This window comes from Rhizobium sp. NLR10b, assembly GCF_019685435.1.
Lineage (GTDB): Bacteria > Pseudomonadota > Alphaproteobacteria > Rhizobiales > Rhizobiaceae > Rhizobium.
Genome location: NZ_JABDWV010000002.1, coordinates 1 through 55297 on the forward strand (window position 1 = coordinate 1; position 55297 = coordinate 55297).

The 55297-nt window shown below is 61.0% G+C and carries 57 protein-coding genes, 1 tRNA gene and 4 pseudogenes (1 of these 62 cut by a window edge); 33 read left to right on the forward strand and 29 right to left on the reverse strand.

What is annotated here, in order from left to right:
- Positions 1-476: 476 nt before the first annotated feature.
- Together HJB91_RS02450 and HJB91_RS02455 are read right to left on the reverse strand one after the other, a co-directional pair.
- Positions 477-1214: an SIMPL domain-containing protein gene (locus tag HJB91_RS02450; protein ID WP_221145628.1), complete on the reverse strand. Its 738-nt coding sequence runs from the start codon at positions 1212-1214 to the stop codon at positions 477-479.
- Positions 1215-1475: 261 nt separating this feature from the next.
- On the reverse strand, positions 1476-1649 hold the full coding sequence (locus HJB91_RS02455; protein WP_210630546.1) for a hypothetical protein: 174 nt from the start codon (positions 1647-1649) through the stop codon (positions 1476-1478).
- A 3-nt stretch (positions 1650-1652) separates the two neighbouring features.
- Between HJB91_RS02455 and HJB91_RS02460 the strand changes: the two are divergent.
- Positions 1653-1904 (forward strand): annotated as a pseudogene (locus tag HJB91_RS02460) (GNAT family N-acetyltransferase); the annotation flags it as partial.
- A 33-nt stretch (positions 1905-1937) separates the two neighbouring features.
- Here the strand turns inward: HJB91_RS02460 and HJB91_RS02465 are convergent.
- Positions 1938-2081 carry a hypothetical protein gene (locus HJB91_RS02465; protein WP_168296739.1) on the reverse strand — a complete coding sequence of 48 codons (144 nt, stop codon included), beginning with the start codon at positions 2079-2081 and terminating at the stop codon, positions 1938-1940.
- A gap of 249 nt (positions 2082-2330) precedes the next feature.
- Between HJB91_RS02465 and HJB91_RS02470 the strand changes: the two genes are divergently transcribed.
- From HJB91_RS02470 to HJB91_RS02480, 4 genes and pseudogenes are all read left to right on the forward strand, one after another.
- Entirely contained in the window at positions 2331-2525 is a 195-nt protein-coding gene (locus HJB91_RS02470) for a hypothetical protein (protein ID WP_085778846.1), read from the forward strand.
- A 139-nt stretch (positions 2526-2664) separates the two neighbouring features.
- Positions 2665-3291, forward strand: a complete 627-nt coding sequence (locus HJB91_RS02475; RefSeq protein WP_210630547.1) for an outer membrane protein — start codon at positions 2665-2667, stop codon at positions 3289-3291.
- 72 nt (positions 3292-3363) lie between these two features.
- Positions 3364-3570 (forward strand): annotated as a pseudogene (locus HJB91_RS30515) (DUF982 domain-containing protein).
- 362 nt (positions 3571-3932) lie between these two features.
- The gene (locus HJB91_RS02480) at positions 3933-5090 is read left to right on the forward strand and encodes a glycosyltransferase family A protein (RefSeq protein WP_221153406.1); all 1158 of its coding nucleotides are present in this window, start codon (positions 3933-3935) and stop codon (positions 5088-5090) included.
- A gap of 45 nt (positions 5091-5135) precedes the next feature.
- Here the strand turns inward: HJB91_RS02480 and HJB91_RS31095 are convergent.
- Both HJB91_RS31095 and HJB91_RS02485 read right to left on the reverse strand, forming a co-directional pair.
- Positions 5136-5282: pseudogene (locus tag HJB91_RS31095) on the reverse strand (DUF1236 domain-containing protein); the annotation flags it as partial.
- 12 nt (positions 5283-5294) lie between these two features.
- Positions 5295-5370, reverse strand: a tRNA-Ile gene (locus HJB91_RS02485).
- A 201-nt stretch (positions 5371-5571) separates the two neighbouring features.
- Between HJB91_RS02485 and HJB91_RS02490 the strand changes: the two genes are divergently transcribed.
- Complete coding sequence (locus HJB91_RS02490; RefSeq protein ID WP_221145624.1) at positions 5572-5937, forward strand: response regulator; 366 nt, start codon at positions 5572-5574, stop codon at positions 5935-5937.
- 131 nt (positions 5938-6068) lie between these two features.
- On the opposite strand, the gene HJB91_RS02495 is transcribed toward HJB91_RS02490, so the two are convergent.
- The 3 genes from HJB91_RS02495 to HJB91_RS02505 form a co-directional block, all read right to left on the reverse strand.
- The gene (locus HJB91_RS02495) at positions 6069-6260 is read right to left on the reverse strand and encodes a hypothetical protein (RefSeq protein WP_020921840.1); all 192 of its coding nucleotides are present in this window, start codon (positions 6258-6260) and stop codon (positions 6069-6071) included.
- Positions 6257-6922: an acyl-homoserine-lactone synthase gene (locus HJB91_RS02500; protein WP_210630550.1), complete on the reverse strand. Its 666-nt coding sequence runs from the start codon at positions 6920-6922 to the stop codon at positions 6257-6259. Before HJB91_RS02500 ends, HJB91_RS02495 begins: the two co-directional genes overlap by 4 nt.
- A 210-nt stretch (positions 6923-7132) precedes the next feature.
- Complete coding sequence (locus HJB91_RS02505) at positions 7133-7858, reverse strand: LuxR family transcriptional regulator (protein WP_210630551.1); 726 nt, start codon at positions 7856-7858, stop codon at positions 7133-7135.
- Between the two features lie 122 nt (positions 7859-7980).
- Between HJB91_RS02505 and HJB91_RS02510 the strand changes: the two genes are divergently transcribed.
- Entirely contained in the window at positions 7981-8175 is a 195-nt protein-coding gene (locus tag HJB91_RS02510; RefSeq protein ID WP_020921837.1) for a hypothetical protein, read from the forward strand.
- A gap of 442 nt (positions 8176-8617) precedes the next feature.
- Here the strand turns inward: HJB91_RS02510 and HJB91_RS30520 are convergent.
- From HJB91_RS30520 to HJB91_RS02520, 3 genes and pseudogenes are all read right to left on the reverse strand, one after another.
- Positions 8618-8769: pseudogene (locus HJB91_RS30520) on the reverse strand (GIY-YIG nuclease family protein); the annotation flags it as partial.
- 209 nt (positions 8770-8978) lie between these two features.
- Positions 8979-9218, reverse strand: coding sequence for a DUF2934 domain-containing protein (locus HJB91_RS02515; RefSeq protein ID WP_210630552.1), 240 nt, complete (start codon positions 9216-9218; stop codon positions 8979-8981).
- 25 nt (positions 9219-9243) lie between these two features.
- Positions 9244-9450, reverse strand: coding sequence for a hypothetical protein (locus HJB91_RS02520; protein ID WP_210631590.1), 207 nt, complete (start codon positions 9448-9450; stop codon positions 9244-9246).
- Positions 9451-9803: 353 nt separating this feature from the next.
- On the opposite strand from HJB91_RS02520, the gene HJB91_RS02525 reads away from it, so the two are divergent.
- A complete protein-coding gene (locus HJB91_RS02525; RefSeq protein WP_038690240.1) occupies positions 9804-10187 on the forward strand; it encodes a hypothetical protein in 384 nt (127 codons plus the stop codon).
- A 315-nt stretch (positions 10188-10502) separates the two neighbouring features.
- On the forward strand, positions 10503-10913 hold the full coding sequence (locus HJB91_RS02530) for a DUF4174 domain-containing protein (RefSeq protein ID WP_221153407.1): 411 nt from the start codon (positions 10503-10505) through the stop codon (positions 10911-10913).
- A gap of 28 nt (positions 10914-10941) precedes the next feature.
- Here HJB91_RS02530 and HJB91_RS02535 read toward each other — a convergent pair whose 3' ends face one another.
- The gene (locus HJB91_RS02535) at positions 10942-11652 is read right to left on the reverse strand and encodes a GntR family transcriptional regulator (RefSeq protein ID WP_210630554.1); all 711 of its coding nucleotides are present in this window, start codon (positions 11650-11652) and stop codon (positions 10942-10944) included.
- A gap of 269 nt (positions 11653-11921) precedes the next feature.
- Here HJB91_RS02535 and HJB91_RS02540 point away from each other — a divergent pair, with 269 nt between their 5' ends.
- The 8 genes from HJB91_RS02540 (at position 11922) to HJB91_RS02575 (ending at position 18940) form a co-directional block, all read left to right on the forward strand.
- Positions 11922-13010: an ABC transporter ATP-binding protein gene (locus HJB91_RS02540; RefSeq protein WP_210630555.1), complete on the forward strand. Its 1089-nt coding sequence runs from the start codon at positions 11922-11924 to the stop codon at positions 13008-13010.
- Between the two features lie 45 nt (positions 13011-13055).
- Positions 13056-14354, forward strand: coding sequence for a PotD/PotF family extracellular solute-binding protein (locus HJB91_RS02545; protein ID WP_210630556.1), 1299 nt, complete (start codon positions 13056-13058; stop codon positions 14352-14354).
- A gap of 156 nt (positions 14355-14510) precedes the next feature.
- Positions 14511-15425: an ABC transporter permease gene (locus HJB91_RS02550; RefSeq protein ID WP_221122648.1), complete on the forward strand. Its 915-nt coding sequence runs from the start codon at positions 14511-14513 to the stop codon at positions 15423-15425.
- Between the two features lies 1 nt (position 15426).
- A complete protein-coding gene (locus tag HJB91_RS02555; RefSeq protein WP_210630558.1) occupies positions 15427-16248 on the forward strand; it encodes an ABC transporter permease in 822 nt (273 codons plus the stop codon).
- Position 16249: 1 nt separating this feature from the next.
- A complete protein-coding gene (locus tag HJB91_RS02560; protein ID WP_221153408.1) occupies positions 16250-16993 on the forward strand; it encodes an aspartate/glutamate racemase family protein in 744 nt (247 codons plus the stop codon).
- Positions 16994-16996: 3 nt separating this feature from the next.
- Positions 16997-17608 (forward strand): flavin reductase family protein, encoded by a 612-nt coding sequence (locus HJB91_RS02565; RefSeq protein WP_210630560.1) that lies wholly within the window; start codon positions 16997-16999, stop codon positions 17606-17608.
- A gap of 80 nt (positions 17609-17688) precedes the next feature.
- Positions 17689-18183: a heme-degrading domain-containing protein gene (locus HJB91_RS02570; protein WP_064803906.1), complete on the forward strand. Its 495-nt coding sequence runs from the start codon at positions 17689-17691 to the stop codon at positions 18181-18183.
- A 133-nt stretch (positions 18184-18316) separates the two neighbouring features.
- Positions 18317-18940: a DUF2799 domain-containing protein gene (locus tag HJB91_RS02575; RefSeq protein WP_210630561.1), complete on the forward strand. Its 624-nt coding sequence runs from the start codon at positions 18317-18319 to the stop codon at positions 18938-18940.
- A 63-nt stretch (positions 18941-19003) separates the two neighbouring features.
- On the opposite strand, the gene HJB91_RS02580 is transcribed toward HJB91_RS02575, so the two are convergent.
- Positions 19004-20263 carry an AGE family epimerase/isomerase gene (locus HJB91_RS02580; RefSeq protein WP_221153409.1) on the reverse strand — a complete coding sequence of 420 codons (1260 nt, stop codon included), beginning with the start codon at positions 20261-20263 and terminating at the stop codon, positions 19004-19006.
- Positions 20264-20431: 168 nt separating this feature from the next.
- On the opposite strand from HJB91_RS02580, the gene metH reads away from it, so the two are divergent.
- Positions 20432-24205: a methionine synthase gene (gene metH / locus HJB91_RS02585; protein WP_221145603.1), complete on the forward strand. Its 3774-nt coding sequence runs from the start codon at positions 20432-20434 to the stop codon at positions 24203-24205.
- 159 nt (positions 24206-24364) lie between these two features.
- On the opposite strand, the gene HJB91_RS02590 is transcribed toward metH, so the two are convergent.
- From HJB91_RS02590 to HJB91_RS02605, 4 genes are read right to left on the reverse strand one after another with little or no spacing between them, the layout of a single operon-like run.
- Positions 24365-24793, reverse strand: a complete 429-nt coding sequence (locus HJB91_RS02590) for a hypothetical protein (protein WP_210630564.1) — start codon at positions 24791-24793, stop codon at positions 24365-24367.
- A gap of 6 nt (positions 24794-24799) precedes the next feature.
- Positions 24800-25054, reverse strand: coding sequence for a type II toxin-antitoxin system prevent-host-death family antitoxin (locus HJB91_RS02595; protein WP_210630565.1), 255 nt, complete (start codon positions 25052-25054; stop codon positions 24800-24802).
- 59 nt (positions 25055-25113) lie between these two features.
- Positions 25114-25878 (reverse strand): GntR family transcriptional regulator, encoded by a 765-nt coding sequence (locus tag HJB91_RS02600; protein WP_210630566.1) that lies wholly within the window; start codon positions 25876-25878, stop codon positions 25114-25116.
- Entirely contained in the window at positions 25875-26759 is an 885-nt protein-coding gene (locus HJB91_RS02605) for an N-acetylglucosamine kinase (RefSeq protein ID WP_210630567.1), read from the reverse strand. Before HJB91_RS02605 ends, HJB91_RS02600 begins: the two co-directional genes overlap by 4 nt.
- Before the next feature lie 528 nt (positions 26760-27287).
- Between HJB91_RS02605 and HJB91_RS02610 the strand changes: the two genes are divergently transcribed.
- The 5 genes from HJB91_RS02610 (at position 27288) to HJB91_RS02630 (ending at position 32662) form a co-directional block, all read left to right on the forward strand.
- The gene (locus HJB91_RS02610) at positions 27288-28547 is read left to right on the forward strand and encodes an ABC transporter substrate-binding protein (RefSeq protein ID WP_221145601.1); all 1260 of its coding nucleotides are present in this window, start codon (positions 27288-27290) and stop codon (positions 28545-28547) included.
- A gap of 248 nt (positions 28548-28795) precedes the next feature.
- Positions 28796-29743 (forward strand): carbohydrate ABC transporter permease, encoded by a 948-nt coding sequence (locus tag HJB91_RS02615; RefSeq protein WP_210630569.1) that lies wholly within the window; start codon positions 28796-28798, stop codon positions 29741-29743.
- Positions 29744-29752: 9 nt separating this feature from the next.
- Complete coding sequence (locus tag HJB91_RS02620) at positions 29753-30592, forward strand: carbohydrate ABC transporter permease (RefSeq protein WP_221145599.1); 840 nt, start codon at positions 29753-29755, stop codon at positions 30590-30592.
- Positions 30589-31650, forward strand: coding sequence for a Gfo/Idh/MocA family protein (locus HJB91_RS02625; RefSeq protein ID WP_221153410.1), 1062 nt, complete (start codon positions 30589-30591; stop codon positions 31648-31650). Before HJB91_RS02620 ends, HJB91_RS02625 begins: the two co-directional genes overlap by 4 nt.
- Positions 31651-31660: 10 nt before the next feature.
- Positions 31661-32662 (forward strand): ABC transporter ATP-binding protein, encoded by a 1002-nt coding sequence (locus HJB91_RS02630; protein ID WP_221153411.1) that lies wholly within the window; start codon positions 31661-31663, stop codon positions 32660-32662.
- Positions 32663-32729: 67 nt separating this feature from the next.
- Here the strand turns inward: HJB91_RS02630 and HJB91_RS02635 are convergent, their stop codons facing one another.
- From HJB91_RS02635 to HJB91_RS02660, 6 genes are all read right to left on the reverse strand, one after another.
- Positions 32730-33035: an NIPSNAP family protein gene (locus tag HJB91_RS02635; protein ID WP_210630573.1), complete on the reverse strand. Its 306-nt coding sequence runs from the start codon at positions 33033-33035 to the stop codon at positions 32730-32732.
- A 195-nt stretch (positions 33036-33230) separates the two neighbouring features.
- Positions 33231-34292, reverse strand: coding sequence for an ABC transporter ATP-binding protein (locus tag HJB91_RS02640; protein WP_210630574.1), 1062 nt, complete (start codon positions 34290-34292; stop codon positions 33231-33233).
- Between the two features lie 12 nt (positions 34293-34304).
- Positions 34305-35093, reverse strand: coding sequence for an ABC transporter permease (locus HJB91_RS02645; RefSeq protein ID WP_210630575.1), 789 nt, complete (start codon positions 35091-35093; stop codon positions 34305-34307).
- Positions 35090-35983, reverse strand: coding sequence for an ABC transporter permease subunit (locus tag HJB91_RS02650; protein WP_184459279.1), 894 nt, complete (start codon positions 35981-35983; stop codon positions 35090-35092). Before HJB91_RS02650 ends, HJB91_RS02645 begins: the two co-directional genes overlap by 4 nt.
- Positions 35984-36054: 71 nt before the next feature.
- Positions 36055-37158, reverse strand: a complete 1104-nt coding sequence (locus HJB91_RS02655; protein ID WP_210630576.1) for an ABC transporter substrate-binding protein — start codon at positions 37156-37158, stop codon at positions 36055-36057.
- 189 nt (positions 37159-37347) lie between these two features.
- A complete protein-coding gene (locus HJB91_RS02660) occupies positions 37348-38220 on the reverse strand; it encodes a MurR/RpiR family transcriptional regulator (RefSeq protein WP_210630577.1) in 873 nt (290 codons plus the stop codon).
- A gap of 176 nt (positions 38221-38396) precedes the next feature.
- Between HJB91_RS02660 and HJB91_RS02665 the strand changes: the two genes are divergently transcribed.
- The 6 genes from HJB91_RS02665 to HJB91_RS02690 all read left to right on the forward strand — a co-directional run bounded on the left by HJB91_RS02665 (position 38397) and on the right by HJB91_RS02690 (position 46024).
- Positions 38397-39167 (forward strand): N-formylglutamate amidohydrolase, encoded by a 771-nt coding sequence (locus tag HJB91_RS02665; RefSeq protein ID WP_221153412.1) that lies wholly within the window; start codon positions 38397-38399, stop codon positions 39165-39167.
- A gap of 119 nt (positions 39168-39286) precedes the next feature.
- Positions 39287-40849, forward strand: coding sequence for an amino acid permease (locus HJB91_RS02670; protein WP_221153413.1), 1563 nt, complete (start codon positions 39287-39289; stop codon positions 40847-40849).
- Between the two features lie 147 nt (positions 40850-40996).
- The gene (locus HJB91_RS02675) at positions 40997-42364 is read left to right on the forward strand and encodes a glutamine synthetase family protein (RefSeq protein WP_210630580.1); all 1368 of its coding nucleotides are present in this window, start codon (positions 40997-40999) and stop codon (positions 42362-42364) included.
- Positions 42365-42565: 201 nt separating this feature from the next.
- Complete coding sequence (locus HJB91_RS02680; protein ID WP_221153414.1) at positions 42566-43951, forward strand: aldehyde dehydrogenase family protein; 1386 nt, start codon at positions 42566-42568, stop codon at positions 43949-43951.
- On the forward strand, positions 43948-45099 hold the full coding sequence (locus HJB91_RS02685) for an iron-containing alcohol dehydrogenase (protein ID WP_221153415.1): 1152 nt from the start codon (positions 43948-43950) through the stop codon (positions 45097-45099). The genes HJB91_RS02680 and HJB91_RS02685 overlap by 4 nt, the downstream gene beginning before the upstream one ends.
- 226 nt (positions 45100-45325) lie before the next feature.
- Positions 45326-46024: a ParA family protein gene (locus tag HJB91_RS02690; protein WP_221102473.1), complete on the forward strand. Its 699-nt coding sequence runs from the start codon at positions 45326-45328 to the stop codon at positions 46022-46024.
- A 76-nt stretch (positions 46025-46100) separates the two neighbouring features.
- Here HJB91_RS02690 and HJB91_RS02695 read toward each other — a convergent pair whose 3' ends face one another.
- Together HJB91_RS02695 and HJB91_RS31215 are read right to left on the reverse strand one after the other, a co-directional pair.
- A complete protein-coding gene (locus tag HJB91_RS02695) occupies positions 46101-47501 on the reverse strand; it encodes a L,D-transpeptidase (protein WP_221145591.1) in 1401 nt (466 codons plus the stop codon).
- 230 nt (positions 47502-47731) lie between these two features.
- A complete protein-coding gene (locus tag HJB91_RS31215) occupies positions 47732-48019 on the reverse strand; it encodes a hypothetical protein (RefSeq protein ID WP_405047650.1) in 288 nt (95 codons plus the stop codon).
- A gap of 85 nt (positions 48020-48104) precedes the next feature.
- On the opposite strand from HJB91_RS31215, the gene HJB91_RS02700 reads away from it, so the two are divergent.
- The 3 genes from HJB91_RS02700 to HJB91_RS02710 all read left to right on the forward strand — a co-directional run bounded on the left by HJB91_RS02700 (position 48105) and on the right by HJB91_RS02710 (position 49773).
- Positions 48105-48944: a DUF4432 family protein gene (locus HJB91_RS02700; protein ID WP_221122651.1), complete on the forward strand. Its 840-nt coding sequence runs from the start codon at positions 48105-48107 to the stop codon at positions 48942-48944.
- 72 nt (positions 48945-49016) lie between these two features.
- Positions 49017-49355 carry a TIGR01244 family sulfur transferase gene (locus tag HJB91_RS02705; RefSeq protein ID WP_221153416.1) on the forward strand — a complete coding sequence of 113 codons (339 nt, stop codon included), beginning with the start codon at positions 49017-49019 and terminating at the stop codon, positions 49353-49355.
- A gap of 73 nt (positions 49356-49428) precedes the next feature.
- A complete protein-coding gene (locus HJB91_RS02710) occupies positions 49429-49773 on the forward strand; it encodes a RidA family protein (protein ID WP_097593761.1) in 345 nt (114 codons plus the stop codon).
- 40 nt (positions 49774-49813) lie between these two features.
- Here HJB91_RS02710 and HJB91_RS02715 read toward each other — a convergent pair whose 3' ends face one another.
- From HJB91_RS02715 to HJB91_RS02730, 4 genes are read right to left on the reverse strand one after another with little or no spacing between them, the layout of a single operon-like run.
- A complete protein-coding gene (locus HJB91_RS02715) occupies positions 49814-51472 on the reverse strand; it encodes a thiamine pyrophosphate-binding protein (protein WP_221122652.1) in 1659 nt (552 codons plus the stop codon).
- Positions 51473-51485: 13 nt separating this feature from the next.
- Positions 51486-52688: a CaiB/BaiF CoA-transferase family protein gene (locus HJB91_RS02720; RefSeq protein WP_221122653.1), complete on the reverse strand. Its 1203-nt coding sequence runs from the start codon at positions 52686-52688 to the stop codon at positions 51486-51488.
- A 17-nt stretch (positions 52689-52705) separates the two neighbouring features.
- Positions 52706-53662 (reverse strand): DMT family transporter, encoded by a 957-nt coding sequence (locus tag HJB91_RS02725; RefSeq protein WP_210630589.1) that lies wholly within the window; start codon positions 53660-53662, stop codon positions 52706-52708.
- 17 nt (positions 53663-53679) lie between these two features.
- Positions 53680-54609 carry an alpha/beta fold hydrolase gene (locus tag HJB91_RS02730; protein WP_210630590.1) on the reverse strand — a complete coding sequence of 310 codons (930 nt, stop codon included), beginning with the start codon at positions 54607-54609 and terminating at the stop codon, positions 53680-53682.
- Between the two features lie 257 nt (positions 54610-54866).
- Between HJB91_RS02730 and HJB91_RS02735 the strand changes: the two genes are divergently transcribed.
- On the forward strand, positions 54867-55297 hold the 5' portion of the coding sequence (locus tag HJB91_RS02735) for a ribonuclease T2 family protein (protein ID WP_221145584.1). 310 nt of this gene lie beyond the right edge of the window; 431 of the gene's 741 nt are visible here — the first part of the coding sequence; it begins with the start codon at positions 54867-54869; its stop codon lies off the right edge, out of view.

A 55297-nucleotide genomic window follows, 5' to 3' on the forward strand; every position in this document is an offset into this window, starting at 1 on the left:
TGGGGGCGATCAAACTCTAGCTCGGCCCGGCATTCGCAAGAACGTCGACCTGCCATTTCACGATCCGTCCCCCATCGCCGGAGAAGGATGGCCGTCCTCTCCGGCGCTTCTTTATCTCAACAAGAAGCGTGGAAATCATAAGACAAGCTTTTCCGGGTTAGATTGAAGCATTCTGCCGGAGCAGGTTTTCGTCAGGGCAAAGGCGATTGGCGACGGGCATACCCCAAGGTACGTCCGAGCCGATCGCCTTTGATCCTGGCGGAAACATGCCCGGCCCTACGGGTTGGCTGAAACGGGCCGGCTGATCGACCGGCCGGCTTGGCCGTAGAGCTGGGCTACGGCGCGCGCCGGCCGGTCGACCATCCGACTCCGTTTGAGCCAACAGAATGTTTCAATCTAACCCGGAAAAGCTCTAGCAGGCGACGCCAGCAGTCAGCATGCCGCGCGCCTCTAAAAAAGACGCGCGGCGCTTCCGTTTACTGCTCGATGGCGAAGGTCACGGTGACGCTGACAGTGTAATTGTTCTCGCCGCCCTGGACGGGAACGGCAGCGTCGGCTTCCTTCATCATCGTGGCGCGATAAGCGGGCTGCGGCAGCGGACGCGGCTCATTCTCGTTGATTTCGATGATACGGCCGAGCTTGACGCCGGCGGCTTCGCTCAGCGTTTTCGCCTTCTTGACGGCTTCGGCGACGGCGTTCTTGCGCGCCTCTTCGAGCGCCGCCTCCGGCTTGTCGTTGGTGAACTGGATGTCGCCGCCCTGGTTGATGCCGAGGGTAACGGATTGGTCGATCACCTGGCCGAGCTTGGAAAGGTCGCGCAGGCGCACGGTAACCGAGTTGATCGTCTGGTAGCCGATCAGCTGCGGCTGCTGCTGCTGGCCGTCGACCGGCTGCGGATAATTGAACTGCGGCTGGATGGAGAAGCCTGAGGTCTGCAGATCGCGCTCGGCGATTCCGCCGTCCTTCAGCGCCTTCAGCACGTCGTTCATCGCCTTGTTGTTCTCATCGAGCGCTTCACGGGCGGTCTTCGCCTGCTTGACGACGGCGAGGTTGACGACCGCCATGTCCGGCGCCAAGGACGATTCGCCATCGCCAGTCACCGAAATCACCGCCTCACGCGGCTTTGCCTCCTGCGCCAATACAGGCGCGGCGCTGCCGAGCGGCAGAGCAAGAAGGGCAGTCATCACAAGTGTCTTGGAAAAAATCGGCGCCATGTTTCATTCCCTAGTTGTCGTTTCCCGATGAGCTTTCTGTCGGTTGATTGTGAAGCTATTGCGGCGGAAGGGAGGAGCGGTGGCGGAACGGGAGAAAAATGTGAGGGTGCGGGAGGAGAGGGGTGCTGCCCCGGCCCCGCTAGGGTCTCGCCCCGTCATTAGGTTCCTCATGGGGAGGTTGGTTGGGGTGAAGGTCCCCTCCTTCTCATCCCTCATTCCTGACGAGCACAGGAATGAGGGAGGTTGAGGGTGACGCGCTGATCAATCGCCGATGGCTCGGCTTTCCGGCTCCGAAGCAACCTTCGGGCCGATGATTGGCGCAACACCGTTGAAGAACGGCATGACGATCTGCCGACATATGGCGCCCGCCTCCAGGACCGAGACCGGCACGAACTTTGTGGGCCTGGTCGGCAGTTCCACGATTTCTGAGGACAATCGGCGGTTCTCTTCATCGGCAATCTATGGGTCACGCAATCTGAACGGCCCAACGGCATCGGCACGAAGCTGATGGCGGCGGCGGAGGAGGGGCGCCGCCGCGCCGCAGTCGTGGCCTGCGTCGACACGCTCTCGGCCCAGGCGCCGAGCTTCTATCCGAAGCTCGGCTATATCGAATTCGGCAGGATTGGCGGCTACGCCGAAGGCCGGCCGATCGACAGAATCTGGTTCAGGAAGGAGTTATCCGCCGCTTGAAAAGATTGGTCAGCGGCGGCTTTGCGCCGCGCGTCAGGCGCCGAAATCATCCATGAAGGAGGGATGAATCGCGGGCTTGCGCTCTTCGCGCGCTTCGCGAATGCGCTGGGGAACCGCACCGAGACCGGCGACAAAACGGGTCAGGAGGTTGCGGTTGAAAAGTTTCTGTAGGCTCATGGCAGTTCACTCATTGTTTTTTTTGTTAGCTGGCGGCATATATTTTGCGCAGGCTGCCTTAACAACGGGCAATTTTGCATGACAGTTATGTGACAGCGCATAGTCTTGAAAAGATGGGCTGAAAGGCGATCACTTTAGCGTGACAAGAACCTACCGGAGGCAGTCGATTGCCGCAGATCAATGCTCTCTGCACCGCGGCGTGTAAATTGTACGGCTTGGGTTGAAGCCATGCCCGAAGGAGAAGCTCAGATGAACCGATTTTTCGCATTGATCGCGACCGGAACGCTGATCAGCCTTGCCACGCTCATTTCGGCCTGCACATCATCAGGATACATCGACCAGACTTCGTCGATCGACGGCGGTTACTACTACGAGAGTCAGCCGCTCAATCCGGCCTGCGGTGGTGGGTTCAGGCCAAGCGATGGGCGTTCATGCAGTTATTAGAGGGTGCGCTACTTGCCATGACCGCTTCGGCGGATATGTTCTCTACCGTGCAGTTATGCGAGTGTGTCTTTGGCGTTACAGCTATTTGTTGAACTAGGCTGTACCCTCCAGTTGTGTTGCAAGACATGGGGTCACGAACATGAAGCTCACGATCGCCACAACTTTTCTAGCACTTGCCGCAACGACCGCCTTTGCAGCGGATGCCGTGCAGGATGTCCCGACCGCACCTGTTGCGGCTGCGCCAGTTTTCACCTGGTCGGGCCCGTATCTCGGAATCGATGGCGGCGCCAGTTGGCTAAACGGTGACTTCAGCGCCGGCGGCGCCAGCGATTCCCAGGATTTCAACGGTGGCGTCTTCGGTGCATTTGCGGGTTACAATTTCCAGTTCGACAACAACATCGTAGTCGGCATCGAGGGCAACCTCGAATACAACTGGAACGAAGAGGAAGCGCTGGGGGCGGATGTCGGCACCGATTGGGCCGGTGCAGTTCGTGGTCGTGTCGGCTACGCCTTTGACAGAGCGCTGCTTTATGGCGCGGCCGGTTGGACCGCTGCGCGTGGATACGTTGACCTGCCGGGATTCGATAAGGAAACGGAGACCTTCAACGGCTACACTGTCGGCGCTGGCGTCGACTTTGCCATCACCAACAACATCTTCGCCCGTGGCGAGTATCGGTATAATGACTTCGGCGAGAAAGACATTCTCGGCGTTGATGTCGACCTCAACCAGCACGAACTCAAGTTCGGAATCGGTGTAAAATTCTAAGGACTGCCGTTGGATCAGCCGTAGGAGAGTCCCGCCAAGCTTAATCTCGGCCACAGGCTTCCGCGCAGTCCAATTTGCTCAGATATTCACCCGGCGTCACTTGGCGAGGTTGCCGATGCCCTTGTCGCGGCCTGGCCGACAGACGACAGCAAGGAATACATCGCCGCCGCAAAAACATGCCTGTGCCGTTCAGGGCAATATCCCCGCAAAGACAGCGCGTGCCGCCCTCATTCGCGCTGCAGAGGAAGCGGAATTCCTGTGATTGCTATCGTCCACTGACGGGATGCCTGGCGTGACGTGGCGCCATGCCGGCGTCGCGGAGCGCTTCGGTCCAAACTGATCAAACCTCATCGCAACGCAAACGGGAGGGAGGGGTTAGCACTTCCTTTCAGATAATCTTCTTCCGGATGGCTGGCATACCTATCCCTTCTACGAAAGTAGAGGGGGCTACGTCAGACCAAAGTCCGTTGCGCCCGCAGATCAAAGTTGGAGAGTAGGCGTTTAAGGCGATCGTCTAAAGATGTCGGCGGCTGAGATTTTCCCGCTTCCGAAGTGAATGTAGAAGAACGCCGGAAATCAATAATGCAGTTCCTTCATCCGTACGAAAGTATCTTTGTCGTTGACGTGGCGAGAGATCTGCAATGCTGTCATGTACAGAGGAGGATCGACGAGGGACCACTAATTCTGACCAGCCCTTGGTCTCTGTGGTCATCCCGGCCTTCAACGCTTCCACCTATATTGAGCGCACGCTTCGGTCCGCCCTGCGCCAGACCTACACTGTCCTGGAGATTATTGTCGTCAACGACGGCTCCACAGACGACACGGCAAAACTCGTCGCGCAGATAGCGATGTCGGATTCGCGGATCCGCCTCTTGTCCACGCCTAACCGCGGTGTCGCGGCCGCAAGGAATACGGGCATCGAGGCATCATCAGGTCGATTTGTGGCATTCCTCGACGCCGACGATCTCTGGCACCGGACGAAAATCGAAAAACAGGTGAACGCTCTCAACCGGTTGTCCTCGCGGTGGGCTGCGGTCTACGCGCAGCATTGCCTCATCAACGAGGACGACGAAATTATTCGCCCTGGCACTTCCCATGTCGCAAGAGGATATATCTATGCCCGGCATCTGTCTTTTAAGTACGTGGGCAATGGAAGCGCGCTTCTCGTCCGGCGAAACGTTGCGCTTGAGATTGGTGGATTTGATAGCTCATATGCAGCAACGGGTATCGGAGGCTGCGAAGACCTTGATTTCGAGCTCAGGCTCGCGGCACGCTACTGCATCGAAGTCGTTCCCGAGCAGCTGGTGGGATACCGACAGCATCCCGGCAGCATGTCTTCCAATCACCTGCGAATGGGCAAAGGTGCTCTGGAAGTCGTCAGGCGTTCGCTGGCCGCAAATCCGCACCTCCCCCGATACGTGGTTCGAAGTGCAATCGACGCCACGCAAAAATTTGCGTTCTGGGAATTCCGACAAGATCGGAGAACATATCTGTCACTCGTGACCATTGGAGTGATTTTACGAATCGACCCCTGTTACGTGGTTCGGCTCGTGCTTCAGAAGGGTCTGCGCGGGATACAACACTGTCTTCGTCTCCGGACGAGCACCGCAGGCGGTGAAGATCCACCGCGAAGGAACAGGTCGAAATTCGACGAACAAATTGTCCCTTCGTTTCTTGAATGCACAAAGGAGACGCCGCGGTTAAGACGTCACCTGACGCGGCTGACCGCGGTGGATGTAATTCTGAATCAACTGTTTGCCCCGAGCGAACGGAGCCTGACGCGGACGAAGGTGGAATGATAGAGGAATCGCGGGCCTTGGAACCGGGCCCGCGATGCTTTCAGCTTATTGGATGACCTCGATCACCGCGCGGGCCTTCGGATTGACGAGCACACGACAACATAGCCGTAATCAGGTTGATCTGGGATTGTGGATCTCGACTGTGTCAGGAAGGGTCGTTCCGACTGCAACGTCACCTTCAAGCGTGACAGCGAACTAGAAAAATGGTGGGCCCGGAGGGACTCGAACCCCCAACCAAGCGGTTATGAGCCGCCGGCTCTAACCATTGAGCTACAGGCCCTCAGCGTCGGATGTCCGACGCCTGGTTGCCGGGGCAATGGTTCCCACGGCATCGGTTCGCTCTAGCTCATATTGCAGGGAGCCACAAGCGGGCAGGGCAACATCTGTGGATGATGCATATTTCATGGGCAGAGGCACTGGAACCTTCGCATGGCGGATACACTTATTCGAATCATATTTCGCACGGAAAGGGCGATTGCAGATGACTTCGAACAGTGCCGTGGTGCTCATCGTGGAGGATGAGCCGCTGATCCGGTTCAATATCCTCGATGTGCTGGAGGACGTCGGTCATGTGGCGCTGGAGGCGGCGAATGCGGATGAGGCGCTGGTGGTGCTGAAGGGGCGGCAGGATATCGATATCCTGTTCACTGACGTCAACATGGCCGGTTCGATGGATGGCATCCAGCTTGCCAAGCGGGTGAGGGCGATGCGGCCGAATATCGGCATCATTATCACCTCCGGCATGGTGCGGCTCGATCCGATGGCGCTGCCCGCCAATACCGCCTTCCTGCCCAAGCCCTATCTGCACGACACGCTGATTGCGACGATCGATTCCCTGATGGCATAAATGTCCTCCCCGATGAGGTGACGACCTCGGCTAACCGGGGCGCGCGGCCGCAAAACGGGGACAGGTTTTGCGGCCGCGCGAGGCGCTGCGAGGCGAGCCCCTCTTCAGGCGCGGCGGAGGGGACCGCACCCTCAGCCGAAGCTGCTCTTCAGCGCCTCATTCTCATGCTGAGCCTTCTTTTCGTAGATTGTGAACAGCGCCATCGAAAGCAGATAGGAGAGGAACGGATCCCCTATCTGCGTGGCGATGTCGCGGGATGCGAGGACATGGCGCTCCAGGGCGGAGATGTCTTTCGGTGTTGCGGTTTCAACGAGGCGTTTCATGCTGCCATCTCCAGGAATTGCGTCACGACCGAGCGGGCCGGAACATGTCTGACATAAAGGGGTAGGGTCAGGCCGAGGGCGGCGCGCATCTTGCGCAGCACGCGGTCCGACACTTCGAAGGCGCCGCAGCAGACGGGATACTTGCCGTAGCCGTCGGCGCGGCCGAGTTCTTCCACTTCGGCGCCTGCGCGTTTGTAGACGCGCTTGAGATAGGGTTCGTAGTTGGAAATCATCGTATGGATGCCGTGGTCGAGCGCGCATTCGCACAGCGCCAGCAGCATCATCGAGAAGGCGCGCCCGGCATCGATATTGGGGAAATCCTTGGCGATCGCCTCCTCGTCGATGCACATGCGCGTGCCTTCCCAGATGCCCGGGGCGACGAGATCGGCGGCAGCTGGAAAGGTCTCACGGAAGACGTCGTAGAGAAGCGTCGGACCGGTCGTCGGCATCAGCCGCATGCCGCCATAAAGGCGGGTGCGGCTGTCGTTGCACCAGACGAGGTAGGCCGGTGAAAGCGAATCGTAGCTGTCGCGTTCGTAAGGGCCGATGACAGGAACGTCCCAGCCGAGCTGGTCGGCGAAGACCTTCTTTCGCAGGCGGAACATCTGCTCGAGTACGGCGGCGTGTTTCTGATACTCATGTGCCTGAATGATAACGAACATTTTGCCCTCCAGCGTTTGCAGTTCGTGGAGAGCACAATGGTTCAGGCGGGCCGGATCGGAAATTCCCTCAGATGGGCCCCCTCAGATGGGGGGATTAGCCCAAAAGTATCAGGATTGGGTGGCAACGGGCAAAGACGAGGCGCGGCCGGGAAGGATCGCGATCCTCCGGCTGTTGAATCAACACGTATTTTCGGAAATCGATTCCGATTCTCAGGGATTGATGATGCGCAATTGCACGGCCCGCGAGGCCGCGGCCGAAATCGTGGCGCAGCCGAGCTTGAAGCGGGCAGTTTTCAGGTAGTCGCGCGTCGTGTGCTCCGATATGCCCAATATGACCGAGATATCCTTGTAATCCTTGCCGAGCGCCGTCCAGTGCAGGCACTCGATCTCGCGCGGCGACAATGTCGGCACCGGATCGTTCTCGCCATGCAGCTCATAAACGGCCTTGCGGTGGATCAGATGGGCGATCTCAATCCATTCATTGCGGCAGCGGCGCACGAGCTCGGCCCAGTCGTCGGCCGGAATGCGGGCGTTCAGCGACAGGAGCGCGCGGCGCTGCGCCTTGTCGGCGACGGGAATGGAATAGCCGTTGCCGCCGATGCCGTGCTTCTGGGCGTCGACCAGCATGGCATAGGCTTCCGGCGTCGGCTCGACCTCGCTCCAATCGAAGGGCAGCTGGCGCTCGAAGCCCTGCTTGACGATCGGATCGACCTTCACATAGCTGTTCAAGAGGTAGCGGGAGACCCAGGCATCCGGATAGGTGGTGCGCACGAAGGGGGAATCGATCTTGCTCGCGATCGTCTGGGCGAGATGGTAAGTCACGAAATCGAGGCCATATTCCGCCTGGAGAATACGGATGGCGGCATCCACATTGGTTGCGGCCTTGATCTGTTCGAAAGCGGGTTCGAACTTGTCGCTGTAGGTATTCTCGATCATTTCCGTTGTCCCAGTTCCCTCAATCCTACCGTGAGGACCGTCATAAATACAAGGCATCCCCACATATGCGGGGAATGACAATCCGGCCGCCGCCTGCTAGCGCCTTCATGAGGAGACCTCATATGGACAGCAAGAGACCGTTCGAGATTGCCGAATGCCGACAGGCCGCCAAAGGCCTGAAATCCAGCTGGCAGGACATGGCAGGTTCCGAAGCGTTGATCCGCGCCCTTGTTGCCGAGCGCAACGGCGACACCCCGCTGGCACTGTTCTGGACCGAGGTCCACCGGGCGCTTTGCCAGGAAAACAACGCCTTCTGACATGGCCCGCCCCGGCGGGCGGCGTGAGGCTTCCCCGACATGAGAGGCTCGGCCGGGCATCAATCAGCGCCGCGGCCGGATGGAACCACGCTTCGCGCATGCGCAGTTTTTCATCCCCGTTCCGTTTCCGATTTTGCGAGGAGAGTGTCGAGGGGCAATGTCGGGGGCGGGTGAAAGAAAAACCCGTACTCCGTGGATTTGTGCCAATATGCTTGACGAAGTGTTTCAAGCGGAAACAGCGGCGTTCGGGGAAGGAGGTTGGACTGTGCCATTTATTGACGCTCCGCCGTGCGCCGTTCTCCGGTGAGCCAAACCGCGCCCTCTATCCGCCCTCGGCTGAGGCACCGCATCCCTCTCTCCGCCATCCGTGAGGCAAGCTGCCCCTCTCTCCGCCCTCATCCTTGTCCGTTGCCGTTGGTGTATAAACGGGTTGCGCGACGGGGATACGGTCATAGGTTTCGGTAAAGACGAGGTCGACCGGGAGGCGCTTGGCAGTGTAGCCGGCATGGGTCCCGGCATTGTGCTCCACACGCGTGCCTCGATCTCCTGCTTGGTCAGCCCGGTATAATGGGAGCCGTCGCTGCAGTGTAGGATACAGACGGTGACTTCCCTGGCGGCAGGCTAGCATGGCGAGCGCAGCGCGCCGGCGCCAGGGTGCTCCCGCGCCGGTGAGGCAAGCCGCACCCTATCTCCGCCCATATCCTGATGTGCCCCGTCGCGGCTCGAAGAGCGAGGGCATCGGCATCCGGGGATGCAGTGCAATTGAACGGCGCCGTGCAAAATCTCGCGGCTGGCCGCTGGGGTCAACCGGCCTTGGCCGGCGGGGTGAGCCAGCCGTCGCGCGGCAGTTCCGGCCGTGGCGGCTTCGGGCGAAACTTCACCAGCACTTCACGTCCGTCGACGGAGGCCTGGGTGCGTTCCAGCGCGTCCCGCTCGGCGACCGCCTGGCGCCAATGTTCGCTATCCCGGCCGTCAGGGCGGCCCTGTTCCTCCCAGATCGCATAGGCCCGCTTGCTAATCCATTCGTGGCGTCTGTCGCTCATCCGTCGGTTCCGTCCGTGAAAGGCGTTATTCGGCAATTCTGTCCGGCAGAACAGGCGCGCGGCGCTTGGCTGCCATCAGCAAATCGAGTTCGATCGAGGAAGGCCCGAAACGGGTAAACAGGCTCTCGGCCTGGTCGCTGCGCAGGCCATATTTTGAGGCGAATTCATCAAGGCTGTAAGGACGGCCGCGCAGGACTCTGGCCCGCCGCTCCGGTTCACGGATTTGCGTCATTGCTGGTAACCCCATCTGCTTTTGCGAAGTGCGCGAACAAAACAGATTACAGCCGCAAAAGTTCCGTGATTTTTCAGGGTTTTTTCCGCCTCCCGCACCATGCTCACGCGGCTGGCATGGATTTTCATGAACGCGGCGTACTGAGAAAATTTCGCCTAAAACATGCAGGAATTTCATGCGTTTAGGAAAACGGGTGCCACCTCGGCCGAGAAATGGGCTTTATTCACGAAAGGTTACTCTATAGAATCAATCGTGTTATTCGGTCCGCAGGGGCAAAAAAGACGCTGTGTTCCCCGCGTTCATGCCGACCGATCCAGGAGGATTTTGGCTTAATCCATCAAGAGGAGACAGACATGATGAATGCCCTGCCGCCACTTCATAACGGCCACGCGCCGTTTACCCTCCAGCAGCTGTTTCGCGAAGCACTTTACGCCTTCGAGGAGTGGGACAGCGAATTGACCGAACCGATCGTGACCCATGAAGGAAGGGTCATCCCGATAAGCTTCGTTTTCGAAGCCATGCGCGAATGCACCGATATCGTGCCGATGAATATCGTCGGCGCCGTCACCGAGCGGCTGACCAAGCCGTGGGAGGGCGAAGGTCCGCTCGACCAGATGACCTTCTCGACGGCGGCACGCGTCATGCGCGTGCTGGTGCGCAAACGCCTCCTTGCGAACGGCACAGCGGACCTCGTGGCCGTCTCGGCGCATGCGGCCGAGGACCAGAGCCGCGATTGACGGGAAAGAAATCGCGGCCAAAGCATGTCGCGCAAAAGTGTGCTGCGGTTTTGCGATAAGGACATGCGTCAAACAAAGACCTAAAGCGCAAGAAGCGAATCTGAAAGATCGCGTTGCGCTTTAGGAGCTGCGATCCTTTTCCGCTTCGTCGGAACCTCCCCCAATTCCAGCCGTTTACTGCATGATCCCAGTTCGTATCGGATTTGGGAATTATTCAGTTATTCAGCGCGTTACAGCGTTCTTGCTCGTCTTGAAATACGCGGCCGCTGGAATGCGCAGTCACAGCCCGTGAGATGACGGGCGAGGAATAGCACCATGCTGAGATCCATCGTTCATGAAATCATCGGCACACCGCGACGTGAGCCGGAACTCCCGCAATCGCTCGAGCAGTTTCGAGGCAGCAAACGGGTGCTGATCATCTTCGCCGATGCGCAGGACGACCGCCCAGCAATCCAGGACGAATGGTTGCGGAACGCACAGATGCGCCTCATCGAGGAAGGCGTCGAAGTTTTCATCATCGCCGGCGGCGGCGCCTTCTCGCTGTTCGACGATGCTTGGGAGCTTGATGCGGACGATATTCGCGAGCGGCTGCAGGGACCGCCTTACAGCGAGTTCGGGCTGATCCTGATCGGGCGTGACGGCTCGGTGAAGCTGCGTTCGGGCGAGCCGCGCACGGTGGAAGAAATTTTCGCCGCGCTGGACAAGCTGCCGAAGAAGGCGTCGTGATAGCTGCGGGCGACGTGCGCCCACCCGTTCAGAGTTCGAAGGCTTCCTTGAGACCGAGGCTCTTGCGTTCGCGCAGGTCAAGATCGGACTCGATATGGGCGATGTGATGCAGCATCAGCCGACAGGCGCGGTCGAGTTCGTTGCCTTCGATCGCCGAGATGATGTCGCCATGTTCGGAATGGCCGCAACTGGAAGCGGTCGACTGGCCGTAGAGCGCGATGACGAGGGATGAGCGGGCGACGAGCTCCTCCATGAAACGCTGCATGATGGCGTTGCCCGAAATTTCCGCCAGCATCAGGTGGAAATCGCCGGATGCCTTGATCTCGGCGCGCCGCGCCGTCTGGCCGCGCTCGTTCATCAGGCGGCCTTCTTCCTGCAAAAGCTCTCGCAGATTCCTGATGTCATCGGGGGTGATCCGCGCCGCCGCCTCGCGCAATATGCCGGGCTCGACGAGGCGCCGGGCGGAAAAGATCTGCCGCGCCTCATCAGGGGAGGGATAGGCGACGAAGGCGCCGCGGTTCTTTTCGACGCTGACGAGGCCCTCATAGGAAAGCGCCTGCAGCGCCGCGCGGGCAAGTGTGCGGCTGACGTTGAAAAGTTTGCCGACATCGCCTTCGGAAAGCTTGGTGCCGGGGGAAAGCCTGCGCTCGACGATTGCCTCGCGAATGGCGTCGCGGATCTGGTGCGCGCCGGTTTCGGCGACTTCTTCGGCCTGGATGGCCTTGGCGGCGGATTTCATGAAGACTATTCCCTGATGGCGGGCAAACCATACCCGGCTTCGCGGCAAAAGTTAAACGGAATTTGTCATCGAAACGCCGGTTAAATTGTATACGATTTTCTGCGTAAATTGCAGACGATAGCCTAAATGATGTGCAGACGATGCGGTGCCCATAAAATGTGCCTGCACGGTCTCGAGTATTAAAATCCTTTCCTGTTAATAGCTTAGTCGAGGTTGGATGCGATTGGCACGGCAGATGCATCGTCTTTCCCGAACAAGGGGAAGGCATGATGTCGAAAGCGGCAGAGATCGATATAGTATCCGTTTCGAAGGTTTACGGAACGACGACGGCCGTGCATGGGATCAGCCTGAAGATTCCGGCCGGTTCCTATTGCTGCTTCCTCGGTCCGTCGGGCTGCGGCAAGACCTCGACGCTGCGAATGATCGCCGGCCATGAGAGCATTTCTTCGGGCGACATCAGGCTCGGCAAAACAGTCGTCACCGATCTTCCGCCAGCCAGGCGCGGCACGGCGATGATGTTCCAGTCCTACGCGCTTTTCCCGCATCTTGACCTGGTCGACAATGTCGCTTTCAGCCTCAAGATGAAGGGCGTCGACAAGCCTCAGCGGCGGGCCAAGGCGCTCGAGATGCTGAAGTTGATGCAGATGGAGCCCTATGCCAACCGGCGTCCGGCTCAGCTTTCCGGCGGCCAGCAGCAGCGTGTGGCGCTGGCCCGCGCCTTGATTACCGATCCGGAGGCGCTGTTGCTCGACGAGCCGCTGTCGGCGCTCGATCCGTTCCTGAAGATCCGCATGCGCGCCGAACTGAAGAAGCTGCAGAAGTCGCTCGGCATCACCTTCGTCCACGTCACCCACAGCCAGGAAGAGGCGATGGCGCTCGCCGACGTCATCGTCATCATGAATGACGGCCGGATCGAGCAGGCGGCGGCACCCCGCGAGGTTTTCGAGAAGCCGGCAACCGCCTTCGTCGCCCGCTTCATGGGTGATCACAACGTCTTGTCCGGCCGGGTGACGTCGAGCGCGGACGGCATGCTCGTCATGACCGTGCCGGAGGGGCAGAGCTTTTCCGTGCGGGGCGAGGGCAGGGAAGTCGGCGAGCCGGTCGATATCGGCATCCGCACCGATCGCGTGCGCCTGCAGGTGGCGACTGAGTGGACACTCGGCTTCAACGGCATCGTCGCTAACGTCGAATATCGCGGCTCCTCGGTGAAGATCACCGTTCTCGGCGCCGGCAGCGACGACTTCACCGTCATATCTGACGATAGCGACTATTTCGCCCGCCCGGTCGCCGTCGGTGACGCGGTCTCACTCAGCTGGGAACGTGAGGATGCGGTGCTTCTCGGCCGCGCCTCTGCATGAGCAATCAAAAACATCAACTTCCACATCAAGAAAAGGGGAACTGACATGACGACTGAAACGACATCGACCAAGGCGGAAAAGGGTCTTTCCCGCCGCACGCTCTTGAAGACGGGTGCTGCCGCCGTCGGCGCCATCGCCGGCTCCGGAGCTATCTCCGGCTTTCCCACCATCTGGGCGAAGACGAACATCACGCTTCGCCAGTTCGGCACCGGCGTTTCCAACATCAATGCCATCGCTGAAAAGTGCAAGGCCGACCTCGGCATCACGCTGGAGATGACGGCGACTGATTCCGACGCCGCGGCCCAGCGTGCCGTCACCCAGCCCGACAGCTACGATATCGCCGACATCGAATACTGGATCGCCAAGAAGGTGTTTCCAACAGGCGTGCTGCAGCCGATGGACGTCAAGAAGCTCAAATATTACGACAAGATCGTGCCGCTGTTCATCAACGGCAAGCTGAAGCCGGACAGCGTCATCGCCCAGGGCACTGCGCCACATACGGTCGGCTTCGTCGAGGCGCAGGGCGCCAAAAAGTTCGCCAAGGAGCCGACGCAGTGGATGACGATGGTTCCCACCATCTACAATGCCGACACGCTCGGCATCCGCCCCGATCTCGTCGGCCGAGACATTACCAGCTGGGCCGACATCATGGATCCGAAGTTCAAGGGCAAGACTTCGATCCTCAACATCCCGTCGATCGGCATCATGGATGCGGCGATGATCATGGAAGCCATGGGCAACATCAAATATGCCGACAAGGGCAACATGACCAAGGAGGAGATCGACAAGACGATCGAATTCCTGATCAAGGCCAAAGGCGACGGCCAGTTCCGCGCCTTCTGGAAGAGCTTCGACGAGTCGGTCAACCTCATGGCCTCGGGCGAAGTCGTCATCCAGTCGATGTGGTCGCCGGCCGTCGCCGCCGTCCGCTCCAAGGGCATCGCCTGCAAGTATCAGCCGCTCAAGGAAGGTTACCGCGCCTGGGGCGGCGGCCTCGGCCTCGCCTCGCATCTCAAGGGGGCACAACTCGATGCGGCGTACGAATATATCAACTGGTATACGTCGGGCTGGGTCGGTGGCTACCTCAACCGCCAGGGCTACTATTCTGCCTGCATGGAGACGGCCAAGAACTTCATGACGGCAGACGAATGGGGTTACTGGATCGAAGGCAAGCCGGCACAGGGCGATATCCTCTCGCCCGAAGGCAAGGTCATGGAGAAGGCCGGCGCTGTGCGCGACGGCGGCTCCTTCGAAGCCCGCATGGGCGCGGTCGCCTGCTGGAACTCGGTCATGGACGAAGACCGCTACATGGTCCGCCGCTGGAACGAGTTCATCGCGGCGTAAGCGGTTGCCGCTTTCCCCTCCCCAACCCTCCGCACAAGGGGAGGGAGTCCGGAGGTGGCGCGGCACAGAAACTCCCTCCCCCTTGTGGGGAGGGTTGGGGAGGGGTCTTTCGAGCCCTCCCATGCGGATGATGAATGACTTCCGAAAGGGCAAGGAATGGCGACGATCGTTTCAGAGCAGACGGATCAGGCTTCGCGGCCGGCGAACCGCCATACCTTCCGCCTCTCCCCCTCGGCCATCTCCTATCTCCAGGCGACGCCGCTCATCGCCATCCTCGGTTTCTTCTTCCTGCTACCGATCGCAATGATCGCTGTCGTCAGCTTCTGGGACTACGACTTCGCCGGCCTCTATCCCGCTTTCCTCACCATGAACTACACCGACACGCTCGGTTCATGGGTGACGTGGAAGACCTATCTCAACACGCTGAAATTCACCGCCATCGTCTGGGCGCTGACGCTGGTCATCGGCTTCTGGGTCGCCTATTTCCTGGCCTTCCACATCCGCAAGACCTCGACGCAGATGATCCTCTTCCTCGTCTGCACGGTGCCGTTCATGACCTCGAACATCATCCGCATGATCTCCTGGATCCCGGTGCTCGGGCGCAATGGCCTGGTCAATTCGGCGCTGATCAAGATGGGCATCGTTCCGCAGCCGATCGAATGGCTGCTCTATTCCGATTTCGCCGTCGTGCTCGCCATGGTGCATCTGTATACGCTGTTCATGGTGACGCCGATCTTCAACACGCTGATGCGTATCGACCGGTCGCTGTTCGAGGCGGCCCGCGATGCCGGCGCCTCCGGCTGGCAGGTGCTCTGGAACGTGGTCATTCCGCTTGCCAAGCCCGGCATGGCGATCGGCACGATCTTCGTGGTCACGTTGGTGATGGCCGACTTCTCGACGGTGCAGGTGATGTCCGGCGGCCAGAGCGCCTCGGTGGCGCTGATGATGAAGAACCAGATGTCGTTGCTGCAATATCCGGCCGCCGCCGCCAATGCCGTGGTGCTGCTTGCGGTGGTGCTCATGATGGTCGCCGCCATCCTGCGTGTCGTCGATATCCGCAAGGAGCTTTGAGATGAACCACGAAAAACGCGGCCTCGAATTCTATCTGCTGGCGACCTTCTTCGTCCTCTTCGTGCTGTTCCTCTACGGCCCGCTCTCGGCGATCCTCATCCTCTCCTTCCAGGGACCGGACGGCGGCCTGACCTTCCCGATGAACGGGATTTCCACCCATTGGTTCTTCAACCTGTTCGAAAAGCAGGCGGTCGGCGATTTCGGCGCCTCGTTCCGTCGCTCCTTCACCCTCGGGCTGATGGTGATGGTGGTAACCGTCGTCGTGTCGCTGCTGGCCGGCCTTGCCTTCCGCCGCCGTTTCCGCGGATCGACGGCGCTGTTCTACGCCACGGTCGCAAGCCTCGTCGTGCCGTCGATCATCATTTCGCTCGGCATCGGCGTCGTCTTTCAGGAGGGCGGTCTCAAGCCCGCATGGTATTCCTCGGCCTTCGGGGCGCATCTGACCTGGACGCTGCCCTTCGGCGTGCTGATCATGTTTGCCGTCTTCAACCGTTTCTCGCCCGCTTACGAGGAAGCGGCCCGCGATCTTGGCGCCACCTCCTGGCAGACGTTCCGGCATGTCGTGCTGCCGATGATCGCCCCGAGCCTGATCGGCGTCGGGCTGTTCGGCTTCACGCTTTCCTATGACGAATTCGCGCGCACATTGATGACGTCGGGCAGCTACAATACGCTGCCGCTCGAAATCTACGGCATGACGACCAATGTCACGACGCCGGTGCTCTATGCACTCGGCACGGTGACGACGCTGTTTTCCTTCACCATCATTCTCATTGCGCTCGGCATCATGACGATGCTGGGGCGGCGGCAGGCAAAGATAGACTGATATGCGCATCCTCATCGTCAATCCGAATACCACGGCCTCCATGACCGAGAAGGCTGCGGCCGCCGCGCGGGTGGTCGCAGCATCCGGCACCGAGATCATCGCCGCGACATCCACCATGGGGCCGGTCTCCATCGAGGGGCATTACGATGGGGCGCTGGCGATCCCCGGCCTGCTTTCCGAACTCCACGCCCGGCAGGCGGCGGGCTACGATGCAGCCGTCATCGCCTGCTTCGACGACACCGGGCTCGACGCGGCACGGAGCTTCGCCGATGTGCCGATCCTCGGGCTTTGCGAATCCGCCGTGTTCACGGCGGGCTTCCTGGCGCAGCGCTTTACCGTGGTGACGACGCTGGAGCGGTCGCGGGTGCTGATCGACAATCTGGTGCGCCGCTACGGCATGGGCGAGCGCGCCAAGGTGCGCGCCTCCGACATCCCGGTACTGGAGTTGGAAAATGCGGCCTCGGGCGCGATCGGCAAGCTGAGGGCCGAGATCGAGCGGGCGCTTGCCGAAGACGGCGCCGAGGCGATCGTGCTTGGCTGTGCCGGCATGACGGATCTGGCCAGGCAATTGCAGGAGATGTACGGCGTGCCCGTCGTTGACGGAGTGGCGGCCGCCGTCAAGCAGGCCGAGGCGCTGGTGTCGCTCGGGCTTTCCACCAGCAAGCGCGGCTCCTACGCCTCGCCGCTGCCGAAACCCTTTATGGGCGCGATGAGCGGTTTCTCGCCGGCCCCGGAAATCGGCTAACCCATGGCCGTCTCCTTCGATTTCAAAGAGCTTTCGGAGCGCGAGCGTTACAAGCTGATGATCGGCACGATCATCCCGCGGCCGATCGCGCTGGTGACGACGGTCGACGAGCATGGCCGGATCAACGCGGCGCCCTTCAGCTTCTTCAACTGCCTGTCGGCCGAACCGCCGATCCTGGCGATCGGCGTCGAGAACAATGCGGATATGTCGTTCAAGGATACCGGGCACAATATCCGCATGACCGAAGTCTTCACGGTCAACATCGTCTCCTTCGCCATCGCCGAGGCAATGCATGTCTGCGGCAGCAAATATCCGCGCGGCATCGACGAGTTGAAGGAAGCCGGGTTGACGGCGGTGCCGGGCGAGAAGGTGGCGTCGCCGTTCATCGCCGAGGCACCGGCCGCCTTCGAATGCCGGCGGCATGTGACGCTGGAGCTTGGCCGCTCGCGGCAGATCGTCATGGGCGAAATCCTCTACGCGCATTATCGTGACGGCGTCGTCGATCCCGAGAGGCTGCATGTCGATCCTGCGGCGGTCGATGCCATTGCGCGATTGGGCGGCGATACCTGCGCCACCATCCGCGACCGTTTCGAGATGCTGACGCCGAAGCTCTGATAGACCCAAGTTTTGCTTTACTTTTTCTCTTCTGATGAGAATGGTCTGCAGCGGATCATTGCAGGAGAGGAGCGCCTATCATGACAATCGACAACGATCTCAGTCGGATCGCCGAGCAGGAAAAGGCGCTGAGCTTCGACGCCTTCGATCTCACCACTGCCTGGCAGCTCGGCAAGCTTCTGCAGGAACTCGCCAGCGAGCGCGGCCTCGGGATCGCGATCGACGTGACGCTGCATTCGATGCCGGTCTTCTACGCAGCATTGCCGGGCGTGACGCCTGACAACGTCAACTGGGTCCGCCGCAAGCGCAACATGGTTCTGCGCTATTTCCGCAGCAGCTATGCCTCCGGCCTGAAGCTCAGCAAGGATGGCAAGACCGTCGAGGACAACGGGCTTGATGGCGCCGATTATGCGCCGCATGGCGGCAGTTTTCCGATCAACGTCAAAGGCACCGGCTGCATCGGCGCCGTGACCGTCTCCGGCCTGCCGCAGCGCGACGACCACAATCTTGTGGTCGAGGCCTTAGCGCTGATGCTGGCGAAAGATCTGGATACGTTGCGGCTCGCTCCGCTCTGAGGTGGCGCGCGCCGCCCTAATTTCGACAGAAAAAAGCCATGAAAAATGCAAAATCGCGCCGCCGCTCCGGTGACGCGGCCTTGTCCTGCAGTTAAGGTGCGGCATCCGCCCTCCTTAACCTTCCCGGGACGCTATGATCCGCTTGTTCTTTGCGCTTGCCGCCGCCATCGGTTTCGGTCTTTTGCTTGCCTCCTGCAATACGCTGTCCAAGGAGGAATGTGTTGCCGCCGACTGGCGGGTGATCGGCGAGAGCGACGGGGCCGCAGGCTATGAGCCGCAGCAGCGTTTCGCCGCGCATGCGAAATCCTGCGAACGCGTGAAGATCGTGCCGGATCAAACGATCTGGTTCCAGGGATACCAGTCCGGCCTGGTGCGTTACTGCACGCCCCTCAGCGGTCTGGCGCGCGGCCAGGCGGGCAGTGGCTACGCCAATGTCTGCCCGCCCGAAACGGCATCCGGCTTCCTGCGCGGCTTCAACCTCGGCAGCAAGCAGCACGGGCTACAGGAGCGACTCAATTCGATGCAGAACGATTACAGCTCCAAGGAGGCTGAAATCGACGAGCTGTCCGACAGGCTGAAGGATGCGAAGGACGGCGACAGGTCGGAGTTACGCCGGCGGATCGAGGATCTCGAAGACGACATGCACGACATTCGTCGCGACCAGCGCGACGTGCAGGACGAACTCGACCGTGTAAACGAGGATGTCGAGTGGTTCCAGCGCAACCCCACCGCAGAGTTGAGGGCACCGGGCTATTGAAGTTTGCAGCCCAGCGCGTCTTTTCAGACGCGCTGGGGGGACGGTGAACTTTGGATCGATGTCTCAGAGCCTGCCGCCGACGTCGGCAATGCCCTTCGTCAGGCTGCCGGTTGCCGGAAAGAGCGGGATGAGGCAGGCCTGCAGGGCGTGGTAGATATCGCCCTTACCTGGGAAAAGCGAGTGCGACGGGATGAGATCCTCCGTCAGTTCCTCATGCCAGCCGCCGTTCCTGTGATCGATGAAGGCGCGCTCGATGACGTTCCAGATCTTGCGGTAGCATTCCTCGTGGTAGTCGCTCGGCAGGTGCTCGTTGAGGAAGTGTGCGGCGGCAGCACCTTCGCAGGCCGGCCACCAGAGCTTGTTGCGCTTGGCCGGTTTATCCGCCCAGTCGAGGGTGTAGAAGAAGCCGCCCTTGTCGTTGTCCCAGCCGAGGACCATGGATTGCTCGAAAAGGGCTTTCGCCGCATCCGGCATCCATTCGATGCGTTTGCCGCCGAGCGCCCAGAGCTGCAGGATGAGGCGGGCCCATTCCAGCCAATGGCCGGGCGTCGTGCCGGCCGGACGGAACATTTCGTTCGGATGATAGTAATCCTTATCGAGGTTCCATTCGGCATCGAAATGTTCGGCGACGCGCCAGTCGACCGAACCGGCCGCGCGGCGGATGACGAGATCGGCGATGCTTTCGGCCTTGGCGAGGTATTCCTTGTCACCGGTGGCTTCGAAGGCGGCCATCAGCGCCTCGGTCAGGTGCATGTTGGAGTTCTGGCCGCGATAGGCGCCGCCCTCGAGCGGCTGCCAGTCGGCGGTGAATTCCTCGGCGATGGCGCCGTGGCGCGGCTCCCAGAACCTGGTGTTCAGGATCTCGGTGATATCGGCGAGCATGCCGTCGGCAAGCGGATGGCCGATCGTCTTGGCCGACGAGGCGGCGAGCAGCACGAAAGCATGACCGTAACCCTGCTTGTTGGAATCGACCGGACCATTATTGTCGAGCGACCAGAAATAGCCGCCATTCTTGCGGTCACGATGGTGGTTCCAGAGATAGTCCATGCCGTGGTCGACGACATTGGAGGCGCCGGGACGGCCGAGCAGGGCGCCGATCGAAAAACAATGGACCGCGCGCGCCGCGATATGGATGCCGCGCACCTGGCCCTCGGCATCGAGGGGCCGGCCGGCGTCGTCGAGATCGTAGAAGCCGCCCTTGGGATTGATCGAATCATGCTGGAAGAAATCGAAGAGACCATTAGCCTGCGCCAGCAGCCAGCTGCGGTGATAGGCGCGGCTTGTCCAGTTTCCAAGCGCGGCGTTGCCGGTTGCGGGTGCCATGATACTCCTCCGATTTCGTGCACAAGCCTGGCAAAGGCCTATATAGAGCTCGGGCGAGCCTGTCATCGGCGAAGCTTTGCGAAGCACGAAATCGATAGTCATATATTGACATAAAGATATCTTTATGTGATCTGGAAGTCTGGTCTTACGACGTCAAGGAGCCCGCCCGTGTTTGACAATCTCTTTGGTCCGGAAACGGGCAAGCGTGACGGCAGTGAAGTTTTCGCCGCTTTGAAAAAGGCCGCGAGCGAGCGCATCCTTGTTCTCGACGGCGCCATGGGCACGCAGATCCAGGGGCTCGGCTATGACGAAGACCAGTTCCGCGGAACCCGCTTCATCGGCTGCGCCTGCCATCAGAAGGGCAATAACGACCTTCTGATCCTGAGCCAGCCGGATGCGATCGAAGAAATCCATTACAAATACGCCAAGGCCGGCGCCGATATCCTCGAGACCAACACCTTCTCCTCGACCCGCATCGCCCAGGCCGATTACCAGATGGAAGGCGAGGTCTATGCGCTGAACAAGGAAGGTGCGGAGATCGTCCGCCGCGCGGCGATCCGCGCCGAACGCGAGGACGGCCGCCGTCGTTTCGTCGCCGGCGCCATCGGTCCAACCAACCGCACCGCCTCGATCTCGCCCGACGTCAACAATCCTGGCTTCCGCGCCGTCACCTTCGACGACCTCAGGGAAGCCTATGGCGAGCAGATCGACGGGCTGATCGACGGCGGCGCCGACATCATCCTGATCGAGACGATCTTCGACACCCTGAATGCCAAGGCCGCGATCTTCGCCTGCGAGGAGCGTTTCGAGGCCAAGGGCGTGCGCCTGCCGGTGATGATCTCCGGCACGATCACCGACCTTTCCGGCCGCACGCTCTCCGGCCAGACGCCGTCGGCTTTCTGGAACTCGGTGCGCCACGCCAATCCTTTCACGATCGGCCTCAACTGCGCGCTCGGGGCTAACGCGATGCGCCCGCACCTGCAGGAGCTTTCGGGCGTCGCCGATACCTTTATCTGCGCCTATCCGAATGCCGGCCTGCCGAACGAGTTCGGCCAGTACGACGAAACGCCGGAGCTGATGGCGGCACAGATCGACAGCTTCGCGCGTGAAGGCCTGGTCAATATCGTCGGCGGCTGCTGCGGCTCGACGCCGGAACATATCAGGGCGATTGCCGAGACCGTTGCGAAATACAAGCCGCGCCCGATCCCGGAGCATCGCCCCTTCATGTCGCTGTCGGGTCTCGAACCCTTCGAGCTGACCAAGGACATTCCTTTCGTCAATGTCGGCGAGCGCACCAACGTCACCGGCTCGGCGAAGTTCCGCAAGCTGATTACCAATGCCGATTACACGGCGGCACTCGACGTCGCCCGCGACCAGGTCGAAAACGGCGCGCAGGTGATCGACATCAACATGGACGAGGGCCTGATCGATTCCGAGAAGGCGATGGTCGAGTTCCTCAACCTGATCGCCGCCGAGCCCGACATTGCCCGCGTGCCTGTCATGATCGACTCGTCGAAATTCTCGATCATCGAATCCGGCCTGAAGCGGGTGCAGGGCAAGCCGATCGTCAACTCGATCTCGCTGAAGGAAGGCGAGGAGAACTTTCTCGCCCAAGCGCGGCTCCTGCGCAATTACGGCGCTGCCGTCGTCGTCATGGCCTTCGACGAAACCGGGCAGGCCGACAATTACGACCGCAAGGTCGAGATCTGCACGCGCGCTTACAAGCTGTTGACCGAGAAGATCGGTTTTCCGCCCGAGGACATCATCTTCGACCCGAACATCTTTGCGGTCGCGACCGGCATCGAAGAGCACAATAATTACGGCGTCGACTTCATAGAGGCGACGCGGACGATCCGTGAGCGCATGCCGCTCGTGCATATCTCTGGCGGCGTCTCCAACCTGTCCTTCTCGTTCCGCGGCAACGAGCCGGTGCGCGAGGCGATGCATGCGGTGTTTCTCTACCACGCCATCCAGGCCGGCATGGACATGGGCATCGTCAATGCCGGCCAGCTCGCCGTCTACGACAACATCGATCCCGAGCTGCGCGAGGCCTGCGAGGACGTGGTGCTCAACCGCCGCGCCGACAGCACCGAGCGGCTGCTCGAAGTGGCCGAGCGTTTCCGCGGCGCCGGGGCAAAGGAGGGTCGTGTCCAGGATCTCTCTTGGCGCGAATGGAGCGTCGAGAAGCGTCTCGAACATGCGCTGGTCAACGGCATCACCGAATATATCGAGGCCGATACGGAAGAGGCGCGCCGGCAGGCCGCCCGGCCGCTGCACGTCATCGAAGGACCGCTGATGGCCGGCATGAACGTCGTCGGCGACCTGTTCGGTTCGGGCAAGATGTTCCTGCCGCAGGTGGTCAAGTCGGCGCGCGTCATGAAGCAGGCGGTCGCCGTACTGCTGCCCTACATGGAAGAGGAAAAGCGCCTCAACGGCGGCGAGGAACGGCGGTCGGCAGGCAAGATCCTGATGGCGACGGTCAAGGGTGATGTGCACGATATCGGCAAGAACATCGTCGGCGTCGTGCTCGCCTGCAACAATTACGAGATCGTCGACCTCGGCGTCATGGTGCCGGCGACGAAGATCCTCGAAACAGCGATCGCCGAAAAGGTCGATATCATCGGCCTTTCCGGCCTGATCACGCCGTCGCTCGACGAGATGGTGCATGTCGCGGCCGAAATGGAGCGGCAGGGCTTCGAGATCCCGCTGCTGATCGGCGGTGCCACGACCAGCCGCGTGCATACCGCCGTGAAGATCCATCCCGGCTACGACAAGGGACAGGCGATCTACGTGACCGATGCGAGCCGCGCCGTCGGCGTCGTCTCGGCGCTGCTCTCGCCAGAAACGCGGCAGGGTTACGTCGACGATGTAAGAGCCGAATATGCCAAGGTGGCCGCCGCTCATGCCCGGAGCGAAGCGGAGAAGGTGCGCCTGCCGCTGGCACGAGCCCGCGAGAATGCGCATAAGGTCGACTGGTCGGCCTACAAGCCGACGAGGCCTGAGTTCTTCGGCACGCGGGTGTTCGAGGATTACGATCTGGCCGAGCTTGCCAGATATATCGACTGGACGCCGTTCTTCCAGACCTGGGAATTGCGCGGCCGTTTCCCGGCCATTCTCGAAGACGAGAAGCAGGGCGAGGCGGCGCGTGCGCTCTGGGCCGATGCGCAGGCCATGCTGAAGAAGATCATCGGCGAGAAGTGGTTCCGCCCGCGCGCCGTCATCGGCTTCTGGCCGGCCGGCGCTGTCGGCGACGATATCCGCCTCTTCACGGATGAAAGCCGCAGCAAGGAGCTTGCCACTTTCTACACGCTTCGCCAGCAGCTTTCGAAGCGGGACGGGCGGGCGAACGTGGCGCTTTCGGACTTCGTGGCGCCTGTCACCAGCGGCGTTCAGGACTATGTCGGCGGCTTCGTGGTAACGGCCGGCATCGAGGAAATCGCCATTGCCGAACGGTTTGAGCGGTCGAACGACGACTATTCCTCAATCCTCGTCAAGGCGCTGGCCGACCGCTTCGCCGAAGCCTTTGCCGAGCGCATGCATGAGCAGGTGCGGCGCGAATATTGGGGCTATGCAAGAGATGAGCACCTCAGCAACGAGGATCTGATCGGCGAAGCCTATGCCGGCATCCGTCCGGCGCCCGGTTATCCCGCCCAGCCCGACCACACGGAAAAGGCAACGCTCTTCAAGTTGCTCGATGCGGAAAAAGCCGCCGGAGTGAAACTGACTGAAAGCTATGCGATGTGGCCCGGCTCCTCCGTATCCGGCATCTATATCGGCCACCCCGACTCCTATTATTTCGGCGTCGCCAAGGTCGAGCGCGATCAGGTGGAGGACTATGCCAAGCGCAAGGGCATGGAGGTTTCCGATGTCGAGCGTTGGCTCGGGCCGGTACTGAATTATGTGCCGCGCAAGGCGGATGAGGAGATTGAGGACGCGGCGTAGAGACGTTCGCCGCTGTTAATACAATGAATCAAGAGACGATGAAGCCGGAAAGTGATTCAGTTTCCGGCTTCATGCTTTTGAAATTGAACGTGAAAACTATGCTGCAGCTTTGATTTTGCCGCATGTCGTCCCTCGAAAGCCGCTCTTGAGCGATAGGCATCAGCGGCGGACGGGATCGCTCTTCCTGGCTTTGGCAAGATCAAGAAATTTCCCTTTGATCGTTACGAAAAGACTGGGCGGAATGAAGCCGTAGGCGAATATTCCCTCGCTGCCCGGTACGGGCGAAAGCCCGCCATTCGGCCATTCATCGATATTATGTTCGGAGACGATGACCCAACTCGGCGCGTCGTCCAGACCGATTGCCTGCTTCACTTTCGGCGGGATTTCTATTCCGACCGTGTCGCCGGATGGCGGCGTATGCGTGATCGGCAGCAGAACGACGTAGCGCGGATTGGCGAGGCTATCGCTTGCCGCGACGAGGCAGGCGGGCCTGTCCTTGCCTTGGTCGCGACCCGCCGATGCTTCGCGCGACCAGAGGTAATCATAGCGCACGACGAGGCCGGGCTTAGGTTCGGGAATTGCGGCCATGCGGCTTTATTTCAGCAGTTCATCGAGAGGGGCATGCGCGGCATCCATCTCCGCTCTTTCGACGGCATCGATGACGACGGACAAGGCGTCGGCTGTGACGTGCGTCCGCTGCGCGGCGGCCCTCAGCCAATCATAGTGCTCGGCCGACATCAGCACGAATTCGCGGCGGCCATGACGGGTGATTTCGACAGGCTCGCGCTGTGCCTGATGCTGAAACTCACCGAATTTTCGCTGAAACTCCAGAGACGTGGTTCGAGTCATGATAGGATTCCAAACTTCAATACGCGGATTATACGTATAATTTGGATAAGCTCAAGCCGTCAGCTCACCCCGATCGTCAGCTCGGCCACGAAGTCGTAGGCATCGCCGCGATAGAGCGAGCGGGTGAACTCCACGGCACGGCCGGAGCCGAGATAGGAGATGCGTTCGATCGACAGGCCGGCCGCACCCACGGAGACGCCGAGAAGCTGGGCGTCGGCTTCCTTCATATTGGTCGCCGAAATGCGCTGGACGGCGCGCACCGGACGGACGTTGAGGCGTTCGAGTTCGGCGTAGAGCGAATTGGTGACGGAGGAGGGATCGGGGAGGAATTCGCCGGAGACGCTGGCATTCTCGATTGCCAGCGGCTGGTCGTCGGCGATCCGCAGGCGCGAGAGGCGCGAAACCTTCACGCCCGCGGCGAGGCCAAGGATCATCATCTCGTCGGGCGAGGGGGTATGAATGCCCTTATGCAGCCATTCCGAGCGGGAGGACATGCCGCGGCGTGCCATGTCTTCGGTGAAAGAGGTGAGCTGCGACAGGCGCTGCTCGACCTTGGAGACCGGCTTGGCGACAAAGGTGCCCGAGCCGTGGCGGCGCACCAACAGGCCGTCGGCGACGAGTTCGTCGATCGCCTTGCGCACGGTGACCCGGCTGACGGCGGCAAGTTCGGCGATGTCGCGCTCCGGCGGCAGCGCGTCGCCGTGACCAAGCGTGCCGGCGCGCACGGCCTCTTCGAGCGTGCGGCGCAGCTTGACGTAGAGCGGGCCGGTGCCGGCCGCCTGCAGGCGTTCCAGGGAGAGGATTGTGGCGAGATCATCGGTCATGCCGCACCTCTCTGTCGCTCATTCAGGAGCTTGACCGCAAGTTCCACCGCGCCTTGAAGGGCATCGTTTTTCGGTTTGGCAAGCAGCGGCCTGTAGCGTTGGGGAAGCCAGGGCTCATAGGCTACCGCAAGACCGCCAAGCAGGCAGATTGACGGGCATCCGGGCCAGAGCAGCGCTTCAAGGCTTTCGCCGATCGCCGTTGCCGCGTCCGTGACGATGGCGACCGCGACCGTATCGCCCCTCGTTGCATGTTCGAAGACTGCAGGCGCGTAACGGGCAAAATCCGTCGGTCTTGCCGAATGCGCAAATTCGACAATGCGCTCGGGATCATTGCCGTATTCGGCCATGACCGCTTCGGTGATCGCGGAAGCCGGGCGCACGCCGTCATGGGCGAGCAGCGATCGTTCCATGAGGTCGCGGCCCAGGCGGGCGCCGCTTGCCTGGTCGCCGACGACGAAGCCCCAGCCGCCGATGCCGTTCAGCCGACCGTCTTTCCGGGCGTTATAGACCGAGCCGGTGCCGAAAGCACCGACAATGCCGTCGCCATCGCCGAGCGCGCCCTGGAGCGCGATCAGCGCGTCGGTAACAACGCGGCCTTCGGCAAAGGGCAGGGCCTTTTCGATTCGCTGGCCATAATCCGTGACGTTGGCGCCAGCGACGCCGACGACCGCTGCGACGGAGGAAATTGTTTCCGCGGCGAGCCCGGCATCGCGCAAAGCCTGCCGGGCGGAGTCGACGATATTGAGAAGAGAATTGTCCAGATCGGACAGGATATTGGCAGGCCCCGATTTGCCGCGGCCGATGATAGTGCCGTTTCTGTCCGCAACCGCGGCCCGGCAGCTCGTTCCGCCGCCATCTATGCCGATTGCAAGCTCTGTCATCGGACCTCCGAATACGCCGTTCCCACCTGTTTTTCCTACAATACCAAAAAAATACCATTTACCAAGTGGGAATGGCTGAGAAATTGCGCCTTTTTATCTATTTGATTTTACTTAATAAAAATTTTTAATGAAGCCGTGGAGGCCAAAAAGTTAAAATTCGTCTGGACAATTGGTATTTTTTTGGCCTTAATTCGACAAAAGGGAACAGCGTTTCGAAGCCCACGAAAACCGGCAGCAGAGCCAAGCCGGAACCGCTTCGAGGATGATTGCCAGAATGCCAGCAGCCCTGTTGGTCCGGCGATGGAATTCAGGCATCCATTGGCTTTCCCATGATTTTCGGCGCGTCCGGTGCAGTCACCGAAAAGCGCGCAGTCCGGCCGCAGGCGATCCGCCTTCGTGTCCGTCGAGCTTTCGGGACCGGCAGCCGCTGGCGGTCCTCCAAGGGGCGTTGGGTGTTTCCTCATACACGCCAATTGCTTGTTTCAGATCGAAAACGGCGCTTTCCGGCGCTAAAAACAGGAGAGGGAAATGAAAAACACTGCTCTGAAAAGCCTGCTGCTTGCCTCAAGCCTGCTGACGTCGACAGGTCTCGTCCATGCCGCCGATGTCACGCTGACCGTCGAAAGCTGGCGTAACGACGACCTGCAGATCTGGCAGGAAAAGATCATTCCGGCGTTCGAAGCGAAAAACCCCGGTATCAAAGTCGTCTTCTCGCCGACCGCGCCGACTGAATACAACGCTTCGCTGAACGCCAAGCTCGACGCCGGTTCCGCAGGCGATATCATCACCTGCCGTCCGTTCGATGCCTCGCTCGAACTCTTCAATAAGAAGCAGCTCGTCGATATCACCAGCCTGCCGGGCATGGAGAATTTCTCGCCGGTCGCCAAGGCCGCCTGGACGACCGACGACGGCAAGTCGACCTTCTGCGTGCCGATGGCTTCGGTCATCCACGGCTTCATCTACAACAAGGATGCCTTCGACAAGCTCGGCATCTCCGTGCCGAAGACGCAGGACGAGTTCTACGCAGCCCTCGATAAGATCAAGGCCGATGGCACCTATATTCCGCTTGCCATGGGCACGAAGGATCTCTGGGAAGCCGCCACCATGGGCTACCAGAACATCGGCCCGAACTACTGGAAGGGTGAAGAGGGCCGCGAAGCCCTGATCGCGGGCAAGCAGAAGCTGACCGATCCGGAGTGGGTCAAACCGTTTGAGGAGCTTGCCAAGTGGAAGCCTTATCTCGGTGACGGTTTCGAAGCCCAGACCTATTCGGACAGCCAGAACCTCTTCACGCTCGGCCGCGCCGCGATCTATCCGGCTGGTTCCTGGGAAATTGCGCTCTTCAACACGCAGGCGCAGTTCAAGATGGGCGCCTTCCCGCCGCCGGTTCCGAAGGCCGGTGACCAGGGCTACATCTCCGACCATCCCGATATCGGCGTCGCCTTGAACGCGAAGAGCACGCATGCCGAGGAAGCCAAGAAGTTCCTCAGCTGGGTCGCTTCGCCTGAGTTCGCCGATATCTACGCCAATGCACTGCCGGGCTTCTTCAGCCTGAACTCCAACCCGGTGAAGATGTCCGATCCGCTTGCTCAGGAATTCGTCTCCTGGCGCGGCCCGTACAAGTCGACCGTGCGTTCGACCTACCAGATCCTGTCGCGCGGCACGCCGAACCTTGAAAACGAGACCTGGGTCGAATCGGCCAATGTGATCAACGGCACGGATACGCCGAAGGTCGCCGCCGAGAAGCTGCAGAAGGGCCTCGACAGCTGGTACAAGCCGGCCAAGTGATGTGAAACCCCTCCCCAACCCCTTCCTACAAGGGGAGGGGCTTAGCCTGCCGCAAAAAAGCGGTTCCGGCAGGGAGGGAATCGCTCCGCGAGTCTTCTTCCCCCTTGTGGGGAAGATGGCCGGAAGGCCAAAAGGGGTCTTTCGTCACGCAGAGGCATGGCGGTTCGCCTTAGCGAAGAAGCACCCTGACGGTGCATAAAAATCCAGCTTCCCGGCTCCAAGATCTATCTAGCAACAAGGCAAAAGCCATGAGCGAAACCCACAACGCGGCCGAAATCGTCCCGATCAAGCGCCCGGTGCGCTGGCACATCTTCGTCTTCATGCTGCCCGCCGTGATCGTTTATTCCGCCGTCATGGTGCTGCCGCTCATCGAGACGCTCAGGCTGTCGCTTTACAACACGGTCGACGGGCAATCAGCTTTTGTCGGACTTGCGAATTTCAAGGTTCTGTTCGGCGATCCGCGCTGGGCGCATGATTTCTGGAACGCGCTCGTCAACAATCTGATCTTCTTCGCCATCCATATGTGCGTGCAGAACCCGATCGGCATTGCGCTCGCAGCCCTGCTTTCGGTGCCGAAGCTGCGCGGTGTCGCCTTCTACCGCACGGCGATGTTCCTGCCGACGCTGCTCTCCTTCGTCATCGTCGGTTTCATCTGGAAGCTGATCCTTTCACCGATCTGGGGTGTCGCGCCCTGGATGCTCGATCTCATCGGCCTGAAATTCCTGTTCGCACCTTGGCTCGGCAAGCCGGGTTCGGCGCTGATCGCCGTGTCGCTGATCTCCAACTGGCAATATATCGGCATTCCCATGATGCTGATCTATGCAGCGCTTCTCAGCATCCCCGAAGAGGTGATCGAGGCTGCCGAATGCGACGGCGTCACCGGCTGGGCGCAGTTCTGGAAGATCAAGCTGCCGCTCATCCTGCCGGCGATCGGCATCATCTCTATCCTCACCTTCGTCGGCAATTTCAACGCATTCGACCTGATCTACACCGTGCAGGGGGCGCTTGCCGGGCCTGACATGTCGACCGACATTCTCGGCACGCTGCTCTACCGCACCTTCTTCGGTTTCCAGCTGCAGCTCGGCGACCGCTCGATGGGTGCGACGATCGCCACCGTGATGTTCCTCATCATTCTCGCCGGCGTCTCGCTTTATCTCTTCGTCATCCAGCGGCGCATGCGTCGCTACCAGTTCTGAGGAGCGCGCATGTCCAAGGCACGCACATCTCCCATCCGCACCGGCCTCGTGCACCTGGCGCTCGGCGCCTATACCCTGGTCGCGCTGTTTCCGGTGTTCCTGACCATCGTCAATTCGTTCAAGGATCGCAGCTCGATCTTCCGCGAACCGCTGATGATCCCGACGCCGTCGACCTTCAGCCTCGTCGGCTACCAGACTGTGCTCGGGCAGGGCGATTTCGCCACCTATTTCCAGAACAGCTTCATCGTGACTGTTGTTTCGATTCTGCTGGTGCTGCTCTTCGGCGCCATGGCGGCCTTCGCGCTGTCGGAATACCGTTTCCGCGGCAATCTGCTGCTCGGGCTCTACATGGCGATCGGCATCATGATCCCGATCCGTCTCGGCACTGTGGCGATCCTGCAGGGCATGGTTGCGGCCGGCCTCGTCAATACGCTGACGGCGCTCGTCCTCGTCTATACCGCGCAGGGCATACCGCTCGCGATCTTCATCCTGTCGGAATTCATGCGCACGGTGTCGGACGACCTGAAGAATGCCGGGCGCATCGACGGGCTCTCGGAATATGCGATCTTCTTCCGCCTGGTGCTACCGCTGGTGCGCCCGGCCATGGCGACGGTCGCCGTCTTCACGATGATCCCGATCTGGAACGATCTCTGGTTCCCGCTGATCCTGGCGCCTGCCGAAAGCACCAAGACAGTGACGCTCGGCTCGCAGATTTTCATCGGTCAGTTCGTCACCAATTGGAACGCCGTGCTGGCCGCCTTGTCGCTCGCCATCCTGCCGATCCTCGTCCTTTACGTCATCTTCTCGCGGCAGCTGATCCGCGGCATCACGTCGGGAGCCGTCAAATGAGCCAGGAGAAACCGATCCGCGTCCTCGTTGCCGGCCTCGGCAATATGGGCCGCAGCCACGCGCTCGCCTATCACAACAATCCGGGCTTCGAGATCGTCGGTCTCGTCAACCGCTCGACACCGGAGCTGGAGCCCGCGCTGCAGGGCTATACTGTCCACCCCGACTTCGCGACGGCGCTTGCGGAGCTGAAGCCGGATCTCTGCTCGATCAACACCTATTCCGACAGTCATGCCGACTACGCTGTCGCCGCTTTCGAGGCGGGCTGTCATGTTTTCGTGGAGAAGCCGCTGGCGACCACCGTCGCCGATGCCGAGCGGGTCGTGGCGGCGGCTGAGAAGGCCGGGCGCAAGCTGGTGATCGGTTATATCCTGCGGCATCACCCATCCTGGACGAAGCTGATCGAGGAGGCGCGCAAGCTCGGCCCGCCTTACGTCTTCCGCATGAACCTCAACCAGCAGTCCAGCGGCCCCACCTGGGCGACGCACAAGTCGCTGATGCGCACGACCTCGCCGATTGTCGATTGCGGCGTTCATTATGTCGACGTGATGTGCCAGATCACCGACGCCAAGGCCGTCGAGGTGCGCGGCATGGGGCTGCGCCTGTCCGATGAGATCGCTGCCGACATGTATAATTACGGTCAGCTGCAGGTGCTTTTCGAGGACGGTTCGGTCGGCTGGTACGAGGCCGGCTGGGGGCCGATGATCTCGGAGACCGCTTTCTTCGTGAAGGACGTGATGTCGCCGAAGGGGGCGGTGTCGATTGTCATGGATCCAAACGCCAAGTCCGACGATATCGACACGCACACCAAGACCTCCGTGATCCGTCTGCATACGGCCGAAACCGGCCCGGACGGCAAGTTCATCCGGCCAGACCAGGACATGAGGATGACGGGTGAGCCCGGTCATCAGGAGCTCTGCGACCTGGAACAGGCCTTCATGCTGAGGGCGATCCGTGAGGATCTGAACCTCGACCGCCATATGGCGGATGCGGTGGCGTCACTGCGCATCTGCCTTGCCGCCGACGAGAGCGTGCGCACCGGCCAGCCGGTCAGATTGTAAGGGAAAGACAGTGGGATCACTTCAACTCAAATCCATCCGCAAGACCTATGGCACGCATGAGGTGCTGAAAGGCATCGACCTCGAAGTCAGGGACGGCGAATTCGTCATCTTTGTCGGGCCGTCGGGCTGTGGGAAATCGACGCTGCTGCGCAGCATTGCGGGCCTTGAGGATGTCACCTCGGGCGCCGTGGTCATCAACGGCCGCGACGAAACGCTGACGCCGCCGGCCAAACGCGGCATCGCCATGGTGTTCCAGTCTTATGCGCTCTATCCGCACCTGACGGTCAAGGACAATATGGGCCTCGGCCTCAAGCAGGCCGGCACCTCCAGAGAGGAGATCGACAAACGCGTCGGCAAGGCGTCCGGCATGCTATCGCTGGCACCTTATCTCGCACGTCGGCCGGCAGAGCTTTCCGGCGGCCAGCGCCAGCGCGTCGCGATCGGCCGCGCCATCGTGCGCGAACCGGAACTCTTCCTGTTCGATGAGCCGCTGTCGAACCTCGATGCGGCGCTACGCGTGCAGACTCGCCTGGAAATCGCTCGGCTGCATCGTAGCCTGAAGGCGACGATGATCTACGTCACCCACGACCAGGTCGAGGCGATGACGCTTGCCGACAAGATCGTCGTGTTGAATGCCGGCGCGATCGAACAGATCGGCTCGCCGATGGAACTCTATAATCGCCCGGCCAACGTCTTCGTTGCCGGTTTCATCGGCTCGCCTCAGATGAATTTCATCCCGGGCGAGAAGGTCGGCGATCACAGCGCCAAGATGATCGGGGTGCGCCCCGAACACATGACGCTGTCGCGCGAGCAGGGGAGCTGGGCTGCGAAGGTCGTGCATGTCGAGCATCTCGGCGCCGACACGATCATCTATCTGGAATCCGACCAGTGCGGCCTGCTGACGGCGCGCCTCTTCGGCGAGCACCAGTATGAGCCCGACGAAATCGTCTATGCGACGCCGGACCAGGCGCGCGTGCATCGCTTCGATGCCGACGACCGGGCGATCCGCTGAGCGGTTGACGGAACGAATAGCCCCGCCAGCGTGCGGGGCTTTTTGCTTCCAGTCGGCGCGGGCTCGATCAGCCGAGGACGGGCCGCATGAAGCTGCGCTCATAGCTGACGATGCTGCGGTTTCGCTTGTCGAGTTCGAAAGCCGCCTGACATTCCGGATCGCTTGCCATGCGCGTGCGGTAGTCCTCGTAGGTGGCAAGGCTTGAGAAGGAAAACAATGCTACGGCAATGTTGTTGGCGCCTTCAGAGGGCAGGAAATAACCGTGATGGGTGCCGCCCATCCTATTGACGATCGGAATCCAGAGCCGGGCATATTCCTCGAATTCGGCAAGCTTGTATGGATCGATCACATAGCGCAGGTGGCAGGTAATCATTGAAATATCCCCTCGCGCAAAATACCGGGCCGCGGGCTGCCCGGCTCGTTTGGTTTATTCAACTTCTGGCACGAAGCTGGGAGAGTTCAAGCGCTTTGTCGTGATGGCTGCATCACCTTTTCTGACAGTTCGGGCGGCCTGAAATGAAAAAGGCGCTGCGTCGGCGGCGCCTTTCGCACGAGTTGCGTTTCCGGATCAGTCGCGGATGATCAGCAGGTCGGCTGCCATGAAGCGCAGCGTCACGGTTTCGCCGGCCTGCGGTGGCGTGGTGCCGGGGCTGTTGAACATGTCGAAGGAGATGACGTTGCCGCCGACATCCATTCGGGTGCGGATGACCGAGCCTAAGAAGTGAGCCGAGACGACTTGGCCCGTCAGCGCGGTGTCGCTTCTGGCGCTGTCGGAGAGGGAGCCGGCTTCCGGGCGCAGCGCCAGCGAGATGGTTTCGCCGGCCTTGTTGGCTGCGACCGACTGCTTCAGCGTGATCTTCTGATCGCCGATCTGGATGAGGTTGGCATCGGGATCGACGACCTTGGCCTCAATGAGGTTCAATGTGCCGACGAAGGAGGCGACGAAGCGCGTGGCTGGCGTGTTGTAGATCTCGAAGGGCGAACCGATCTGATCGGCCTTGCCGGCATTCATGACGACGATGCGATCGGAGATCGACAGCGCCTCTTCCTGATCGTGGGTGACGAAAACAGTGGTGATGCCGAGCTGTTGCTGGATCTGGCGGATTTCCTCGCGCAGCGACACGCGGATCTTGGCGTCGAGTGCGGAGAGCGGCTCGTCGAGCAACAGCACCTGCGGCTTGACGGCAAGCGCGCGGGCGAGCGCCACGCGCTGCTGCTGGCCGCCCGACATCTGGTAAGGGAAGCGATCGGCAAGGTGATCGAGCTTAATGAGGCCGAGCATTTCCTTGACGCGGGCGTCGATCTCGGGCTTGGCGGCGCCGGCGACCTTGAGGCCGAAGGCGACATTGTCGTGCACCGTCATGTTCGGGAACAACGCGTAGGCCTGGAAGACCATGCCGATATTGCGCTGGTTCGGCTTCAGCGAGCTCTGGTCCTTGCCGTTGATGGTCAGCGTGCCGCCGGTCGGTGTTTCAAAGCCGGCGATCATGCGCAAAACGGTCGTCTTGCCGCAGCCCGACGGTCCGAGGAAGGAGACGAATTCACCCTTCTCGATGTTCATGTTGAAGTTCTTGACGACCTGGACCGGGCCGAAGGATTTCTGAATGTTGTTCAGTGCGAGAAAGGACATGAGCCAGTTACCTTAAGCCTTTGCCGGGCGGGCTTTGCCGAAGCGGGAAACGAGGTTGAGCAGGCCCATGCTGAGCCAGGTGATCGAGAAGGCGATGACGGCGAGCGCCGAAGGCTCGTAGGCCTTGTTGGCGCCGACGAGCTGCAGGTACGGACCGAAGGCCGGGCGGTTGAGCAGCGCGGCGAAGGTGAATTCGCCCATGACGATCGCCAGCGTGATGAAGGCGCCGGAGAGTACGCCGCTCATCACGTTCGGGAAGATGCAGCGGAACATGATGGTCGTCCAGCGGGCGCCGAGGCTTTCGGCCGCCTCCGTCAGCGTGCGGACATCGATGGCGCGCATGGCGGTATCGACGGCGCGGTACATGTAGGGCAGGGACAGCGTGATATAGGAGAAGACCAGCAGGGCGTTAGTCCCTGTCGTCGAACCCGTCAGCGGCAAGTAGGATGACGAATTGTACATTCTGAGGTAGCCAAAGACAATGACGATCGCCGGAATGACGAGCGGCAGCAGCGTGATGAACTCGACGACCGGACGCATCTGCGGCAGGCGCAGCCGCACCCAATAGGCCGTCGGCACCACGAGCAGCATGCCGAAGACGATGGTGAGCAACGCCATCAGCATGGAATAGCCGAAGGTCTCGCGGAACTGAATGTCCGAGAAAACCGACTGATAGGCGTCGAGGCTGTATTCGCCGCGGCGCATGCGCAGCGAAAATTCGACGGTGCCGATCAGTGGGATGATGAAATAGGATGCGCCGAGAATGATGGCAGCCCAGGCTCCGAGACGTTGTGTTTTCATTTCTGCCACCGCTCGGCGCGCATGCGCAGCATGAGATAAAGGATGTTGGATACGCCTGTGATGACAATCATGCCGAGAGCGATGGCGTAACCGAGGTTGGCATTGTGCAGAACGTCTCCGCGGATCTGCGCGTAGAGCAGGATCGGCACGATGTTCAGCGAACTGCCGGTCAGCGCGAAGGCGGTGGCGATGGCGCCGAAGGCGTTGGCGAAGAGCAGCAAAGTCGTGCCGAGCAGGCTCGGCCAGAGGATCGGCAGGGCGACCATCGTCCAGTATTGGCGGTTGGTGGCGCCGAGGATTTGCGATGCTTCGCGCCATTCCTTCTTCATGCCGTCGAGCGCCGGCGTCAGGATCAGCACCATCAGCGGGATCTGGAAATACATGTAGGTGATAGTGAGGCCGAGGAAAGACAGCAGGTTGAAACCTGTGCCATAGAGATTGAAGCCGAACCATTCCCGCAGGAAAACCGTCACGAGCCCGGTGCGGCCAAGTGTTGCGAGAAAGGCGAAGGCGAGCGGCACGCCGGCGAAATTCGAGGCGACGCCGGAGAAGGTCAGAAGCGTCGAGCGCACCGAGGCGGGCAGGCCGCCGAGCACGACGGCCCAGGCGAGGAAGAAGCCGATCAGCGCGCCGCCGAGAGCGGAGGCGACGGACACGCGAATACTGATCCAGTAGGCGCTGATAATGGATGGAGTGAAGAGATCGCCGATATTCTTCAGCGTGAAATCGCCCTCGGGCGTCAGGAACGCGCCGGCCACGAGATAAAGCGTGGGGATGATCAGGAACAGCAGGGAAAAAATAATGAAGGGTGCAATACCCAGCCAGTCGATCACGCGGTCTTTGTTGATCAAGGGGGCGCTGCTTACCATCGGTGTTGAAACGGTACTCATGGAAAGCTCATCCTGGGGCGTCGGAGTGAGAAAGCCTCCCCGCCTTTTGGGCGGGGAGGCCGGATCGGAGATTACTTGACGGCTGCGCCGACGACGGAATCCCAGTTCTTGGTGATGGCTTCCTTGCCGGCAGCCTGTTCTTCGAGCGTCGGGAAGACAGCCTTTTCATAGGCTGCTGCCGGCGGCAGCTTGTCGAGCAGGTCCTTCGGGATCTTGTTGTTCTTGGCAAGATCGTTGAAGCGGATCGGGTGGCAATAGCCCTTCAGCCAGCCGAGCTGACCTTCGTCGGAGTAGAGGTATTCCATCCAGAGCTTGGCAGCGTTCGGGTGCGGAGCGAAGGCGGAGATCGCCTGCACATAGACGCCGGCAACGACGCCGGTCTTCGGAACGACGACTTCGAACGGAGGATTGCCCTTCAGGCTTTCACCCCACGAAAGTGCGTTGTAGTCCCAGGCGACGATGATCGGCGTGGAGCCCTGCGCGAAGGGGGCAGCCTTGCCGACGACCGGCACGAAGTTGCCGGCCTTGTTGAGTTCGGCGAAGAACTTCAGGCCTTCTTCGCCTGCCTTGGCTGCATCACCGCCGGACGCGGAAAGGCCAGCGGCATACACGCCCTGGACGGCCTGGTTGGCCGTGCGCGGGTCGCCGGCGAGTGCGACGGTGTTTGCATAGTCGCTCTTCTTCAGGTCTGCCCAGTCTGCCGGCGATTCCTTGACGAGATCCTTGTTCACGAGGAACGAGAGAACGCCGTAATAGTCGCCGTACCAGTAGCCTTCGGAATCTTTTGCGGAATCCGGGATCGAGTCCCAGGTGGAGACCTTGTAGGGCTGGATCAGGCCGTCCTTCTTGGCGGACGGGCCGAAGGAGAGGCCGACGTCGATGACATCGGGAGCCTGCGGGCCGGTGTTGCCCTTGTTGGCCTTGATGGCTTCGATTTCGTCGCCCGAACCGGCATCCGGGTTCAGTTCGTTGACTTCGAGACCATACTTGGCCTTGAAGCCGGCAATGACGTCGCCGTAGCCGCACCAGTCATGCGGAAGGGCGATCGTGGTCAGCGTGCCTTCCTTCTTGGCGGCGGCGATGAGTTCAGCGCTCGGTTCTGCGGCAGCAATCGCGGTCGAAGCCACGATCATCGCAGTAGAAAGCGACAGGAGTCGAGAAAGATTAGAGATCACTGTTGTTCTCCTTCGGGTTTTCAGTGTCTGGCGATGCTGTTAATCAGCTTACATGAAGCTTGTGTGACGGTTGGATGACGTTAATTTTGCCGGGATAGCAGGCGCTTGCGACAGATGTTTCGATTGCGACTGCATCGCTCACTTCCGCCAAATCCGTCATTGTTTTTCCTCTCCTTTAGTCTTGTCCTCCTAACCGAGTTTGCGGAAAAGCGTGGTCTGCTCGAACAAGCCCTCCAGGGTCTTCATGCGTTCCTTCGTCTCATCCCAGGTGGAATTCTGAACGGCCTCGATCAGCGCCTCGACGATGAAAAGAGTAACGACGGACGAATCCCAGGCTGAGGGCGCCTCGATCCGCACACGGAAGGCATGCCTGGCCAGCTTGGCGGCGGGCGAGCCCCACTGGTCGGTGAAGACGACGATTTCGGCGCCGCGCTTTCGGGCGGCGGTTGCCAGGCTCACCATCTCCTGTTCGTAACGGCGGATATCGAAGATGATCAGGATATCGCCGGCATTCATGTTGAGGACATATTGCGGCCAGCTGCTGGAATTGGAGGACAGCAGCGTCGTGGCAGGCCGGATGACCTGCATATGCGTGAAGAAATATTCGGCAAGGGCGCCGGTGATGCGGCCGCCGACGAAGTAGAGGCCGCGCTTGCGGTCCGACAGCAGCGAGGCGACGCTGTCGAAGGTCGCGGTGTCGAGATCGGTCAGCGTCTGGCGCAGATTGCCCATGATGGCATCGGCGAAACGGTTGAGGATATGGGTTCCCGGTGCATTCTGCGCCCAGCGATCATGCTTGGCAATTGGGTTGGAGATCGTCGCTTCGACCTCCAGATGCAGGTGCGCCTGAAAATCCGGATAGCCTTTGAAGCCGAGCTTTTGCACCATGCGCACGACGGTCGGCGTGGACACGCCGGCATTCTCGGCGATGGTGGTAATACTGCCGAGGCCGGACACCGGATAATTGTCGAGAAGGCTTTCAGCCAATTGTTTTTCGGCGCGCGTCAACAGCCCGAAATGCGAGTGTATGACGTCCGAAACCGTCTTTGACGCAACTGTCACCTAATCTTGCTCCCCGGGATGGTCTAGCGCCACTTTCCCAACCAAAGTTAACAACGCTGTCATAATCCATGTCAACCGGTGTCATGAAAAGAATTTTTCAGAGGATGCTTGACAGTGATGGAAACCTGAAGAATTCTTTTCTTATAACATTTTATTAATGGATAGGAGTGGCGCCTTTGGTGCTGGCCCGGCCGAAAATCCTCAGCGAAGCGGACGGCAACTGCGTCGGGATCGAGCGCGTCGGCGGCCAGAGCCCGGTGTTGCTCGTCTGCGAGCACGCTTCCAATGCGCTTCCTGCCTGCTTCAGCGATCTCGGTTTGCCGAGCGAAGCGCTGTCGAGCCATATTGCGTGGGACCCCGGCGCGCTCGCCGTTGCCCGCGCCATATCGCAAGCACTCGACGCAACGCTCGTCTACCAGCGCTTCTCCCGACTCATCTACGACTGCAACCGGCCGCCGAGTTCACCGGGCGCCATGCCGGAGACCAGCGAAATCTATGCCATTCCCGGCAACAAAGATTTGACCGCCGAAGAACGCCTGGCGCGCACCGATGCGCTCTACGTGCCATTTCACGACGCCATTCGCGAGCTGATCCGCGATCGCAGGGCGAGGGGGCAAGACAGCATTGTCGTGACGATGCACAGCTTCACGCCGGTCTATCACGGCCGGCAACGCGCCGTCGAACTTGGCATACTGCACGACGAAGATAGCCGGCTGGCCGACCGCATGATGGATGCTGCTGCTGAAGCGCCGCTTTACAGGACTGAACGCAACCAGCCTTATGGGCCGGAGGACGGCGTGACCCACACGCTGATCCTGCACGGGCTTTCGAACGGCTTGCGCAATGTGATGATCGAGGTCCGCAACGACCTCGTCGCAGACGATGGCGGCCAAAGGGTCATGGCCGACTATCTGACAGGGCTTCTCCAGCGCAGCCTGGAAGCCTGAATAAAAAAAGACCCGAGGGAGCAGTTTATCTGCGGACGTCCGCACGGCGAAAATGCCGCGGGCAATTGGCACTGAACCGGCCTGCAATCCCGCGGCCGGTTCGTCAACAGGGGGAAGTCATGTCGGACTACACCGAACTGGACAAGAAGCAGGATGTGCACATCCTGCATTCCATGGGCTATGCCCAGGAACTCGAACGGCGAATGAGCTCATTCTCGAATTTCGCCGTCTCATTCTCCATCATCTGCATTCTCTCCGGCGGCATCAATTCGCTGGCGCAGGCGACTTCGGGCGCCGGCGGAGCGGCGATCGGCATCGGCTGGCCCGTGGGATGCTTCATCTCGCTCGTTTTCGCCGTCGCCATGGCGCAGATCAGCTCCGCCTATCCGACGGCGGGCGGACTCTATCACTGGGGCTCGATCCTCGGCAACCGCTTCACCGGCTGGCTGACAGCCTGGTTCAATCTGCTCGGTCTCGTCACCGTTCTCGGCGCCATCAACGTCGGTACCTATTACTTCTTCATGGGCTCCTTCGGCACCACTTATCTCGGGCTGACGGACACGATCACGGTGCGGATCATTTTCCTCGTCATAATTACCGGCGCGCAGGCGCTGGTAAACCACATGGGGATTGGCTTGACCGCGAAGCTCACGGACTTCTCGGGCTACCTGATCTTCGCAACCTCGATCGCGCTGGCGGCCGTCTGCCTTATCGCGGCCCCTTCCTATGAGTTCGGCCGCCTCTTCACGTTCGCCAACTATTCCGGCGAAGTCGGCGGTAGCGTATGGCCGTCGACCTCGGGCGCCTGGGTCTTCCTTCTCGGCCTGTTGTTGCCGATCTACACCATCACCGGCTATGACGCCTCGGCGCATACGTCGGAGGAGACGGTCAAGGCCGCCCATTCGGTGCCGCGCGGCATGGTCGCCTCGGTCCTGTGGTCGGCGCTGTTCGGTTATATCATGCTGTGCGCCTTTGTGCTCATGCTGCCGAACATGGACGACGCGGCCAAACAGGGCTGGAATGTGTTCTTCTGGGCGATGGACAGCCAGGTAAACCCCGTCGTCAAGGACATCCTCTATCTAGCGATCTTCGTCAGCCAGTGGCTGTGCGGCCTTGCGACCGTCACCTCGGTCTCGCGCATGATCTTCGCCTTCTCGCGTGACGGTGGCCTTCCGGCCGCCAAGGCGCTGTCGAAGGTCAGCCCGCAATACCGCACTCCGGTGGCCGCGATCTGGACGGGATCGATCCTGTCGGTTCTGTTCGTTTGGTTCACCTCACTCGACTTCGTGAAAATCGGCGATACGCCGGTTTACACGATCGTAGTTTCGTGCACGGTCATCTTCCTGTTCTTCTCCTTTGCGATCCCGATAACGCTCGGCCTCTTCGCCTGGGGTACGTCTAAGTGGGACAAGATGGGCCCGTGGAACCTCGGCGAAGGCCTCTTCAAGCTCTTTGCCGTGCTCTCGATCATCGCGATGGTCCTGATCTTCGTTCTCGGAGTCCAGCCGCCGAACGGTGCTGCGCTTTACGTTACCGTCGGGTTCCTCTTGCTGACGGCGATCGTCTGGTTCGGCTTCGAGAGCCGGCGCTTCAAGGGGCCGCCGATCGGCGCCGAAGTGGCGAAGCGCCAGGCCGAAATCGCGGCGGCAGAAGCGGCCGTCGGCGAAAGCGGCGAACGTTAAGCAACGAGGCTTCCCTCTCAAATGGCGGGGCCGCTCCTGCGGCCCCATCACCGGTTCAACGAAAAGGCATCGGGCCGCCACACTAGGCCGGGCGCATGCGATTTTGTTGCCCCGATTTTTTCAATCCCAATTTCAGGCGGATCACTCATGAGCAGCAGCTATACAATCGACGATCTCAGGAAGGATGTTGCCGAAGGGCGCATCGACACCGTTCTGGCCTGCCAGGTGGACATGCAGGGGCGGCTGATGGGCAAGCGCTTCCAGGCCGAATATTTTGTCGAAAGCGCCTGGAAGGAAACGCACAGCTGCAACTACCTGCAAGCCACCGACATGGAGATGGAGACCGTCTCCGGCTACAAGGCGACGAGCTGGGAGAAGGGTTACGGCGATTATACGATGAAGCCGGATCTTGCGACGCTGCGCCGCATTCCCTGGCTCGAGGGCACGGCGCTCGTACTCTGCGACGTGCTCGACCATCACACGCATGAGGAAGTCGCCCATTCGCCGCGTGCGATCCTGAAGAAGCAGGTGAAGCGCCTCGAAGACATGGGCATGAAGGCCTATATGGCCTCCGAGCTGGAATTCTTTCTGTTCGACCAGAGCTACGAGGCGGCGCATGCCTCGGGTTACCGCAACCTGAAGCTCGCCAGCGCCTACAACGAGGACTACCACATCTTCCAGACCACGAAGGAAGAAGAGGTGATGCGGGCGATCCGCACCGGGCTGCAGGGCGCCGGCATTCCGGTCGAGAACTCCAAGGGCGAGGCTTCCGCCGGTCAGGAGGAGATCAACGTGCGCTATGCCGACGCGCTCGCCATGGCCGACCGGCATGCGATCATCAAAAACGGCTGCAAGGAGATCGCCTGGTCGAAGGGCAAGGCCATCACCTTCCTCGCCAAGTGGAACTACAATGCCGCCGGCAGCTCCTCGCATATCCACCAGTCGCTCTGGAGCCTCGAGGAAAAGCCGCTGTTCTTCGATCACACCGGCAAATACGGCATGTCGCCGCTAATGCACAATTACATCGCCGGGCTTCTCGCCCATGCGAGCGAGATCACCTATTTCCTGGCGCCCTACATTAATTCCTACAAGCGCTTCATGGCCGGCACCTTCGCACCGACCAAGGCGATCTGGAGCAAGGACAACCGCACTGCCGGCTACCGCCTCTGCGGCGAGGAGACCAAGGGAATCCGTATCGAATGCCGCGTCGGAGGCTCCGATCTCAATCCTTATCTCGCCTTCGCCGCGCTGCTTGCCGCCGGTATCGACGGCATCGAGAACAAGCTGGAGCTCGAAGCTCCGTTCGTCGGTGACGCCTATGGCGGCAAGGACATTCGCGAAATTCCGCGCACGCTGCGCGCGGCAACGACTGAAATGACGGAATCGGCGATGCTGCGCAAAGCCTTCGGCGACGACGTCATCGACCATTACACCCGTGCTGCCGAATGGGAGCAGGAAGAATACGATCGCCGCATCACCGATTGGGAAGTGGCGCGGGGTTTCGAAAGAGCTTAATACGGATTTCGCGGGATTGCTCCTCACCCTAACCCTCCCCCCGTAGAAACGGGGAGGGGACGTGCCCTTGCGGGGCTGGCGGTTGAGGAAAACGGTGCTGCATATCCCTTCTCCCCGTAAGCGGGGAGAAGGTGCCGGCAGGCGGATGAGGGGCTGCGGCCTCACTCAATTTTTGATGAATACGAGGACAGGAAATCGATCATGGCAATGATCCAATGCATTTCACCGGTCGACGGATCGGTTTACGCGGAGCGCCCGGCACTTTCGCTCGACGCCGCCAAGGACGTGGTGGCGCGCGCCCGCAAGGCGCAGAAGGCCTGGGCGAGGCGACCGCTTGAAGAGCGTGTCCAGCTTGTCCTGAAAGGCGCCGCACGGCTGAACGAAATGTCCGACGTCGTCGTGCCGGAGCTTGCCTGGCAGATGGGCCGGCCGATCAAATACGGCGGTGAATACAAGGGCTTCAACGAGCGCTCCAATTATGTCGCGTCGATTGCGGCGGGTGCGCTGGCACCTGTTGTCGTCGAGGAGAGCGACCGTTTCGAGCGCCGTATCGAACGCGAAGCGCATGGCGTCGTCTTCGTCGTTGCACCCTGGAACTACCCCTATATGACGGCGATCAACACGATCGCGCCGGCGCTGATGGCCGGCAATACGGTGGTGCTGAAACATGCCTCGCAGACATTGCTCGTCGGCGAACGGCTGGTGCAGGCCTTTATCGAGGCCGGTGTTCCCGAGGATGTGTTCCAGAACGTCTTCCTCGACCATGAGACGACCTCGGCGCTGATTGCCGCCGGCAGCTTCAATTTCGTCAACTTTACCGGATCGGTCGAAGGCGGGCGGTCGATGGAGCAGGCCGCCGCCGGCACCTTCACGGGCCTCGGCCTCGAACTCGGCGGCAAGGATCCGGGCTACGTCATGGAAGACGCCGATCTCGATGCGGCCGTCGACACGTTGATGGACGGCGCGACCTATAATTCCGGCCAGTGCTGCTGCGGCATCGAGCGCATCTATGTGCATGAGTCTCTTTACGATGCCTTCGTCGAGAAATCGGTCGCCTGGGTGTCGAACTACAAGCTCGGCAATCCGCTCGATCCTGAGACTTCGCTCGGGCCGATGGCGAACAAGCGCTTCGCCAAGGTCGTGCGCGAGCAGATCGCCGATGCGGTTTCCAAGGGCGCCAAGGCGCTTGTCGACCCCAAGCTTTTCCCACAGGATGACGGCGGCGCCTATCTCGCGCCGCAGGTCCTCGTCGATGTCGACCATTCCATGGCCTTCATGCGCGAGGAGACCTTCGGCCCGGCGGTCGGCATCATGAAGGTGAAGAGCGACGAAGAGGCACTGGCCTTGATGAACGACAGCCAGTACGGGCTGACCGCTTCGCTATGGACCAAGGATGCCGAGCGGGCGGCGCGGCTTGGCCGCGAGATCGAAACCGGCACCGTCTTCATGAACCGCGCCGACTATCTCGATCCGGCGCTCTGCTGGACCGGTGTCAAGGAGACCGGCCGCGGCGGTTCGCTCTCGATCATCGGTTTCCAGAATCTGACTCGCCCGAAATCCTTCCACCTGAAGAAAGTCACAGCATGAGCAGCAACATCACTGCAAACTGGAGCTATCCGACATCGGTCAAGCTCGGCCGGGGCCGCATCAAGGAACTGGCCGACGCCTGCAAGAGCCTTGGCATCAAAAAGCCGCTGCTCGTCACCGACCGAGGCCTCGCCTCGATGGCGATCACCAAGAACGCGCTCGATATCCTCGAAGATGCCGGTCTCGGCCGGGCGATATTTGCCGATGTCGATCCGAACCCGAACGAGAAGAACCTCGAGGCCGGCGTCAAGGCTTTCAAGGATGGCGGCCATGACGGTGTCGTCGCCTTTGGCGGCGGCTCCGGTCTCGATCTCGGCAAGTGCGTCGCCTTCATGGCCGGCCAGAGCCGGCCAGTCTGGGATTTCGAGGATATCGGCGACTGGTGGACACGCGCGAGCCTCGAAGGCATCGCCCCGATCGTCGCCGTGCCGACGACGGCCGGCACCGGCTCGGAAGTCGGGCGCGCCAGCGTCATCACCAATTCCGTCACACATGTGAAGAAGATCATCTTCCATCCGAAGTTCCTGCCAGGCGTCGTCATCTCCGATCCGGAACTGACGGTCGGCATGCCGAAGATCATCACCGCCGGCACCGGCATGGATGCCTTCGCCCATTGCCTGGAGGCCTATTCCTCGCCCTTCTATCACCCGATGTCGGCCGGCATCGCGCTCGAAGGCATGCGCCTCGTCAAGGAATTCCTGCCGCGCGCCTATAGAGAAGGGACCGATCTCGAAGCCCGCGCCAACATGATGGCCGCCGCCGCCATGGGCGCGGTCGCTTTCCAGAAGGGGCTCGGCGCCATCCATGCGCTGTCGCACCCGATCGGCGCGGTCTACAACACCCATCACGGCATGACCAATGCGGTTGTCATGCCGGCGGTGCTGCGCTTCAACCGCGCTGTCATCGAGGAGAAGATCGGCCGGGCGGCCGCCTATCTCGGCATTTCGGGCGGTTTCGACGGCTTCTACGATTATGTGCTGAAGCTCCGTTCCGATCTCGGTGTGCCGGATACGCTGACGGCAATGGGAATCGCGCCCGACCGCATCGACGAATTGTCGGCCATGGCGATCGAAGATCCGAGCGCCGGGGGCAATCCGGTTGCCATGACGCTCGAAAACACCAAGGCGCTTTTCAGGGACTGCTTCTGATAAGATCAGCTGGACCTGCAGATCGGCCCGGAAAGCTCTTGCTTCCGGGCTTTTTCATTTTGGAGGCATCCTGAATTTTAGGGATGTGAAAAATACCGCCTGCAATTTCGCCGCGCGCGTTCGCAATTTGTTAACCATGATTGTAAAGGATGGGTTAACCGCACGATGCTCCGACAGTGCGCACAAGAGCGATGCCGGCTCGCGCCATTTCCTCCGAGGACCGAACATGCCAGTCATTACATTCGCAAATACCAAGGGCGGCGCCGGCAAGACGACCGCTGTTCTCTTGCTCGCGACCGAGCTTGCCCGTCAGGGCTATCGCGTGACCATTCTGGATGCCGATCCGCAGCATTGGATTTCACGTTGGCACGAGATATCGGGGCACGTGCCTAATATTTCAGTGATCGATTTCGTGACGACCGCCTCGCTGCCGCAGCATATCAGCGAAAACAAGCATAATACCGACTATTTCATCGTCGACCTGCCGGGCGCGCGCAATCCGCTGCTTGCCACCGCCGTCGGTCTTTCCGACCATGTACTGATCCCGATCCAGGGCTGTGCCATGGATGCGCGCGGCGGCGCGCAGGTGCTCGAACTGCTGCAGTATCTGGACGAGAAGGCAGGCATCAAGATCGGCCATTCGGTGGTGCTGACCCGCGTCAGCTCGATGGTGACGACCCGGGCGCTGCAACTCGTCAAGTCGCTGCTCAGCGAGCGGCACGTGCCGGTGCTGGACACGGCGATTATCGAACGTTCGGCCTTCCGCGACATCTTCGACTGTGGCGGCACGCTGCAGACCATGGACCCCACGCGCGTCAGCAATCTCGACAAGGCGCGTGAGAACGCCGCCTGTTTCGCCCAGGAAATCATGCGCAAGGTGCCTGTTCGGTTGACAGCCTCGGCTCGCATGGCGACGGCGGCCTGAATACCCAAGCATTGAAACAGAAAGGCCGTCGGGGCGATCCGGCGGCCTTATCGTTGGTGACCAGTTTGGCTTTGGCTCAGTCGACGAACTCGACCGTCACACCGGGCTTGACCATTTTCGCAAGCTCGGTTGCATCCCAGTTGGTCAGGCGAATGCAGCCGTGGCTCTGGGTGCGGCCGATCTTGGAGGGCTCCGGCGTGCCGTGGATGCCGTAAGTCGGCCTGGAAAGCGCCATCCAGACGGTGCCGACCGGGCCGTTCGGGCCTGGGGGAATGTTGAGGATCTTGTCGTTGGCGCCCTGCTGAAAGTTGATCTTCGGGTTGTAGGTATAACCGGGATTGAACGCGACGCGCTCGACCGTCACCGTGCCGGACGGGGAGGGGGTGTCGGTTGAGCCGATCGAAGCCGGGTAGGCGGCGATAAGATTGCCGGCGCCGTCATAGGCGAAAACCTGTTTGCGCCCCTTGTCGGCGATGATGCGGGCGACCTCGCCGGTCTTCATCTCGCCGGGATTGACGACCTTGATCACCGTGCCGGGAACACTGAAATCGGCGCCGGGATTCATCTCCTTGAGGAAGGCCTCGTCCATATGGAAACGCTCGGCCAGCATTTCAGTGGTCGAGGTATAGGCGAGCGACGGCAGCAGCGCCTTATGCGAATAATCTTCCGGGATCTCCGCGACGAAGGGGCCGGCGGCATCGGCCGGCGTGATCGTATAGCTGACGACGGGCAGGCCGCCGTTCATGCGCAGCTCTTCCAGAATGGCATCGGTGTCGTTGGGGTCGAGCTTTGACCCCGTCATCTGGTCGTAAGCATAAATGCCCTTGGTGACGTTCGAGCCCATGTGCCCGTCGATGACGCCGGGAGAGATGCCGGCGCGGTCGAGGAAGACCTGCAGCGCGACGATCTCGGGCTTCGATTTGTTCTTCAGCGTGATCACGGGCTCGTCGGGTGCTGCCTTCGGCGCATCGGCGGGCGGGATCTGCTGATCGGGATCGATCGAAGCGTAATCGTCGCCCGATTGCGGATTGCCAATGCTGTTGTCGTTCGGATAGGGCTCCTCGCCGAGCGGCAGGCGCTCGATTGCAGCGTCGCGCGGAATGCCACCGGTGACGGCGCCGCGTTCGGAATAACGCGTATCGCCATAGGAATTGTCGTCGGCATAATAGGGATCGTTGCCACCCTGGTCGGTATAAACCTCGCGCGGGCCGGGCCGTGGTGGATAGTAGCCGCGGGCGCGCATTTCGGTGGCGACGACGTTGCCGTAGGCGTCGATCAGCACGCGGTTGCCGCTGCGGTCGCGGGCATAGGCAAAGCCGCGCGGGACATAATCGAGGATTTCGCCGTTCGGCGTGACCAGCACGACATCGCTCTGGCGACGGTCACGAAACTGCTGCGCGCCGGCCTGCGGTGCTGCAGCCGCAACGGCTGCCAGCACGGCCGCAAGCGAAAATGCCGACTTCAAAAAGCGATTCACGTCTCACACCTCGAACAGTGACTGGGCCGACACACACCCGCGAATTTTGACGCTAGTGTGGAATTTATGAAAGCGTGCTGAACAAAATATGAAAATCCCTAAGATTTCCTTTTACTCATAAACGTTTGCATCCTTGTGTCCGTTCCGCAAAATCCACGGTTGCGGCAAAAGCGCAAGAGGAGAACGGCGCGATTGACGAAAGAGGGCGCGAAACTTAGAGCTTTTCCGGGTTAGACTGCGGCATTCTGCCGGAGCAGGTTTTCGTCAGGGCAAAGGCGATTGGCGAAGGGCATACCCCAAGGTACGTCCGAGCCGATCGCCTCTGATCCTGGCGGAAACATGCCCGGCCCACCGGCCGCACCGCTTCGCCGTGGCGTAGCGATGTGCGTCCGGCGATTCCAAAGTCTTGCAGATTTGCCAGCCAAATTTGCGGGAGGGTTGGCTGAAACAGGGCGGCTGATCGACCGGCCGGCTTGGCCGTAGAGCTTGGCTACGACGCGCGCCGGCCGGTCGACCATCCGACCGTTTGAGCCAACAGAATGCTGCAATCTAACCCGGAAAAGCTCTAACGCTACGGCGGCCGCTAACCTTGAGGAGACCGAGATGATCGAATTTGCCGCTGCAAGCGGGCCGCGCCTGATGCTGGATGAAACATCGGTGCTCGATATCGGCGGATGCATTGTCGACGGCGTCGATATTGCGCCAAAGCGTGCCATTCCGGACGATGGCGATCCGCGAATCGATCACTCGCTCGAAGGTTTCCTCTTCACCTGCGGCCCGGACCATATCCGCCATCGCCAGCCGATCGCCGGCCGTGCCGACGGCAAGGTCTATCCGCTGCACGGATCGGCCTCCGGCCACGCCGCCAAGATCCTGTGGACGAAACACGAGAATGGCAATGCCGAATGCCGCGCCGATATCGACATTACCACGGTCGAGGGACTGCCGCAGCGCATCGAGCGGCTGTGGCGGATCGACGGCGCGAACGGCGAGGTGCGGCTCGAAGACCGGGTTATCAATACCAGCGATCAGGCGGTGCCGACCTTCCTGATGTACCATATGAATGTCGGCGGCAAATGGCTGGACGACGGCACGCGGCTCGAAGGCCGGATGCTGGAGAATGGCGGCTTCCCCTGGACATTCGGCGAGGAGCCCGGCGGCATCTTCTGTGTGCCGGCGACGGCGACGGAGGAGGGCTCGGCGGAAGTCCGGCTCGGGCCGATCGCCGCAATTGGCGGCAGGACGCTCAACGTGCGCTTCCGCGCCGATACGCTGCCTTATCTGCAGGTTTGGCGGAACCAGAAGGCGCCCGCTCATATTATCGGCATCGAGCCGGTGTCGCATCGCTGGGTATTGCGCGACGAGCTTCATGCGGCCGGTGAATTCAACATGCTCGCCCCGGGCGAAAGCCGCAGCTATGCGCTGACCTTTGCCTTCCTGTGAGTGAAGTGTTGTTGACGCTTGCGGGCCTCCCGTCGTAGACCTTCAGCCCACGATCTTTGAGGAGACAAGACGATGGATATTCGCCAGATCGACGATGAATATTCGGTTTCGGGACAGATCACGCTTGAGGACCTCGATGAGATCAAGGCGTTGGGCTTCAAATCGATCGTCTGCCATCGCCCCGACCATGAAAGCCACGACCAGGCGTCGTTTTCCGTCATCGAGGCGCGTGCCAAAGAGCTCGGACTCGACATCGCTCATGTGCCGGTTGGACCGATGGGCGTGACCGAAGAGGCAGTGCAGGGCATGGTCGACGCGCTCGACGAATTCCCGCGGCCAATGCTTGGCTATTGCCGCTCGGGCGCGCGCTCGACGGCGATCTATCAGAAAACTCAGCATATCCGCAATTAACCGCCCTTTCCGGGCTCCTACTTCCGGCGTTGAACCTCAGCGCCGGCACCTTTCATTGATGCAGGAGACGATAATGAGCATTAAGCGTATCGACGTCGGCGCGCGCATGAGCGGCGCCGTCATTCACGGCAACACGGTCTACCTCGCAGGCCAGGTGGGTGAGGGCGAAAGCGTCACCGATCAGTGCAAGTCTGCGCTCGCCGAAGTCGACCGTCTGCTGGCGGCCGCCGGCAGCAACAAGTCGAAGATCCTGCAGACCCTCGTCTATCTTTCCGACATCGCTTATTTCGGCGAGATGAACGCAGCCTGGGAAGCCTGGATCGATCCGGCCAATCCGCCGGCACGCGCCACCAGCGAAGCCAAGCTCGCCGCGCCGAAATACAAGGTCGAGTTCATCGTTACGGCTGCGCTCGACTAAGTTCGCCGCAGTTCCGTCTCTCAAAGCCGGTGGGGCGCCCTTACCGGCTTTTTGTTTGCGCGATTTCCGAAAGCGTTCTGGTCGGTGTGATCGCTTCCGGATCGAGCTTCACCTCGATGATCGCCGGTTTGCCGCTTCTTCGCGCGCGCTCGAAAGCCGGGGCGAATTCCTCCGTGCTTTCCACCGTCTCGCCGTGGCCGCCATAGGCGCGGGCAAGGGCCGCGAAGTCGGGGTTGGTGAGATCGGTGCTGCTGACGCGGCCGGGATATTCGCGCTCCTGATGCATGCGGATCGTGCCGTACATGCCGTTGTTGACGACGATTGCGATGATCGGCAGACCGTAGCGGATGGCGGTGGCGAATTCCTGGCCATGCATCAGGAAACAGCCGTCGCCGGCAAAACAGATGACCTCACGCTCGGGAAAAAGCCGCTTGGCGGCCACCGCGGCGGGCAACCCGTAACCCATCGAGCCGGAGGTGGGCGCGGCCTGGGTGTTGAAGCGGCGGAAACGATGGAAGCGATGCAGCCAGGTGGCATAGTTGCCGGCGCCGTTGGTGAAGATTGCGTCCTGCCTGGTATTCGCCTCCAGCCACTCCATGATCGGTCCCATATGGACAGCGCCAGGACCTATCGCTGGCGGCTTCGACCAGGCGAGATAGGCTTGGTGCATGCGCTCCGTGCGCTCCGCCCAGTGCGGCTCGGTCGGCGCTTTCAGATCGGTAAGTGCAGCGACGAAATCGGCCGGTGCCGCGCAGATCGCCAGATCCGGGCGATAGATACGGCCGAGTTCGGACGCATCGGGATAGACGTGGACCAGCGATTGCTGGGGGTAGGGGATGTCGATCAGCGTGTAGGACGACGAGGGCATTTCCGACATGCGGGCGCCGAGCAGGATCACCAGGTCGCTCTCCTTGATCTCCTTGGCGAGCGCCGGATTGATGCCGATGCCGACATCGCCGGCATAGCAGGGATGAAGGTGATCGAACAGCATCTGCCGGCGGAAGGAGCAGCCGACCGGCAATTGGAAACGCTCGGCGAAGATTGCAAAATCGGCGACGGCATCGGCATCCCAGCGCGTGCCGCCGAGGATCACCACCGGTCGCTCAGCTTTGAGCAGACGCAGATAGAGATCGTCGATCTGGCTGGGGCCGGGATGCGCCTCGACGTTGGCATAACGCCTGGCGAGGGGCGCCTCGACCTCGTCGCGCAGCATGTCTTCCGGCAGCGTCAGCACCACGGGGCCGGGACGGCCGGAGGTTGCGATCGCAAAGGCGCGGGTGACGAATTCGGGAATTCGGGCGGCATCGTCGATTTCACCCACCCATTTGGCGAATTCGGTGAAGGCGCGGCGGAATTCGACCTCCTGGAAGGCCTCGCGCTCACGTGCATCACGCTGCACCTGGCCGATGAAGAGGATCATCGGGATCGAATCCTGCCTTGATATATGCAGGCCGGCGGAGGCGTTGGTGGCGCCGGGGCCGCGGGTCACCATGCAGATGCCGGGTTCGCCGGTGAGCCTGCCCCAGCAATCCGCCATCATCGCCGCCCCGCCTTCCTGCCGGCAGACGAGGACGTCGATATCGCTGTCACGCAAGGCGTCGAGCACGGCGAGGAAACTCTCGCCGGGCACGCAGGAGAGGCGTTTGACACCGTTCGCCTTCAGCGCCTCGACGATCAGTTCCCCGCCCGTTTGTTTCATAATGATACCTTCTTCATGACGATGTCTTCCTCTCAAGCTCGGCGAGTTCCGCCAGAATTTCTTCCCTGTGTTCGCCGAGACGCGGGCTCGGCCTGACGTAGCGCAATGGTGTTTCCGACAGCCCCACCGGCGTCCTGACCCCGGGGATGACGGTGCCGGCGGCATCGGCAAGGTCGATGCGCAGACCGCGAGCCTTCACTTGCGGGTCGGCGAACATTTCCTCGATCGTGTTGATCGCGCCCGATGGAACCGCGTTCTGCTCGCAGGCCTTCAGGAGATCCGCCTTCTGCCATTTCAGCGTCTCGGTGGAGATCAGGCGGCGCACCTCGCCGCGGTTGGCGACGCGGGCCTTGTTGGTGGAGAAACGCTCGTCATCCGCGATCGTCTCCAGGCCGAGGATGGCAGAGAGGCGGCGGAACTGGCCGTCATTGCCGACGGCCAGGATGAGATAACCGTCGGCCGTCGGTACGACCTCATAGGGCGAGATGTTCGGATGGGCGTTGCCGAGGCGGGTCGGTGCGGCGCCGGAGATGAGGTAATTCATGTTCTGATTGGCGAGGACGGCCGATTGCACGTCGAGCAGGGCCATGTCGATCAACTGGCCTTGTCCGGTTTTCAGGGCATGGATCAGGGCGGCCTCGATCGCCGAGACGGCATAGATGCCGGTGAAGATGTCGGCGATCGCCACGCCCGCCTTCATCGGTTGGCCGTCCGGCTCGCCTGTTATCGACATGAAGCCGGACATGCCCTGGACGATGTAATCGTAGCCGGCGAGGCCGGCATAGGGGCCGGTCTGGCCGAAGCCGGTGATCGAGCAATAGACGAGCCTCGGGTTCTGCTTGCGCAGGCTGTCGTAATCGAGCCCGTATTTGACGAGGCCTCCGACCTTGAAATTCTCGATCACTACATCGGCTGTGGCTGTGAGGCGACGAACGAGATCCTGGCCCTCAGAGCTCTTGAGGTCGGCGGTGATTGAGCGCTTGCCGCGATTGGCGGCGTGGTAATAGGCGGCCGAGAGATTTTCGCCGTCGGCACCTTCGACGAAGGGCGGTCCCCATTGGCGGGTGTCGTCGCCACCGTCGGGATTTTCCACCTTGATGACGTCGGCGCCGAGATCGGCAAGCATCTGGCCCGCCCAGGGGCCGGCGAGCACGCGGGCAAGCTCGATCACCCGGATGCCGGCAAGCGGCGGCATGTTCGTCGCGGTCTCGGTCATGTTCCTCCCGTCGGTGTCTACGGCGCCAGCGTCACCTCAGATGTATCGGATACCGGCTTTGAAGCAAAGCGGCGCTCGCGCCAGAGGATGTAGAAGCCCGACGCCATAATGATCGTGATGCCGAGCCATTTGATCGCATCCGGAAAATCGCCGAAAACAAGCCAGGCGAAGATCGTTGCCGAAACGATCTCGAAATATTGCAGCGGCGCCAGCGTCGACGCCGGTGCCGCACGAAAGGCATAGACGCCGAGGATGCCGGCGATCGCGGCCATGGCGCCGACGCCGGCCACGTAGAACCAGGCGCTGCCTGCAGGCATGACGGGATCGAAGAGATCGGAGCCGCTTCCTTCGCCGACAAAAAGCAGGAAAGCGCAGAAGAGCAAGCCCCAGATGCCCATCTGGAACTGCATCGACCAGGGGTCCTCCCGGTGCGAGAGGACGCGGGTCATCAACACGAAGATCGCAATGCAGAGCGCGCTGACGACAGGCAGGAGCGCGATGGAGCCGACCTCCTCGAAACTGGGCTGGATGATCAGCATCGCCCCGAAGAAGCCGACGCCGCAGGCGGTATAGCGCCGCCAGCCGATCGTCTCCTCGAGGAAAATGCCGCCGAGGATCGTCACGATGATCGGCTCGATAAAGAAGATCGCGATCGCGTCGGCGACCGCCATATATTTCAGCGTGGTGACGAAAGAGATCATCGAGACGGTGATGACGAAGCCGCGGATGGCGTGGAACAGGCTCTGGCGCCACGAGAAATCGGTAAAGCTGCGTCGCCATAGCACGATCGGCAGCATGCAGAGCGCCTGCACGAGGAAGCGGCCGGCGGTGATCTCGGCGGAGGGGACGGTGACGACGGCAAGCTTGGCGAAGATGTCGATGAGCGGCGAGAACATCACCGAAAGAAACATCAGCGCAAGCCCCGTCGTCACTTCGGAGGCGGACGAAGCGGGCCGGGCGGAGGTGCTGCTCATGATGGGATCTCTCTGGCTCAGGATCTTGCGAGTGCCTCGTCGCACCAGTCCGCGAAGGCGGCGGTCGCCGCTTCGGCGTCGATCTCGTTCAGCGTTTCATGCCGCATATCCTGATATATCCGAGTGCTGATACGAGAGAAGCCTTGCGCTTTCAAATGGTTTGACAGCCAGAGGATGGCTTTTCCACGCCCCGTCGCCGGATCCTCGCCGCCGCCGACCAGATGGATCGGCATGTCGCGCGGCAGCCGGTCGAGATGGAGCTTCTGCGGTGCGCGAAACGTCAGTTCGAAGAGATCGAGCCAGAGCGAGACCGAAGCATCGAAGCCGCAGAGCGGATCGCCGATATATTTGTCGACTTCATCGGCATGGCGGGACAGCCAGTCGAACTCGGTGCGGCGGTCCGGGATCGATTTTCCCCAAGCTCCGAAGGTGAGCTTCGGCAAGAGGCCGCTCGGCACGTCGGAGCCCTTCAGCATCCGCTCGGCAAGCAAGATCGCCTGGGCGGCTCGGCCGGCAAGGCCGACGGCGAAATTCGAATTCCAGACGGCGACAGCGTCGAAGTCGCCCGGAGCGGTGACGGCGACATTGAGCGCCACGAGACCGCCCATCGAATGGCCGAAGAGGATCACCTTCAGGCCGGGATGGCGCGAGGCCGCATGGGCGCGCACGGCAAGGACATCGCCGATCACCCGGTCGACGCCATCCCGGCCGGCGAAGCGGCCAATCGGCGCGTCGGGCGCCGTCGTCTCGCCGTGGCCGCGGTGATCATGGGCATAGACGTGGTAGCCGCGCGCCGCCATCGCCGCGGCAAAGCGGCCGTACCGCTTCGAATGCTCCGCCAGGCCGTGCGATATCAACAGGACGCCGCGCGCCGGGTGGGTAGCCTCGGCATGGTGATAGGCCAGAGACGCTTCCCCTATCGCGAGTCTTTGCGTATCAGAAAACATCCGGATCCTCCCCGCCCCAGCAGAGCAGATCGCTACTGCATAATTCCTTAAAGCGGAATCGATTTAAGCGAATATGCTGCAACTATAAGTGCGACACGGTGCTCGCGTAACTCTAAGACAGTGAGGTCCCCGCAATAGTCAGCTGTTTCCGGCGACGCGCAGTCGATAACAAATTTCGGCACGGCTGCGATTCAGGGTTGCTGCCGTTTACTCTTTGTGCTTATCTGTTCCTGCATTGTTCTTCTTTGGGGGTTGAAATGAGCAGCATGCAGTTGCGTACCTTTACGTTCGCCTTGTCGATGATCCTTGCCGGCGCTGCCGTGGCGCAGGAGGCCGATGGCCGTACCCGTTTCATTCTTGCTGCGAGCTGGCAGCCCGCCTTCTGCCAGACGAACCAGAAGAAGCCCGAATGCGCCAGCCAGACCGGCGAGCGCCATGACGCGACGAATTTCTCGCTGCACGGCCTGTGGCCGATGCGGCAGGATTATTGCGGCGTCAGTGAGGACCAGAAGGCTGCCGACAAGGACGGCAAATGGGATACATTGCCCGCGGTTGCGCTTTCGGCCGAGACGCAGGCGTCGCTTGCAAAGGCAATGCCCGGCACCCAGTCCGGCCTTGAACGGCACGAATGGATAAAGCATGGCACCTGCACGAAAATGAGCGTTGAGGATTATTTCGGCGTCGGCGT

What these genes read in the sequence shown, in the direction of transcription:
- HJB91_RS02595 (WP_210630565.1), bottom strand. Translation starts at nt 25,054, where the DNA reads ATGACTCGAACCACGTCTCTGGAGTTTCAGCGAAAATTCGGTGAGTTT.
- HJB91_RS02650 (WP_184459279.1), bottom strand. Translation starts at nt 35,983, where the DNA reads ATGAGTACCGTTTCAACACCGATGGTAAGCAGCGCCCCCTTGATCAAC.
- HJB91_RS02705 (WP_221153416.1), top strand. Translation starts at nt 49,017, where the DNA reads ATGGATATTCGCCAGATCGACGATGAATATTCGGTTTCGGGACAGATC.
- HJB91_RS02535 (WP_210630554.1), bottom strand. Translation starts at nt 11,652, where the DNA reads ATGAAATCCGCCGCCAAGGCCATCCAGGCCGAAGAAGTCGCCGAAACC.
- HJB91_RS02510 (WP_020921837.1), top strand. Translation starts at nt 7,981, where the DNA reads ATGGACAGCAAGAGACCGTTCGAGATTGCCGAATGCCGACAGGCCGCC.
- HJB91_RS02470 (WP_085778846.1), top strand. Translation starts at nt 2,331, where the DNA reads ATGAACCGATTTTTCGCATTGATCGCGACCGGAACGCTGATCAGCCTT.
- HJB91_RS02710 (WP_097593761.1), top strand. Translation starts at nt 49,429, where the DNA reads ATGAGCATTAAGCGTATCGACGTCGGCGCGCGCATGAGCGGCGCCGTC.
- HJB91_RS02615 (WP_210630569.1), top strand. Translation starts at nt 28,796, where the DNA reads ATGAGCGAAACCCACAACGCGGCCGAAATCGTCCCGATCAAGCGCCCG.
- HJB91_RS02690 (WP_221102473.1), top strand. Translation starts at nt 45,326, where the DNA reads ATGCCAGTCATTACATTCGCAAATACCAAGGGCGGCGCCGGCAAGACG.
- HJB91_RS02570 (WP_064803906.1), top strand. Translation starts at nt 17,689, where the DNA reads ATGACAATCGACAACGATCTCAGTCGGATCGCCGAGCAGGAAAAGGCG.
- HJB91_RS02600 (WP_210630566.1), bottom strand. Translation starts at nt 25,878, where the DNA reads ATGACCGATGATCTCGCCACAATCCTCTCCCTGGAACGCCTGCAGGCG.
- HJB91_RS02560 (WP_221153408.1), top strand. Translation starts at nt 16,250, where the DNA reads ATGCGCATCCTCATCGTCAATCCGAATACCACGGCCTCCATGACCGAG.
- HJB91_RS31215 (WP_405047650.1), bottom strand. Translation starts at nt 48,019, where the DNA reads ATGGTCGACCGGCCGGCGCGCGTCGTAGCCAAGCTCTACGGCCAAGCC.
- HJB91_RS02555 (WP_210630558.1), top strand. Translation starts at nt 15,427, where the DNA reads ATGAACCACGAAAAACGCGGCCTCGAATTCTATCTGCTGGCGACCTTC.
- HJB91_RS02450 (WP_221145628.1), bottom strand. Translation starts at nt 1,214, where the DNA reads ATGGCGCCGATTTTTTCCAAGACACTTGTGATGACTGCCCTTCTTGCT.
- HJB91_RS02580 (WP_221153409.1), bottom strand. Translation starts at nt 20,263, where the DNA reads ATGGCACCCGCAACCGGCAACGCCGCGCTTGGAAACTGGACAAGCCGC.
- HJB91_RS02670 (WP_221153413.1), top strand. Translation starts at nt 39,287, where the DNA reads ATGTCGGACTACACCGAACTGGACAAGAAGCAGGATGTGCACATCCTG.
- HJB91_RS02565 (WP_210630560.1), top strand. Translation starts at nt 16,997, where the DNA reads ATGGCCGTCTCCTTCGATTTCAAAGAGCTTTCGGAGCGCGAGCGTTAC.
- HJB91_RS02720 (WP_221122653.1), bottom strand. Translation starts at nt 52,688, where the DNA reads ATGACCGAGACCGCGACGAACATGCCGCCGCTTGCCGGCATCCGGGTG.
- HJB91_RS02730 (WP_210630590.1), bottom strand. Translation starts at nt 54,609, where the DNA reads ATGTTTTCTGATACGCAAAGACTCGCGATAGGGGAAGCGTCTCTGGCC.
- HJB91_RS02700 (WP_221122651.1), top strand. Translation starts at nt 48,105, where the DNA reads ATGATCGAATTTGCCGCTGCAAGCGGGCCGCGCCTGATGCTGGATGAA.
- HJB91_RS02635 (WP_210630573.1), bottom strand. Translation starts at nt 33,035, where the DNA reads ATGATTACCTGCCACCTGCGCTATGTGATCGATCCATACAAGCTTGCC.
- HJB91_RS02725 (WP_210630589.1), bottom strand. Translation starts at nt 53,662, where the DNA reads ATGAGCAGCACCTCCGCCCGGCCCGCTTCGTCCGCCTCCGAAGTGACG.
- HJB91_RS02530 (WP_221153407.1), top strand. Translation starts at nt 10,503, where the DNA reads ATGCTGAGATCCATCGTTCATGAAATCATCGGCACACCGCGACGTGAG.
- HJB91_RS02620 (WP_221145599.1), top strand. Translation starts at nt 29,753, where the DNA reads ATGTCCAAGGCACGCACATCTCCCATCCGCACCGGCCTCGTGCACCTG.
- HJB91_RS02625 (WP_221153410.1), top strand. Translation starts at nt 30,589, where the DNA reads ATGAGCCAGGAGAAACCGATCCGCGTCCTCGTTGCCGGCCTCGGCAAT.
- HJB91_RS02685 (WP_221153415.1), top strand. Translation starts at nt 43,948, where the DNA reads ATGAGCAGCAACATCACTGCAAACTGGAGCTATCCGACATCGGTCAAG.
- HJB91_RS02645 (WP_210630575.1), bottom strand. Translation starts at nt 35,093, where the DNA reads ATGAAAACACAACGTCTCGGAGCCTGGGCTGCCATCATTCTCGGCGCA.
- HJB91_RS02505 (WP_210630551.1), bottom strand. Translation starts at nt 7,858, where the DNA reads ATGATCGAGAATACCTACAGCGACAAGTTCGAACCCGCTTTCGAACAG.
- HJB91_RS02495 (WP_020921840.1), bottom strand. Translation starts at nt 6,260, where the DNA reads ATGAAACGCCTCGTTGAAACCGCAACACCGAAAGACATCTCCGCCCTG.
- HJB91_RS02500 (WP_210630550.1), bottom strand. Translation starts at nt 6,922, where the DNA reads ATGTTCGTTATCATTCAGGCACATGAGTATCAGAAACACGCCGCCGTA.
- HJB91_RS02575 (WP_210630561.1), top strand. Translation starts at nt 18,317, where the DNA reads ATGATCCGCTTGTTCTTTGCGCTTGCCGCCGCCATCGGTTTCGGTCTT.
- HJB91_RS02550 (WP_221122648.1), top strand. Translation starts at nt 14,511, where the DNA reads ATGGCGACGATCGTTTCAGAGCAGACGGATCAGGCTTCGCGGCCGGCG.
- HJB91_RS02490 (WP_221145624.1), top strand. Translation starts at nt 5,572, where the DNA reads ATGACTTCGAACAGTGCCGTGGTGCTCATCGTGGAGGATGAGCCGCTG.
- HJB91_RS02515 (WP_210630552.1), bottom strand. Translation starts at nt 9,218, where the DNA reads ATGAGCGACAGACGCCACGAATGGATTAGCAAGCGGGCCTATGCGATC.
- HJB91_RS02475 (WP_210630547.1), top strand. Translation starts at nt 2,665, where the DNA reads ATGAAGCTCACGATCGCCACAACTTTTCTAGCACTTGCCGCAACGACC.
- HJB91_RS02480 (WP_221153406.1), top strand. Translation starts at nt 3,933, where the DNA reads ATGCTGTCATGTACAGAGGAGGATCGACGAGGGACCACTAATTCTGAC.
- HJB91_RS02465 (WP_168296739.1), bottom strand. Translation starts at nt 2,081, where the DNA reads ATGAGCCTACAGAAACTTTTCAACCGCAACCTCCTGACCCGTTTTGTC.
- HJB91_RS02590 (WP_210630564.1), bottom strand. Translation starts at nt 24,793, where the DNA reads ATGGCCGCAATTCCCGAACCTAAGCCCGGCCTCGTCGTGCGCTATGAT.
- HJB91_RS02545 (WP_210630556.1), top strand. Translation starts at nt 13,056, where the DNA reads ATGACGACTGAAACGACATCGACCAAGGCGGAAAAGGGTCTTTCCCGC.
- HJB91_RS02605 (WP_210630567.1), bottom strand. Translation starts at nt 26,759, where the DNA reads ATGACAGAGCTTGCAATCGGCATAGATGGCGGCGGAACGAGCTGCCGG.
- HJB91_RS02610 (WP_221145601.1), top strand. Translation starts at nt 27,288, where the DNA reads ATGAAAAACACTGCTCTGAAAAGCCTGCTGCTTGCCTCAAGCCTGCTG.
- HJB91_RS02540 (WP_210630555.1), top strand. Translation starts at nt 11,922, where the DNA reads ATGTCGAAAGCGGCAGAGATCGATATAGTATCCGTTTCGAAGGTTTAC.
- HJB91_RS02680 (WP_221153414.1), top strand. Translation starts at nt 42,566, where the DNA reads ATGGCAATGATCCAATGCATTTCACCGGTCGACGGATCGGTTTACGCG.
- HJB91_RS02675 (WP_210630580.1), top strand. Translation starts at nt 40,997, where the DNA reads ATGAGCAGCAGCTATACAATCGACGATCTCAGGAAGGATGTTGCCGAA.
- HJB91_RS02525 (WP_038690240.1), top strand. Translation starts at nt 9,804, where the DNA reads ATGATGAATGCCCTGCCGCCACTTCATAACGGCCACGCGCCGTTTACC.
- HJB91_RS02640 (WP_210630574.1), bottom strand. Translation starts at nt 34,292, where the DNA reads ATGTCCTTTCTCGCACTGAACAACATTCAGAAATCCTTCGGCCCGGTC.
- HJB91_RS02520 (WP_210631590.1), bottom strand. Translation starts at nt 9,450, where the DNA reads ATGACGCAAATCCGTGAACCGGAGCGGCGGGCCAGAGTCCTGCGCGGC.
- HJB91_RS02715 (WP_221122652.1), bottom strand. Translation starts at nt 51,472, where the DNA reads ATGAAACAAACGGGCGGGGAACTGATCGTCGAGGCGCTGAAGGCGAAC.